The sequence below is a fragment of the Flavobacterium psychroterrae genome (assembly GCF_018380615.1).
Lineage (GTDB): Bacteria > Bacteroidota > Bacteroidia > Flavobacteriales > Flavobacteriaceae > Flavobacterium > Flavobacterium psychroterrae.
On the sequence record NZ_JAGYVZ010000031.1, the window covers coordinates 1 to 47030 of the forward strand.

The following is a 47030-nucleotide window of genomic DNA, read 5'->3' on the forward strand; positions in this document are numbered from 1 at the left end:
AACAACTATCATTTATTTTATAACCTGTTTTTAAAAAAATACAATAATAAAAAATTAAAACACTGACAATGAGACATATAAGAAATAAATTCTTTTGGTTTTATTTTTTATCGGACATTAATGATTAAAATTAGAATATTTTGAAGTTCTGGTCTCCCATTAAAATAATAAATTAAGGGAAAGGAAAAAATCTGTATGCATAATTTTTGAGATGCCTTATAAGTATTTAATACAAAATATTCTACGAAATTATAACCCTGATTCCTAAAACAAATAAATGTTCCTAAAGTAAAAAGAGGAATTGTTAGAATTGTAATCCAAGAATAATGTTTAGAGCTCCATTCATTAAAGTCTACCATATCGATTTTAGAGTTAGAAGAAGCCGAAAATAAATTGATAGTAAAATAATGATACAATATACCGTAAAGAGCACCTAAGACAAGTACCAGTGATAAAGGTTTAAAATGCCTAATTCTTTTACCTTCAATAAAGTCGCGTATCGAATGTCCGGGTCTGGTAAATAATTGTTTAATAGAATACGGAATTCCTTCATCAAAATGCAGTAGACTGTGCTTAATTTCATGCCATAAAAAATGCCAGTTTATTCTATAGGTGGCGGCAGTTTGTCCGCAATTACTACAATAATGACCCGTATATAGATGACGACAATTTTTGCAGGTTATTTCCATTCTTCACTTTTTTTATTTTTTAAATAGAATTTATAAACTACTCTTATATTTTTATTTTTTCTTAAACCGTTTAAATTATTGGCTGTTGCATTTATGATACGAATATTCCTGCCAGCTTCCGAGGCATTTTCCTGCTTCTCAGAGCAAGTGGTTTTGAGATACTGAATTCATTTCAAGCATCTCAAAACACAACCTACAGTGTTCCGCTAAACATAGTATTACCTATGGTATTATTAATGAAAGGGGCTTGATTTGGAAGCTTTTTTTATTCTTTAAACAATAGAACTTTAAAATAATTTCTATTATCAGTTTCAACTAGGAAAATTCCCTGTTCAGAAAATACTGTTTAAAAATATAACCTTTTATCACCATTAGCAATACTTTTTAGATAATTTAATAAATTGTCATTTAGAATTATCGCAGCAAAAGATGTTTTCGAAAATATTTCTTTTTTTAATCCTTTATAATCGTAAATATTACTGATAAATGCCTTATTCATCTGATGGCTCATATTATTATTATACTCTAAAAAACTCCTTTTTAATTCCTTTCCATTTTCCTTATCTAGTATAGAAGCATTAGTAAATTCAGTAAAATCATTAACAGAAACAAACTGAAAACACAAGATTTTTATTGTACTCTACTAAGGTCACATATAATTTTGGAGCAGATTTAATTTTTTCAAAGAAGTCTTTTCCATCAATATAATTAATTGATTCCCATATTTTTTTTCCTTCCTTATCAAACTTGAATACATAATATCCTTTAGGATGAATAATGTTACCGATTTCTTTTTGTGATTCATCACTAAAAATAACGTAAACATACATATCACCATTTTTTCTGTCCTCCAAATAATTATTAATAGATAAACCGGTTTTGTCGCATCTGCGAGAATCAAATATAAGAATTTAAGTAATTTAAAATTAGCTCGCCAGTGCACAGAATAATTTAAACATAGATAAACCTGGTCTAACCATCTGATTCTTTCTCAGCATATGCACAACTTCAATTCCGCTTAACGTCCGTTTGGCCGATTCAAAACTTTTAAAACCTAATCCGTTTTGTATACGCCACTTGATAAAACGATGGCCCTGTTCTACAATATTGTTAAGATATTTACCGTGCCGGATTTTAATCTTTGAGAACGAACGCTTGTTATAGAATTTGATAGCTGCAATATTAGAACCACTTCTATCAATGTTTATTACTTTTGGCCGGAATTATTAGCAATTGCTTTAATTAGAAATGACTGAGCGCTCATTCTTTGTCTTTTTCTGGTCAAAAGAAAGTCAACCGTATTGCCTAATTCACCTACTGCCCTGTATAAATAACACCAAATACCTTTTACTTTGATGTAGGTCTCATCCAATCTCCAACTCGCCCCCACTCTGCCTTTTCTCTTCTTCATCTCTGCCTCAAGCAAAGGTGCAAACTTATAAACCCAACGCTGAATCGTGGCATGATCCACAATGACTTAAAATAAAAGTTCAATATTATTCTTATATTAGCTATAAAAGCTTACTAATTACACAAAGCCAACTAAAAAAAGTCGTATTGGTGCCATTTTATGGCTTGTATCAATTAGTTGGCGGCAAGCGGAAAAAAAATCGAGAAAATTTACTATTAAATATGAAAATAACAACCGAATTTACTCTTGAAATTTGTCAAAAGGAAAACATCGAAAAGATAATTGAAGGAATAAATGAATATAACTTAAGTAAAGTCCCCGCAACTGCAAACATTTGGGAACCTTTGGAATTTGTAGTGAAAGACAAAAATGGAAGTGAAATTGGAGGGATATTGGCTGGAATTGGATACTGGAAAGGTTTGGATATAAAAGTTTTGTGGGTAAACGAAAAACACAGACAAAAAGGTATAGGAACTACACTTTTAAAACACGTCGAAAAAATTGCTAAAGAAAAAGGAGTGAAAATTTCTATGCTTGATACATTTGACTTCCAAGCAGAAAATTTTTACTTAAAAAACGGATATGAATCAGTTGGAGAAATAAAAAATTTCCCAAAAGGACATAGAAGAATATATTTTTCTAAAAACCTAATTGAATAATAAACAAGCCATCACCACACGTCTTGCGCCATTTGCGAATTTAGTGGAATTACCGTTTTAATTTGTATTTTCGTTCAGCAGAAAATACTCGGCTTTGTAAGTTGTAAACTGCGCAGGGCGCGGAAACTTTGTAACCAATTTGAGCCAACATTACAAACATTACAAACATTAAAATGATTAAAATGATTAAAAATTTATTAAAAAACATAAAAGTGACTTTTATTAAAGATTTGGATAAGATAATTATTCCAAAATATATTGTTTTCAATATTAATTCTTCTTCTATTTTTGAGCTAAACGATTGGAATTTCTATAAGGCCATCTATGAAATATTAAACACTATTATAAAAGAATATGATCTAACCTCAAGGGCTTATATCAGAACTTTTCAATCTTTCGAATTTGATAATAAATGGCTTGGTTTTGGACGGATGAAGTGGAATTTAGAGAACAATAAAAAATGGGCTCAAAAATATAAAACTAAAGAGTATTCTAATATGAATCTTCAATTTTTTAACACAGAAATTTGGAGTCCTGATTGGAATCATTTTGATAAAACAGGTGATTTACCAAAATTCTTTTCCAAATTATATAATGAGAATGGTAACCAAGGAATCTTTATAGCACTTGAATTGAGAATGTACAACAATAATCAGAACTTCATTGACAAATCTATCCAAAACATCAAAGAACTAATTCTAAATAGTGAAGTGAAAATTTTTGAAAGATATTGGACTGCTTCATCTGGATTCCATAATAATATTCAAGATATCACTTACCAAGAAAGTACAAATATTAAATAGAAACTGCCTACAAGAACTATAACGAATTTGGACTATTGGTTTAATGGAAAGTTGGTTTTGTATTTGGGATGATTTACCTCGTCTAGTCGCCAAGGCTCGCTTTCTTCGCCTATTGGCCAGGCTTGGGTGACAAGTCCAAAAATAAAGCTTAATTTAGTCTCAAACTGCTTGTAGCGCCAGAACGTCTGGCTGTAAAAAAAACTCCCTCTCTAATTAAAACTACTAAACATCAAGGCATTACAGCTAAAATAGAGCCTTATACTAAATTATCAACGGCTTATAAAATTATTATTGAAAACTAAAAGCCGAAACATAAAAAACGGATTCAACTTTTTAGGTACTATCTTAATTACCTAATTAATTTTAATATTTTTTATCTTTGTTTTAACAGAGAGGAAACTTACTGTGATCATTCGCTGGATGTTTACCTTGTGCAGCCTCAATTTTATTGGGGCTGTTTTTTATGCCTTTTTCAAAGGCAAACAGAGAGAAAGACTTCTGCTCCTTTTCTTGGATGCTTTTTATATAATTTGGTTCAAAGCGTTCCTTTTTCTTCCACATATAATAAATCATTGTCAGTAATTTCTTTTGAACGGCAACATAGCTTTTCATTTTGATTCCGTGCTTATTATAAGTTCGTTCAAATAGTTCCTTAAATGGTTTTACTTCGCATTTTATAACAACAAGTGATGGCATGTGCATTGCTCTTCTAATTCTGGAATTACCTTTTTTTGATATTTTGGTTTTTCCAACCCTGGTTCCTGATTGGGCTTCTACAACATCATAACCTGCGTAAGAAACCAATTGTTTGTAGTTGTTGAAGAGTTCGAAACCATTAGTTTCGGCTAAAATTGTTGCTAAAGTTAAAATCCCAATGCCTTTTATTTCTAAAATATTAGCAACACGTTCAGCTATTTTTGCATCTGATTTTATGTGGTTGTTGATTACTTTTTCCAATTCTTTCAGCTGTTTGTCAAATAAAATTATGGTTTCTTTTAATTGATTTGTTACTGGATCGACTTGATGCATGGCAAAACTTAATGCATCGAATTGATTTTTTAAAACCGTTTTTAATTCGGTTACATTTTGATGTTGTCTGGTATATAGTCGTAATTCATAAAAAAATGTTCCCATAGGCTGCCAGGTATCCAAACATTGCTCGGCTCCCATCTGGGATAATCCTTTGGCATCGATACTATCATTTTTTGATTTTAATCCAATTGCTTCCAAATACTTTTTGGCCTTATTGGGTAAAATAATAGAAACCGAAAATCCTTTTTCAAATAAATAATAAGCGCAATTTTCATGATAAATCCCTGTAGCTTCCATACATACAACAACTGGAACATTTTCCTTTACGTGTTTTAATACCCAATCTTGTAAAATTTTAAATCCTTTTTTATTATTGGAAATTACAGTACTTGATTTTACAATTACTTTTTGTTTTTCATCAATACAACTCATACAAGCATTGATCTTTTTGCTTGAAACGTCTAGTCCCACAGAATACTTTAAATTCATAATTCCATATTTTAGAATAATAAACAAAAAATTACACTGGTCTTTGCTTATTTTTTATACAGCATCTTTATCTAAAATAAAGTGCTTAAGTACTATTGTGACTTAAAATGTAATTAAAACTAAGAGGATTTACCTAGTGTTTACAATATCATCAATGATGTATTTCGCCCCGATAGAATTTTGCAACTTAGTTCTGTTTATCAATAGTTTATATCCAAAGATAAGATTTTGATATAATAATGTAAAGATATGAGCCCCGATAGCAGTGAAAATCCTTTTGTGCCGGTGTTCGGTACAAAAGATTGGAACGGATAGCGGGAAAAAGCTCCAAAAAAATATTAAATACAATTGACAATGCTAATCATGCCGATTAGATTCCGCAAGCAATTCCCAATTCCCTATTAATCCAGCCCTTACAGAGCTCTGCCCGCTTTTCTGCAGCCAACCATAAAAAAAGCCGTGACTTACCACACCCCGGCTGAAAATCCAGCTGATGTATCTCAACGATAATTAACGGCATCAAAAAAAATATCCCTCAGCTGTAAATTATATAACAGAATAACTACAGTAATACTTTAATTTCGCCCTTTACAATTCACAAGTAAAACAGCCTAAAACAACAATTATATCTGAGTGCATGCAGCTGTAATGCAGATGATAAAAAATCAAGAAGTTCGAAATAAAAAATGAAGGCCCCGGTAAATGGCTGGTATCCCACAACGAGTTCCCAAAATTCACCTGCCCCTTTGAGGATAAAAGATTTAACTATCAAAGGACCATTACAGGACTCCTCTACTAGTAAAAATATAAGACTACTTTTTAATTTCATCTCTAAATTTTGATCTGGATAATTTCACAGCTATAATTTAACTTTAGTGAAAACTAAACTGGATTCTTATAATAAATATAAATTTTATTGTTGAAAATTAATTCTACTGAGAAATTAAATTCGATGAATTTTTACATCAATCCCCAACAGGACATCCAAACCAAACTGTTTAAGCCATGCAAAGACATAATCTACCTGTAGTGAGCCAATCTCTTCAAATCTTCCATAAAATGGTGCGAAATCTGTCCTTTACGGACCTCCACAGCCAAATGGCGTCAATTGAAGACAATTGCCGCATTATTTTTCTTAAAAAACTTTAATTAATACACCCCGAATCAATAACTTAAAATATTTCCAAAATCAAATTATATTCATTAAATTAGCTCAATGGATAAAGAAGCAGAATTAGGACTCGATTTTATAATTGATAAGCTAACAAACTCTATAGAAAACGTGATTACTGGAGATAGTTTTCAGACTGAAATTTCTATTGTCCAAAATTCTGATTTAAAGTCTTTAACAAAGAAAAATGGTTGGCTTTTTAATTGGAATGAAGAATTTAAAAATCCAATTAGAGATGTTTATAAACTTACCATTTTTGGAAATTCAAAAATAATTCAAGGTCTTATAAGCTTAGAAGTTAAGTCAGATCATGTTTATATGCATCTTGTTGAAAGTGCTCCATTCAACAAAGGACAAACAAAGGTTTATGCTGGTGTAGCTGGTAATCTAGTTGCTTATGCTTGTAAATTATCTTTTCAGCGCGGGCATGATGGAAATGTTTCTTTTCTTTCAAAATCACAATTAGTCGATCATTATGAAAAAACACTCGGAGCATTTCATTTCGGTGGTAGAATTATGATAATTGACACAAAATCAGCTTTAAAATTAATCAATAAATATTTTCAAAATAAATAATTATGAAAACTAAAAAATTAGATTTAGAAATAGATAGTATTGGTGGATTAAGTTCCCTAACATTAGATGAAGAAAAAGCTTTAAGCGATTTCTTTCAAAAGAAAAAAATAACAAAAAATAAAATTGAGAAAAAGAAAGTGGTACTTAAAAATTAAAAAAAAACCATAGAAAGTTCAAACAAAACAAAAGCTGAACACGTTAATGCGTTCAGCTTTTTATTTTTAAGTTATCTTCCTGCTGAAAACAAACTTATTGACTTTCATTTTTGGTATGACTTTAAAAACCATACATCCCTTCTGAAACCGAAATTTGCTCCCCTGTGATCCAGGCAGCGTCATCGGAAGCCAGAAATACTGCAGCTTTCGCAATATCTGCAGGCTGTCCTCTACGGCCAAGTGGCGTTTTTTCGACAAACATTTTTTCATACTCACTGCCAGGTGTACCACCGTACTGGCTGCACCCTAAATTTCCCTAGCACCTGGCAAGATAGAATTGATACGACATTTTTAACACCCAGCTCATTAGATCAGGCACTTGAACAGATAACAGAGATGAAAACAATTGATATAACACTTCAACAACTCCATAAAATGGTATGGACCGAACCATTAAGCACACTCGCAAAAAAATACGCACTCTCAGATAATGGTTTCAGAAAACTTTGTAAAAAGAATAGCATTCCACTTCCCAAAAACGGATATTGGCAAAAATTAAAATATAACAAGGTCGTTAAAATCGAAAAATTAACTAATACATCAACAGAAAACAATAGCATTAAATTGGTACTTCGCTCTGAAGGAAGTACAATCAGTTATGACCAGCCTTTATTAACAATTAGAACTAAAGAGATCCAAAATGATAATAAAGCACCACTAAATGTTCCACAAACAATATTAAAACCTCACCATCTCTCAATTGAAACCAAAAGACACTGGGCAGATTTTAAAATTAACAAATATAATTACGACAGGTCAATTTCTTGTATATCTATAAGAGTAACCAATGAAAATAGAAAAAGGGCATTAATTCTCATGGACACTTTTATAAAACTACTGGAATACAGAGGACACAAAGTGATTATTCAACGAGGTGATACAGTTGCAATATTAAATGATGTTGAAGTTAAATTAGATTTAAGAGAAGCAAGCAGAAGAATTCCAAAACCAGGATCATATCCTACATTCGAATTAGAAGATACTGGTGAGTTTATATTAAAAACGGGGAAGTATTCTATTGATAAAGAATGGCGTGATGGTAAAAACAAAATAGAAACCATTTTAGCAAAAATAGTTGCATGGATGGAGATTGAAACAGAAAAATGGGCTGAATATGATTAAAGAAAACTTTGAGATAATATTTCCTGAACTAAAGAAAGTTTTTCATAAAGTAAAATCTGATATTTATACAGGAAAACTTAAACTTAACAAAGAAGACAGTTTCAAAACATACATAGAAACATTTCAAACTGCAATTGATAAAGGAGAATACGACAGTTTACTTAAAAAAAATATGATATCCGATGAAAATGAGTTTGTAGTTCCTTGCACATGGGCTGTAGCTTGTGTGGCATATTTTGCAGTAGGAGTACACAATACATTGGCAGTTACCGCCTTGATTTATTTTAAATTTGCATTTTGGGGTCCTAGCATGGATGGAGGTAATCAAGTTACATATGATGGAGCAATGAATAATGGGTTAGATTCTACAGGGACTAATTATATAGGATTTGATGAAGTAAGACCACCTCGACCAGTAATAGATCTTGAAGAAGCTACTTTAAGAACAGAAACTTTAGTTAATGAAATTGCTGAGTATTATGAACAGTAAGTTATTTATTGGCAAAAGTTATTTTTTGACTTTTGCCATTTGTTCAATTTTCACATTTATATTTATTTCGGGAGTATTTCTGTATACCGTGCATGAGAATCCCATAAAACTAAATATTAATTTAGAAAATAAACTTTTCACTTTTGTTCCCCAAGGCTGGGCTTTTTTCACAAGAAATCCGAGAGAGGCACAAATTGTGATTTACAAGAAAACCGCCGACAATACCTTTGAAGAAATTTCACAAAGGCATTCATCCTATAAAAACTTATTCGGACTTAAAAGAAAAGCATCTAAGATAATGTCTGAACTGCAATTTATTAAACGGGAGATAAATGATAGTCTTTATCAAAATACGATGTGGAGCTATCAGGAAAAAATATATTCAAAAGTACCTTTGGAATTAATTTCAGTAAAAAATCAGATGAAAGACCAGATACTATGCGGTGAATATATCGTAATTTATCAAAAGGCGGTGCCTTGGGCTTGGAGTAGATCATTATACAAAATAAAAATGCCTGCAAAAATAATTCGTCTAAACATACAATGCAATGATAGAGAAAATTAATAGCCAAATTAAAACTTCGTGTTTAGAGCTTTTTCCATATACAAATACTGTAGGTTTTGCAAGAAGTATACTTGCTTTGGGAACTTTACTTACTTTAATTGCAAATCCAATTAGTCTATTATTTCATAAAGAAATTGACGGTACAATATTAAACCCATTACTAAACCCGGTCATACCTATAAATGAATATAATTTTTTTACTCTCCTGGGCCTTGACAATATCATCTATATGAAGCTATTGGCAATCCTGATTCTTTGTATAACCATTTCAGGTTACTTAATAAAAATCACTTCATTACTACACTGGTGGATTTGCATAAGTTTTCTTTATTTTTCATCCATAATAGACGGAGGTGATCAAATTGCCGCTATTTTAAGCTTCTTATTAATACCATTTTGCTTAACTGACCCAAGAAAAAATCATTGGAAACATATTAAACCAAATGATTCTGCAAAAAACATTGTAGGTTTGTTTTCAATCTGGATAATACGAATTCAGGTCGCAATCATATATTATCATGCTTCTTTAGGTAAACTAAGTGTGCCTGAATGGGTAAATGGTACAGCAATTTACTATTGGTTTAACCATAGTGTTTTCGGAATGCCAATAAGTATTTCAGTATTCATGAACAAACTATTAAGTAGTCCTGTTATTATTTCATTACTTACTTATACTGTTCTTGCTCTTGAAATTTTATTATTCTTAGGATTATTAGCATCTGTAAAATATCGTAAAACGATTCTTTGTTTTGGGATCTTATTTCATTTTTTTATAATCGTCTATCATGGAATATTTTCATTTTTCTTCTCAATTTGTGCCGCTCTTATATTGTTTCTCTATCCAACCTATCAATCTATAAATTTTAAATTATGGTTTCTAAAAAAATAAAAATACTGTTTCTTATTAGTCTTTCAATATTTTTAACCTATATCCTATTACTATTTTGTCATTATTCAAGCATTCCAGAAACAGTTGCTTCTCATATAAATATCAGTGGTAAAGTAGATGGTTATAGTAGTAAGAATTCATTGTTGATTTCCTCTGGCGTAAATCTACTTATACTGGTTGTTCTTGGGCTTTTAATAAAAAATCCAAAGTCAGCTAATTACCCAGTTGAGATTACAGATGAAAATAGAGAAAGTGTATATAAAAAAATGCAATTTTTTTTATCTATAATAGCAATTATCACCACGTGTGTTTTTTCATATATGGTATTTAAAGCAATTGGTTTCGAAAAGAATTTTATGTATCTAATTATATACTTAATCGCAACTCCAATAATTACAATACTTTATTTTAGAAAAGAGTAGATGAATAGCACTTTTCATTAACTTTTGTGATAAATAGCGAGTCCAAAGCTACCCTAACGTAAATTAATAGATGATGCATTTGGGTTTACCTCATAAAAAAAAGCGCCCAATTCTATGATTAGGAGCTTTTTTATGACTATTAAGTAGTATTTAACTAGTGATTATCAAATTCCCTGCGGTTGTAAAAAGCGTCATCGTTACTATCATAGTTAGGATCATTTTCAGGATAATAAGACTTCATTACTCTTCTTTCATATTCCCTGTCAAAATTATGTTGTCTGTTATATCTGCTTGTATTTCTAAATGTATCATATCCTATATTGTTAGCCATAACAATTTTAGTGTCTTTATTTATGCTTACAGATCCAATTGGTATAATAATATGGCTGTCTCCTTCTTTATAGACAAACTCCTGTCCATTATCGTTTGCTATAACATCACGAACCTCATGATGCTTGTCCTCTATTAAGCTTTTATCTAATTTCACATCCAGATAAACCACGCGCTGCATATCTTTATTAACCCAAAGATTATCAATTTTACCTATTGTACGGTTGTCAGCACCTACGATCGTCCATCCTGTTACGTCAGAATAATTTGAAGCAACTTTATAATTAGATAGTTCGTCCAGTCTGTATAAGTTTTTATCTTTTTCCATAATTTTTTTATAAATAATATTATCTACTTCGAGTTATTGTGCACTTGAAGTATTTTCGATTTCCGTGTTGCTTTGATTTGTAGTTTCATGATCTGTAAAATAGATGTAGTATACAACTGCTCCAATGATCAGCAATAGTGCAATCCATGGCCATATAGGTTTCTTTTTCTCAATTTTAATTTCTGCCATAACACATTTTTTTTATGATTATAAAATAGTTTTTTATTACTATTAAAGATACAAATGAGTTCAGTGTTAGAAGTATTAAATTTCAGAACTATGTTACACAATTCCCAGTAGATCAATTAGGAAGATTATTTTATTATTTGAGTAAAGGCACCGCGATCGCGCAGGTTTGTAATCCGTTGGGTGAAATGTCTAAATATTTTTATTAAACACATAGTCCCCGATCCCGAAACTTCGGGAAGGGATAGAAGTTATGATTTTGAAAAAAGTAAATTAAAAAGAAACTCGTTTCTCATACATAGTCCCAAAGCATCGGGATTTGTTTGCGCAAATCCGATCGATCGGAGTTCACTCTTTAACAAATCAACAACAACCTATATTCGTCTTCATTCTCTGTGGGTGCTCTATGAATACAAGGCAGCACTTGTTTTTTTGGATGATCTACTGCGAGACGCCACAGATGTCCTAATCCTAAATTAACAGGTTCTGCATTATCATGTAGCTGATAATGCAAGTCAAAATAATTTTCCTCCAGAAAGTTTTCGAATTCTTCATCTGGTCCATCATACAGTTCTTTTAGCTTTGCTCGGATTTCCGGAATTAGAATTTTTTGTTCTGCTTGCATATTAGAAACAATATCACTTGACGCTCCTAGATAAGTACATAAAAAAGTATCTGTTGCAATGGGTGAACGATCAACGTGAAACGAATACACATCTGTAGATATGAAATCAAATTCATCATCACGTTCATAACACTTTAGTAAATTAAGAGCGGGAGAAGCTCCAAAATCAGTTAACAATTGTATATCATTTAAGATTATTTCCCTGGCTATATTCCCCTTTTCTGATAGTTGGAGTGCGATTAAATCTTTAGGATAAATTTCTGTAATGTTTTCTTTTAAAGATAACTGGGTTACAACCTCGTTAAAATCACCATCTAAATTTCTGTACCAGCATAGCGCATTCATTTCTCCCTTAAAATTGGTGTGGACAAGTTCAGCAAAAGTAGAAACTACTCCTATTTGGTTGTTGTCAGAAAATGTATTGTTCATCGTATAGTATTAAGAAACCAGTTACTTCATTACAAAATTATGTATTAGTAGTCAGTTGTGACATTTTTATGCACACTAATTTATATGTATATCTAAAAACATTTAGTTAACCTGTTGGGTAATTATTATTTGAATCAAATTGCTAAATAACAAATTGATTATGGCAAAAAAATGTTCATTAAGGATCGCAAAAGTAAAATCCCATTTCTTACGAAATAGGATTTTTTTATGCCTTATATTTCTATTAAAACAGAATCAGGTTCAAAAGCTGAAATCACAGTAACAAAGTCAAAACACTAAAAATAAACTCATTACAACAATTTAACCCTTTCTGAAAATCTATTATAAGTCCATTCTCGTATATAGAAACAAAAGCAGTTGTCATGGAAACATTACCATTTTTTTATATAAAAATCTTGCAAATACTTGCAGACAAATACGGTATGAGTTGCACTCTAGAAGAGCTTACAAGTCTGTTAACTCCAGTTTTTAATGCTACCACTCCATTCAAAGACATTATATCTATTGAAAAGGAAAATCAAGCCAGAGTACTAGATGCTTTACTACTTTTGAATAGCGAGGGATATGTGTTTTTAAATTCCAGTTCCGACAATAGTTCAATAAGTATAAAAGGTCTGATTGCAGTCCATAATAAGGTCTTTTGCAATTAGACTACTATTTCATTATTCGAACCAGTCCTTAGAAGGTTAAAAACGAAGATTCTATACCTGCGAGATCGCACAAAATTATCATACCTACTACATGAATATTTAATTTATTTGTTATTTGAATAAGCTTTTATTTGAGATTATATCTCTTTGATCACAAAATTAAAAATCCCCAATATTGAAAATATACAATGATAAGAACAAATGAAAACAGAATGGTTAAAATTACTGTAGCATTTGAAATACTCTTAATCTTTAAAAGGAAATAAAATACTGAGAGAAATGTAAATAGGATAAAAATAAGTTGAACCAATAATAAAAACTCATACTTTTCAGGTATTCCAAAAGCAAGAATATAAAAATTTAAATCTGCAACATTTATTATTGTAATAACAAAACCAGTAATAATAAAAATTGCTAAAAAAGCACTTACTAGAATTAAAATCTGCATTAATCTATTTATTCCTGTATTCTTCTTCTTTATAAGAAGATAGATGAAACTAAAAAATGTGACCAGTGTAATAATTACTGCCATTAAAAAAGGTGCCAGAAATAAAAAATTAAATTCATTTAGTGCATTTGCAAAATTTGAAATTCCGCTATTTATTTTAATGTCTTTAACAAAATCTATTTTACTATTTGCTTTTAATTCGCTGACATTTGGCTTTTGCTTAGGATTGTTTAAAAATGCCCCAATGGTCTTTGATCCAAATTTTGAAAAGGCAGGAACGTGACCAGCTGCACGAACAGTAACTAAAAATGCATTTTTAAATTTTTTAACGATAGAAGTTCCATTTGAAGCCGGAGTGATTGGATCAAATTCTCCTGAAAAAATTAAAACAGGGACATTAAGTTTTGATAAATCAGATAAATCATATGCTGTGATATTCGATTTATTGCGATTCAAATTCCATTGGTTGCAAACCAAAAAGTCTGATTTATAAAATGATAAACCTCCTTTTAAATCTTTGTATTTACTTGCATTTAAATCAAAAGAAACGATTGAGTTGTTTGGTATTACTTCATTGCAGCTTATACAATAATACAGACCATAGTCTAACCCTAGCCCTCCTGAAAATGCAGTAACCATAGCGCCCAAAGTGTTTTTATTGCCTTTGTCAAATTCAGTAATTAACAAAGGTAAAACCTCAATTAGTTTTTTCTGATACAAGCACTGCTGAACTGCAATTTTAAAATCTTCTGCATTATATGTGAACTTACCTGAGGGTATTTTTTTCTTATCTGCTGGTACGGTAATGGGATTTTGCGTTAGTTTTGCAATAGTATTATAGTACTTTTTTTCTAAATCCGGATATTGCTTATTACAGGCGGGATCATTTTTGCACTCTTCAAAAACCTTTTTAAGACTGTTGATATAATTATCAGTATTTTGGTTATAATACTGGGAAATATCTGAAATTGAAGAGTCAAGAATTAATGTTTTAATATCTTCCGGAAAATCATTGGCGTACACTTGTGCTACATAAGTTCCATAAGAAACAGCATAAACATTCCAGTTTTCATATTTTAGTGCTTTTTTTAAGGCATTTAAATCTCTTGAAATTGATTTGCTATTATATGCATTTAAATCAATTCCGCGTTTTATCAAGTCATCCTTACATGCAATTGCGGCAAGAACTTTTTGCTGTTCATCTATTTTACTGGTTTGATTTTTTGCCAATATTTCAAGGAATTTTTTTCCTAAATCAGGACAAAATTTAGGCAATGAAAACCCTGTACCTCTAATGTCAATCAATACAATATCATTGTTTTTCCTTAGCGGATGATTAATCCAACCCTGAATTCCTTTTATATCTCCTGAACCAGGTCCTCCTTCAATATATACAATTGGACAAGTATCTTTTTTATTTGAAGAATTTTTTAAAACTACTACTGCAATTTTAATTTTTTTTCCTTCTGGTTTATCCCAATTTTCGGGAACAATTAAATAATTCCATTTTATATCTTGCTCATTTATACTTTTTTGATCAGGATAAAAAGAAGTAGTTTTTTCAATCATAACATCATTTGACTGAGAAAATAAATATGCCGGAAATATGGTTAGTAATAAAAATAAGCGAATTAAATTTTTCATGTATTTTATTTATAAATTTTGATTGTATTTTGTTATTGAAAATTGATTAATGTTTACATTTTGAGCTATATAACATTTATACTTTTCATCGATTGCAATTTTTTTTAAAAAGAATTTTTCATTTTTTATCTGAGTCTTATTATCCAGAATTTCAAATGATCGCAATGGTATTGTCAAGCCATTTCCATACGCTTTTAGAACAGCTTCTTTTTGTGTCCAATAGTCAAAAAAAGAAGCTTCTGTACTGTTTGATGAAAGAACATTATCCCATTCCTTACTAGTCATCTGACTTTTAAAATCATTTAACTCGACATTTGTTACCAGTTCTATATCAATACCTATTTCGCAATTGTCGCACAAAGCACAAACGACTATTTCTCCTGAGTGTGAAATATTGAACTTAACAAAACTATCTTCAAAATAAGGTTTTTTGTATCTTGTATATCTTAAATCATTAAAATGGATTTTATTTCCATATAACTCTTTAATTCCTTTATAAAGTAACAATCTCCCAAGCATTGAAGATTGTGCATCCTGCCATCTTCTAAAACTCTTAATTTTATTTTGATACTCTTGTGGGAATTTATGTAAATTGGTTTTTACCAGGTTTTCGTGATTTTTCTCAGATAAATAGGCATAGTATATATGAATCATAACTGTTTAAAACTAAAAATTAAAATCAAAATCGAATGATACATTAGTTTCAAATTCCAATCTGGTATCAATTTCATTTAATTCCTGCAATGGTTTTTTTACTATTTCGCTCAACAGTTTTTCATATTTGAGCGCAATAATCTCTATTGTACCAGCATCAAATAAATCACAATTATACTCGATTGTCCCTCTTAAAATACCGTTTGTTTCAAACAAGTTGAATAAAACAGGCATTTTTACATAGTTATTACGAACTGGATTTGAGGTTAGTTTTAAATCATTTAGAACAATATCTTCACGAGAAAACTCTATATCCTGATAGACTAACATTACGTCAAAAGGGGATTTAGGAAGCTTATCAAATAAAATATCCTGATGTCTGTCTATTTGAAAAATATCATTTTGAGTATTTTTAAGTAGATCAGAGAATGTTTGTGTAGGATTAATTGTTGTTCTAAGAATAAGCGTTTTAACAAACATTCCTATTTGATTATTTAATTCCGTGATTGTTCTGCCGGAATTTACTGTAGCAATACAAATATCATCATAATTTGAGTATTTATAAATTAACACATTTAACGACGCTGCCAAAACGGTGTAAAAAGTAACCTGAGTTTCAACTGCCAATTGTTTTAAAGCAGCTGTTAGCGTACTTGTTAATTCAATTGAGTAATGATTCCCGTTTTGAGTATTGGTTTTAGCATCAAAGTCTCTTTCAAATGATTTTTTAGATGTATAAGCCTGAAGGTATTCTTTCCAGAATAATTCATTTTTACTATTATTGTCTTCTTGTGTTTTATTATACCACTCAGAATAATCCTTAAACTGGATTTTTGAACCTTGATTTTCCAATAAGAAAACCTCATCGTCGAAATTGTAATTTTTAACAAATTCGTTAATTAAAATTTCTAATGACAAACCATCCATTACAATATGGTGCGTACAAAACAGTAACATATACTCATTTGAATTTACTGAGATAATCCTTACTCTTATTAGTAGATCTGTTTCTAAATTAAATAAAGTATGATTGAATTGCTCCACTTTTATTGCTGTTTTTTCTCCTTTTGTCTCTTCAACCTCAACTTTAAATATACTAGTATCAAAAGCATTAATTTTTTGATAAGGAATTCCATTTATTTCAGTAAAATTTGTCCTTAATACTTCATAATTTTGTATTATTTTATTTATTGCATTTTCAACCTTAGCTAAATTAATACTACCATTCGCCTTGTATGTAGCAAACATATTGTATGCAATAGAACCGCTTTGTTGTTGAGATGCTAACCAAATATTATATTGAGAATCTGTAAGTTTATAAAAATCCTTAAATTCAGCTACCGGCAAAACTATATTTTGCTTTGGAGTAAGTGTATTTAAATAAGTGGCCAATGATGCAATTGTTGGATATTCGAAAATTGTTCTTATTGTAATATCAAATTGAGCAATACCGGTTGTTATCAATGTTATCAATCTGGTCGCATTTAAAGAATGCCCGCCAAGCGCAAAAAAATTATCATTGATACTTACAGGCTCAGTACTATTTAATATTTGTTGCCAATATGTTGAAAGTGTTTTTTCAAGTTGAGAAACCGGAGCCTTAAAATTATTTTCAGTAATATAATCATGAATGTTTAATTGGGATAAATTTTTCCTGTCAACTTTTTGATTTGGAGTCAACGGAATTGCTTCTAACTCAATGATAGCATTGGGAATCATATAATAGGGAAGATTCTTTTTTAAATCATCCATTATTATTTCAACATCAATATTTTTGTCGTTTTTTACAATATAAGCTACCAAAAAAGATTCTTGTTCTATTGTTCTTTTTACAATTACAACGGCATCCTTAATTGCCAATTGCTTATTTAAATGCGATTCAATATCTCCAAGCTCAATTCTATATCCTCTTATTTTAACCTGATTGTCATTTCTACCTAAAAATTCAATTTCTCCGCTTCTACTCCATTTTCCAACATCACCTGTATCATACATTAATGTGTTGGAAACAAAAGGATTTGCAATGAATTTTTCATTAGTCAATAGTGCATTTTTATAATATCCTTTGGCTAAACCATCACCGGCAATATAGATCGCGCCCGCCACTCCTACCGGCATTGGAGATAAATACTTATCCAGTATATAAAACTGCGTATTGTTTATTGGTTTTCCAATATTTGATGCATTTTCCGGAGATTCAATTTTTTTAACACTTGACCAGATTGTAGTTTCTGTTGGACCGTACATATTCCATATTTCGCCAGTGCTGCTAATTAATTTTTTAGCTAATGTTTTGTTTAATAAATCTCCTCCGCATAAGGCTTTTAATTCTTTATCTCCTTTCCATTGAGCATTAAACAACATTTGGTAAAAGCTTGGTGTAGCTTGTATTATTGTTGGCTTTATCTCATTGATTTTTTCAATAATTAAATTTGGATCTAATAAAACACTTTGATCAGCAATGTATAAAGTAGCTCCTGATATTAAAGGTCCAAAGAATTCTAATATCGAAATATCAAAAGAATATGTTGTTACAGAAAACAAAATATCTTTTGAGGTAATTCCCGGTTTGTTCTGCATGCTAATTAAGAAATTAAGCAATGACTGATGCCCAATTTTTACCCCTTTTGGGTTACCGGTTGAACCAGAAGTGTAAATTATATAGGCAGTATCCTGCGGCGAAATTGTTTTGGATAAAATTCCTTTAAAATTACTTATTCCTTCCCAAATGTCTTCGAGTGAAAGTATTGAGACATCATCAAGCCCTTCTAATTCATAGCCTTTTTCCCTAATAAGCACTTTGCTTTTGCTATTGTTCACAATGTAAGACAATCTGTCTTTTGGGAAAGCAGGATCCAGCGGAATATATGATCTGCCGGATTTTAGTATTCCTAATAAAACCACCACCATATTTGCTGATCTTTCCAGTAAAACAGCAATTGGAGATTGATCGTGTTTACCATAAATACCAATAATTTGCTCTGTAAACTGACTGGATAATTTGTCAAGCTCTGAATATGAATATGACTGGTAATCATCTTTTAATGCTTCTTTACCGGGAAAACACTTTACCTGTTCTTCAAACAAATTTATAACTGTTTTATCCGTAGGATAATCAAAACCCGTTTTATTAAAATCGACTAAGATATTTGATCTTTCTTCTTTGGAGAGATATGAAAGTTCGTTTATTTTTTTATATGGATGCAGCACAACATCTTCAAGTAGATTTTGAAAGTGATTTGTAACCTGCGAAATTCCTTGTTCATCAAAATAATTCAGATTGTAGTCAAAATCTATTTTTACATCGTCACTCTCATCAAACTCCCTTATATAAATAGCCAAAGGAACACGCTCAGATTGGTGTGTTAACGGAATTACCTGGGTTGTTGTATCTAGAAAATTGTTTGAATAATTTTGTTTTTCATAAGAAAGCATAATATTAAAAACTCTTTCTTTTTCTTTAAAATTATTAAGTTCCTGAAAAAGCTTACCCAAAGGAAATCTTTGATGACGATAATCATTACGCAATTGATTTTTTAATTCCTCCATTAAATTTGTAAAACCAGACTCAAAATCTAATTTTATTCTTAATGGCGAAACTCCCATAAATAACCCAACCGTTTTTTTATACTTAGATTTACTTCTGTTTAAAACAGGTAAACCAATTGCAAAATCATTATTATGGTGTTTTCTTCCAAAGTAAGCATAAAAAGCTGCTAAAAGTAAGTGAAAAGTCGATACCTTGTTTTCAATCGCCAATACATTCAGCTGATTATAAAAGTCTCTTTTTATTATCAATTCTTTACGGCTGCTTCTGTTTGTTAAGTCATTATCATTAAGCTTACTAAACAAATTTTCAGGTAAAACATTAAATTTATTTTTCCAATATAATTTATCGTTTGTAAAGGCATCTGAATTTTGATATTCACTATCATCTTCAATAAAATCCTGATATTTAAACGACTGGTGTTCTTGTATTTCTCCAAATTCAAAAATTTCGTTATAGTTTTGAACCAATCGCTGAAACATCAACGAAGTTCCCCAGCCATCAGTAATGATGTGGTGGTAAACAGAAAATAAATAATGATAATCCTGTTTTACTTTAACCAAAGTAAAAACATACAAAAACTGCTCTCCAAATAAATCAAAGGGTTTGATAAATTCATTCTGCATATAAAGAGATGCTTCTTTTATTGGGTCTTTACAATTTGAAAAATCTACAAAACCCAATTCTGAAGAATGCTCTTCTGTAATTTTTACTTTTATATCTTCTTGTTCTTTAGTAAACGTAGTTCTGTATGCATCATGTTGATTAATTAATGATACGTAGGCTTTTTTCAATATCGAAATATCTATTATTCCCTTAATTCTAATTTTTGCTCCAATATTATATATCGGTTCATAAGGATGTAATTCCTGATCGTAATAAATATCTTGTTGAGGAAGTGTTAGTTTCATAGCTGTTTGGTAATTATTTGATATTAAATGGGTACTATTTGCAAAACATGAATCGACTCATAACTAACTTTTTACTTCATTATACCATAAACTTTCTGTCCCCAGCAAATCTTCTTCTACTCTAAAATCTTTTACTATCTTACCATAATCAAACTTTATTATTCTGTCTGCATGTTTAAAGTAAGCATCATCATGAGTAACAGCAATGATTGTTTTTCCTTCCTCTTTTAATTTAGGAAGCAGGTTTTCATAAAAATATTTTCTAAAATGCGGATCCTGATCTGCTGCCCATTCATCGAGAACTAAAATTGGTTTGTTCTCTAATAATGCCAGAATTAATGACATTCGCTTACTTTGTCCTTTAGAAAAATTTCTTCTCGCCGCATTTTCAGTGTCATCTGCTACGATATTATCCAACTCCATTATTTTTAATAATTCCTGGTATCTTTTATTATTTTCTAGTGAATAATTATCATAATTGTTAGAATAAATATAATTATCTGTAAAAACTGCTGCTATTAAATCCTGAATTTTCGTGTTTTCATTAAATGCTTTTCCATCTCTTAAAATACTTCCTTTGCTTGGCTCATACAATCCGGTAAGAATATTTATGAAGGTACTTTTACCACTACCGTTGCCACCTATCACAAAAATTGTTTCTCCTTTATTAAGGGAAAGATTAACTGGCCCTAACTGAAAAGTTTTTTCTGTAGAATCTATTTCGGAATTAACTTGATAACTAAAATGTATATTTTCAAAATCAAGTACATTGAAATCAATTGTCTGTATACTTTCAGGATTTGGGTCCGGCTTATTGACTGAATTTATTTCAAAATCTTTTAAAAATTCAGTGATTCTTTTTTTACCTACAAACAACCTTGTATAAGATCTTTGCATGTTAATTAAATTATTGATAGGTCCTGAAATAAACATTAAAATCATTACATAAGTTATTACATCTTCCTGTTTTAAAAATCCAAATACGGGAAGTACAAAAAGAATGATAGCAATGACAAAATACAACCCATATTGGCTAATTAGATTTATGGAAAGGAAAACGAAATTAACGTTGAAATCGAGTTTTTTTGCTGATTCCCTGTTAGGTGCCAAGAAATTATTCATAAGATTTTCATTTCTGTATGAGCTTAATTTCAAGCCTTTAAAACCCTTTATTACGTCTTCGACATATTTAAAATAGTATTCATTATACTTTCTTAGCTTGTTAACGTAAGGTGCCATTTTATTAATTACGAAAAAATAAATAAAGGCAACCACTGCTATCAGGATTATAACTATTGTTGCTGATGTAGCTGATAGTGTATATAAATACAGTACACATAACAGTAACATTAAAACCGAATTAAATGTATGGGTTACAATTTCCGGCAAAGCCGAAAAAACCCTTAAATCTTCAATCGTTGTGTAAAATCTTTGTGTCCCCAATCTTTCTAAAGTTTGTAATGGGGCTTTGAGTATCTTATTAAAAATTAATTTTTCATTTGTATAGAGAATATCGTACGTTATTTTATTTAACCATTTCTGGAAAACTATATTAAGTAAATAGGTATATACAATTATAGAAACAAAGACAATACCCATATAATTGTTTTGAAATTCAGCATTTCCTGAAATGGTATTGTTAATAATATATATAATTCCGAAACTTAAAATAGCATTAAAAAATGCGTAAAAAATTATATATATAAGCTCTTTAAATTTTATTTTAAACATTTGTATTTATTTAGTTATCAAGTTTTCAGAATTGTTCGTAATTGTATTTAACAATTCAAGAGGGTGATCATAAATAAAAAAATGATTTCCTTTAAGAATTGTAGATTCAAAATCACTGCTGGTAAAATTTTTCCAGTTTTCGATTTTGTCGCTTGTTTTTTCTTCACTGCCCATAATTGCATGGATTGGTATATTTATCTGTATTCCTTTTTCAGAAAAAAAATGTTTTTCAATACACTCAAAATCAGCACGCATAATTGGACTGAAATAATTGTATAAATCATTGTTTTCAAGTACTTCAGATGGCATACCTCCTAGTTCTTTAAGTTCTTTTTTAAACTCAAAATCATCCAGCAAATAGCGAATAATAGTTTGTTCTTTTTTGACTCCGGGACCTGCATTACCAGAAACTATTAATTTAAGAGGAGCATCTCCTGCAGCTTCTAATTTTGCTGCAACCGAAAGTGCTAATGTTGCTCCCATACTATGTCCGTAGATCAGGTAAGGCTTTCCGTTCCTGAGAAGCCTTATCTGATTACAATAATCGTTTATCGCGTCTTCTTTATTTTTAATTAATTCTTCGTGATATCTTTTACCGCGTCCAGGAAGCTCAAGAGGTATAAAATCAATACCTTTTCGTAAGTTCTTTTTTAAAAAATCAAACGAATAAACACTACCGCCGGCAAAGTGTAATAAAAATAATTGCATAAACTGATTGTTTAAAAAGACTATAACCTTTTAATTTCTGTTACTTTCTTTTATGGTTCTCTCTTTAAATTGTTTTTCGGCAAAACGATATAAAATTGTCAGGTAAAATCGCTGTGCATTTCTATTTGAATTTCTATTTAAAATATAACTTTCATTTGTAGTTACCTGTTTCTGTACTCTGGAGTCCAGCACATTACTAGCATTTAAGCCAATTGTCATTTTATTAGACAGCAAACTTTTATTTAGAGTTATGTTTAAATAATGTAGTGATGCAGTTACTGTTTGCGCATTTTTGTTTTCTCCCTGGTAATCAAAAAATCCCTGAATATTAAAATCCTTTGGAAGTTTTACCTGAGCTCTAAATTGAATTTGCCAAAATTGATTAGAAAAATCAAAATTTTGATCTTCATAGAAACCTTCCTGCGAAAATTTGTAATAATTAAAACTTGAGTATAAACTTAATCGCTTTATAGGAGAGTAATTGATGGATGTTTCAAATCCATATCTGTCCTCTAAATCTAAATTCACAACCTGAACCGTAAATGAATTTTCGCCAGTTTTAGCAATATAATCCTGGAAAAAATCTGTGGTTCTATGGTAATAAACCGAAGCATTTATAGATACTTTTTCGAAATTTTTGTTTCCGGAAAGCTCATATGCATCTGTGTAGGATGGGTTTAAATCAGGATTACCAATATATTGATACGTAAAGTCTTTTATCTCATTAAAAGGATTTAAATCTAATATAGACGGCCTGTTAATTCTTCTGCTATAGCTCAATTGCGTTCCCAGTTTCTCAGAAAAATTATACCCAAAATGTGCTGTAGGAAACAGCCCATTATAATTAATGTCTTTCGTGAAAACTTTGTTTACATCACTAATTTTAACAGATGTATACTCGTCTCTTAACCCTAAGAGATAGGTAAATTTTCCCATTTCACTACCATATTGAGCGTAACCAGCACCAATTGTTTCTTTGTAATCAACATCATTATCCAGACCCTGATAAACTAACCATTGATCAGTTTCAAAAGTTTCTGCTAAGTACTTGTTATTTACCGTGCGATGCTCGCCTTTAAGTCCTGTTTCAAATTTCCCTTTCAGTTTTATTGGCGTAATATAATCTGTTTGTAAAACAAAATCTTTATTACCATTTTTACTGTTAGTTCTCAATTGTTGAGAAGTAGCAATTGTTGGATAAACCTGTTCTGTCAAAATGTTCCAGTCTTTTGTACTATCCCAAAAGTCATATTGAAAATCTATTGTGAACTTTCTGTCTTTCTTGTCAAAAGTTCTTAAATAATTCATTTCAACCTGATTATAGCTTCTGTTTTCTTTTGACTTCCCTGTCCTCAACAATCCGTTGTCTAATTTATTATTAATAAAATAATCATAATTTATAACTGATTTATCACTATCATTTGTATGATTAATATTGTAAGCCAGCGTAAATGTTTCTTTACTATTAAAAGAGTAATCCAGCCCACCATAAAACAATTGCCCGTCATCGTGTCGGTTTTCTTTTTCAACCTGATTTAAATTTGTATTTGCATTTGTTGTAGAGGCTTGACTAGATGTATATCTACCCAAATAGTCTGTATAACGGTTCCCTACAGTGGCAAAAAAATTAAGTTTCTCTGCTTTATAATTAATTGATCCTCCAATTCTGGAATCAATAGGAACACCGTATCTTAAAGAAACCTGACCGTTTATCCCTTCTTTTTTATTCTTTTTTAATATAATATTTAATATCCCTGCTGAACCTGTTGATTGATAACTGGCAGACGGATTTGTTATGACTTCTATACTTTCAATATTAATGGCCGGAATTTGATCTAATGCATTGTTTAATGTAAGTCCGGATTGTCTTCCGTTTATCAATATGGTTACATTAGCATTCCCTCTTAAACTAACTTGTCCGCTAACGTCAACGGAAACTGATGGTATATTTTCCAGTATATCTAAAGCAGAATTACTTTGTGCAAGAATATCTTTCCCTACATTAAATACTTTTTTATCTCTTTTAAATGAAACCGAACTTTTTTCGCCTACAACGACAACCTCTGCAAGAACGGTAGTATTTACTTCTAATTTTACAATTCCCAGATTAAACTTTTTATTTGATTCATCTAAAATTATTTGCTTAGAAAATGTATTATAATTAGTATAACTTACTTCTATAATCAATTTCTTCAAAGGAACATTTTCAATTTTAAACTCGCCATTTTCACCGCTTATTCCTCCTAAAATGATTTTCTTATTTTCATCCAGAATAGTAACATTGGCAAAAGGTAGTGGTTCAGATTTTTCATCTAAAACTTTACCTGAAAGAACTCCTTTAAAATTTGCTTGAGCTTGGGCTTTTACTAAAAAACATAAAAAAAGTAGTATTGAAAAACAACTTTTAAATTTAATTCTTATTTTCATTTTTGATATTTAATTTATAAATAATACTTTGAAGAATGATGTTACACATTAAAAGGCTAACGCTTCAAAATGATTTAGTATTCTGCAAGAAGAGATTTGTATTCAATAATTTTCTCACCAAATAATCTTTCTGAATCAACACCTTTTTGTTTGCAATATTCAAGAAGCTGATTTGATTGTACTATTGGTTCTGATTCGCTTGTGTATTTTATTGAACTTATATGTTTAAGCCATGGCTCCATACCCATCGCATAAACAAAAACAGTTTTAGCATAAAAAACATCGATCAGTGCTTTTGCCTGTTCAAAATTACATCCTGCTAATCTTCTTGATTCGTCCATATCTCTTTGTAAAGGAGTTGGCAATAATGGCCCATAAAGCCAGGATAATGGCGCTCCATGACATTCCATACCTAGAAATACAACATCAATATCACCTATTACCTTATGAATTCTTTCGTAAAGTTTGGGTGCAATATTGCATGAATCTGCAGCAAACAACATTTTAAACCCATCATTAAACTCTATACTGTGACATATTTTACTTCTCACGTCCAAATCACAATGTTCTCCTATAAAAGGTAATCCTGTAATTTTAAAATCAGGAAAGTTTTTAATTTCCATGTCACCAAGCTCTATAATATTTTTAAAACCTATCTTTTCAAACATAAGTTTAAGACTTGGATCCTGAATATTTCCTCCGCTGCATTTAGGAACTATTATATGACCAATCCTGCCTCTGATTCTTAATAATGTTTCAAATAATATATGATCCTGATGGTTGTGTGTAATTAATATATAATCGATTTTTTCCGGTAGATCTTCATATGAATATCTTGAAATATCGGTTTCATAACCATAGCTAATAATTGGATCGACAAGAATTGTGGTGTCTTTTGTTTCTGTCAATATACAAGCATGTCCAAAGTATCTTGTTAGTACTCCATCACCATCATATTTTTTATACTCTTTAGGTTTCTCGGTAGTAAAAAATGTTCTGAACAAATTTTCGCTGTCCTCATCTGTCAGTTCAAATATGTCAAGTATTTCCTGATACGTTTTAGGCTTAAGAGACATATCAAATAAGAGATCAATTTTTTCGCTGTTAAAAGGCAGGTCTAAGCTTAGAATTTCAGGAGATGGTAATTTTGGGGTACTTAATACAAAAGTTCTGGAATCATCATCCGAAACTAAAAAGAGATTAATACTTTGAATTCTTTCATCATAATATTCTGTTTCATACAATAATGATTCAAAAAATCTAAAGGATGGATTATTATTGATATCATAAATTAATTCTACCAGTCCTTGTAAACTTTCCGGAATTTTTGAGTACAAATCTATTAAAGCATAGCCTTTGGCATTATTTTTCAATAAATCATGCAGTTTCAAAATATCATCATTTAAGTCTAATAGTTTAGCACAGTTCTTTGTGGTTTTGTCTATTAAATTCTGAATTTCATCAACACGTTCTCCATTATAATCAATAAAAGGACCTCCAAGCATTTTTGGATTTTTTACTGCTGCAGCATGAATCATAGGGTTTTGAACATATGACTTCATGATTTTTAAATGTCTTGATTTGATGTTCATTGCGGCTGTTGCCGGAGAAACAATATGTGGCCACGCATACCAGTTGTCAATTAATGGCTCAATTACTAAGTTAGGTCTGATGTAAACTAAATCGTCGTTATTAAATTTCATATTTGGTTGTATTTAAGTTTTTAATTATTTATAATATTTTCGATTAAAAAAAAGTCTTCTTGTTTTGTATTTAAATATTCATATTCGCTGTCCAGATTAATTTCAATTACAAGCCCATTTTCATACATGATACTTTTGATACTTAACGGACTACTTTGAGTACTACTTTTATGGAGCACAACAGTTTCGTTACTTCCATTCTTTATATCCGGATTTTTAATTCCTGATGCATCAACGTTATTAAACGTTCCTAAAATAAACTCACTTAGATCGTAGTTATTTCTTGCTTTAAACGCCTTTTCAAGTACTGTGTATGGTATTTCCTGATGTTCTTTTGAAATCAAATATTGTTTCTGGATTGACAATGCCAGATCTTTTAGTGACGTTGCATTGTCGAGATTGATTTCGACAGGAATTCGATTTGTAAACTGCCCAATCTGGTTGGTTAAATCAAATCCCATAGATTCAGAGTCTCTCGAATCAACAGTGTATCTTATAAAAAAATGTTTATCATTTTGTACATAATTTCTAATACAAAATGCCAAAATAAAATTCCCCAACAGTAACTGGTTTACTTTACAGAATTGTTTCATTTCATTGAATGCTATCACATCAATTTTTACAATATGGCTGTTAATTTTTCGCTCTTTAGGATTTGAATATCCCAAAGGCAAATAGTTGCGTTTTGCAGGTTCCAGAATTCCTGAAAATAATTGTACCTGATTTTCGAGATCATTTTTGAATTTTTGCGATTCTATATACTCTCTTTGAATTTTTGAAAAAATACCGTTCCCGCCAACTTTAAAATCTGTGGTAATTACATTTTCATTATTATAGAGATCAAACAGTAATCCTGATATTATTTTGTTAGATTGATTATCTGTAATGACATGATGAATGGTTATATGTACTATAGCATTTTTATCATTATGAAAAACATCAATATGACAGAGATCTCCGTTTAAATAATCAAACGGTTTGTTTCTGACTTCAGTAAAGCATTCTTCTAAATTTTGAGTGTCATTTAAATCATTATAATAGTATTTTATCGCGGGAACAAAATCTGCAATAGCTATCGTTTCCTGAAAAATATCGCCATTGTTTCTGCTTAATTTTATTCTTAATTCCGGTACTAATTCAAAAAGACCGGTAATTGTTTTATCAAACTTTGTATTGTCAAAAGGAAACAATTCAAAAACAGAATGATTTACTGCATGAGTATAAGTGGTTTCATTGATGTATACTTTTTGATTAATTGATAACTGGACAGGATTTTCATAACTGTTTAAATTATTGAGCTGTTTGATTTCGATATCATATTTAGATAACAGTTTAACCAAATCTTTTATCGTTGGATATTTAAGGATTGTGATTGCAGATAATTTATATCCTCTTTTTTTTAATTTGGTAGAAATCATCATTGCTAATAATGAATTACCTCCTATTTCAAAAAAATTATCGTTAACTCCAATTTCATCAACAGGCAATAATTCGTTCCATATTTCAACCAATATTTTTTCCTCCTTTGTTATTGGAGCTTCATATCTTACCTTTTCCGGCTCATATAAACTCAAAAGTTTTTTTCTGTCCAGTTTACCGTTGTTTGTCTGTGGAAATGCTTCCAACTGAATAACAATATGTGGAATCATGTAAATAGGTAATCTTTTTTTTAGATGATCCTTTAATGTTTCTATTGCAATTTTATCTTTTGATATAATAAAAGCAGCTAATTTTGGATGAGCCTGCAGGTCTGTTTTAACAAGAACTGCTGCCGTTTGTATTTTATCAAATTCCAGTATCACCGTCTCGATCTCGCCAAGTTCTATTCGATAGCCATTAACTTTAACCTGACTGTCATTTCTTCCCAGAAACTCTATTTCTCCATTAGAATTCCATTTGCCAACATCGCCTGTTTCATACATGAGACCATTTTCTCTGAACGGATTATTTACAAACTTTTCATTTGTCAGTACTTCATTTTTGTAATATCCTTTTGCTAATCCGTCACCACCTATAAATATGGCGCCAACAGTACCAATTGGTTTTGGATTTAAAAATTTATCCAATACATACAATTGGGTATTATTTATTGCTTTTCCAATATTTGAAGCATCTTTAGGCTGTTCTATTTTTTTTATACTGGACCAAATAGTAGTTTCTGTAGGTCCGTACATATTCCAAACCTCCAGACTATTATTGATTAACTTTTCTGCAAGTGTTTCACTTAGCAAATCTCCTCCGCATAAAACTTTAAGTCCTTTGTTCCCTTCCCACTCAGCATTAAACAGCATTTGATAAAATCCCGGAGTAGCCTGAATTATGGTTGGTTGAATAATTTCAAGTTCCTTAATGATTAAGTCCGATTCTGATATTATACGCTGACTGGCAATGTATAAAGTGGAACCCGATATTAAAGGCGCAAAAAATTCTAATATCGAAATATCAAATGAATATGTGGTTACTGAAAACACAATATCATCTGCGTTAAAACCCGGCTTTTGCTGCATGCTCAGCATAAAATTAAGAAGAGACTGATGTCCAATTTTAACTCCCTTAGGATTACCTGTTGATCCTGATGTATAAATTACATACATTAAATCACTGGCATCAATATCTATTGCAGGTTGTTCTTTTGATTCCGTTTCAAAAACATCCCACAAATCAATATTCAAAAATTCTTTTTTATAGATTTCAAAAAGTTTTTCATTGCTTTGAGAAATTGTAATAACTATTTTGGAATTAATATCGTCCAAAATATATTTTGTTCTGTCTGCCGGATACTCCGGATCTATAGGCACATAGGCAGCGCCCGCTTTGATTATACCCAATATACCTATCATCATTTCTAATGATCGTTCTAAATAAATGCCAATTAACTCGCCTTTTTTTATTCCTTTTTTGACAAGATAATTAGCCAATTGATTAGAACGTACTTCTATTTCGTGATACGTTAAACCAGCATTTTCAAATTGTAGAGCAATTTTATTTGGTGTTAGTAAAACCTGTTTTTGAACAAAATCTAAGATTGTACTGTTTTGTGGATAGAAAGCTTCTGTCTGATTAAATTCATTTATTATTCTATCCTTTTCGTGGTCAGAAATTAGGGTATAGTTTTTTAATTGATCATCGGCACTATTAATAATTTTATTAAGTACATAATCGAAATGTCCTGATATTGCAATAACATCTTGTTTGTTAATAATGCTGCTGTTAAATTTAAAATCAACAGCTAAAACTTCGCGTAAATCGGCCTGAACAGACAATGGAAAAGTGTTATTTTCCTGAACAGAATAACTTTGAATTGCTAATGCATTATCTGAATCTTTTTCTTTGTACTTATTAACCGGAAAGTTTCGAAATATAAAAATGGTATCAAAAAAATCATTTTGAATAGTATTATACTTTTTAATATTAGTTAATGATGTATATTGAAATTCTCTTGCCTTTACATGTTTTTCCTGAATACTTTGAAGCCAACCTGCCATAGATTCGTTTTCATCAATTTTTGCCCGAAACGGAATCGTATTGATAAACATTCCTATTTTTTCTTCATATTTGATTTCAGGTGGTCTTCCGGACACTGTCACACCAAAAACAACATCATCGGCAGAAGTATATCTTGATAATAGCAACGACCATATCCCTTGTAATAAAGTACTGACCGTTATATTAGACTGTTTGGTATACTGAATAATCTTATCTGTTAACTCCTGATCAAAATTTAAATAAACATCGTCATATTGATCTTGTGCATCCTCACTTTCAAGCAGATTATTAATAAATGGCAATAATGAAGGCTCATCAAAGTCACGTAAATAAGTGGTCCAGAATAATTTTTCGTCCTCCTTATTAATACTTTTTATGTATTTAATATAATCCTCAAACTTATCTTCCTCACGCACTGGCGGAGTCTCATTATTGCTATATAATGTATAAGCCATGATAAACTCCTTCATCAATATTTGTCCGGACCAGCCATCCCATAAAATATGATGTTTAGTCCAGATCATTCTTATCGCTTTAGAATTTACTTGTACTAATGTTACGCGCATTAAAGGCGGCTTCTTGAAATCGAACTCTTTATTTCGTTCGTTTTGCAGCAATTTATCATACTGATTTTCTAATTCATCGCCTTCAAAATGGGTCAAATCTATAAACTCATAACCAAATTTCAACTTTTTATATACGCATTGCACCGGTATGCTAACCTGATCGTGAATAAATAAAGTCCTTAAAATCGTATGGTTTTTTATCACATATTCCCATGCTTTTTGAAAAGCTTCCAGATGTAGTCCTTCCGGGAATTCCATACTGAATTGTGTTTTATAAGCAGTACTTTTGGGATTATACAGACTATGAAACAAAATACCTTCCTGAAGCGGACTCAATTCATAGAGAGCAGCAACATCTTCTTTATTAATCTTAAAATTACTATTGCCTTTAGCTGTTATATCAGCTATTAATTGGCTTTTATTGTTTTTAATAAAAGTGATAATCTCTGCATCTTTTTTTATTGATTCAATTTCTCCTAAAGTTAATTTGCCTTCAACGCCCCTCAATAGCAAATCTGCACCCTGAACTTCAAGTGTAAGATTTAAGGAAGCTATTTTATTCAAAAATTCGTTCATAACTATTTAAAATGAAATATTTATTAATGGATCTTGATGTCTAGAATTTTATAACTCCTTCTGATTCAAAATCTGTGTTCTCAAATAAGCTATCAAGCTCATTCATACTTAGTTTATCCTGCAAATTAAAATCTGAAGGCGTAAAATCAGTTACCTCTTTGTCCAGCGTGTGTTGAATTAAATTAGTCAGGTTATTGATGTACATATTGGCTAGCATTTCGATGGTTTTTTTATCGTATTGCTTGTTAGAATAATCAAATGAAAATCCTAAAGTATTGTTGACAATGGCTCCTTTTACGACTATTTTATCTCTAACAGGGTACTTTTTATTGATGTGATTTCCAGTATCCTGATCTGCGCCAATGAACCAGTTACTTTTATTAATCACATTGTCCATCTGTCCTAAATAATTAAAAACCAAATCCCACGAGCTTCCTTTAAGTGAATTATTTATTTCAGCATCTGTATTTAGATATTTTAAAGCTCCATATCCTAATCCTTTGTCTGGAACATTCCTGATTTGCTCTTTTACAGATTTTATCAGTTCTCCTTCTGATTCAAAATCAGCGTTTAACAAAAGAGGATACTTATTTGTGAACCAACCCGTTGAATTACTAATGTCAATTTTTTCTGAGAATAATTCTCTTCCATGTCCTTCCAGTCCAATTACAACACTTGAATTTTTAGTCCATTCCCCTATTGTTTTTGCCAATGCAGCCAGTAAAATATCGTTAATTTCAGTATTGTACGCCTTATTAGCAGACTTGGTTAAAGATGTTGTCAGCTCTTCACTTATATTTATAACATAATTCTCAAGTGTTTCGCGATCTTGATATTCAGATGCATAATCTGTTTTAAAAGGAGTGAAATTTTGTTTTACGTTTTCCCAATAGGACTTCTGAAGCATTACCTTATTAGAATTGGCATAACTATTTAGCAGCGTGCTCCATTCGCGATATGAACCGGTTTTTAAACCCAATTCAACATTCACGTTTTGTACTAATGCATCTAAAATAATTTCCATTTCGTCCAAAATAATTCTTAAGGAAACCCCATCCACAGCCAAATGATGAAAACAAATGAACAATCTGTTGTGCTGCTCATAATCAGGAGTTTTGATAAATGAAAATTGTGTCAAATCTCCATTATCTAAAATTTTATTGTTTTGAATTGTTTCGCAAATACCCTTAATTGTATTTTTTAAATCTGACTCTTTTTCATTCGTTATATCAAAAGAATCAAAAACTCCAGTACTATTACTGTAACTTTGCATATAGGTATTTTCTTCACGCAAAAACTTTAATCGCAGCGTATCATGTCTTTCAACAATAATTTTCATAGCTTTTGCAAGATGTCCTTCATTTATACCTTTACTTATCTTAAAAAATAAGTTCATATTAAAATGTGACATATTAGAATTTTGTTCCTCAAAAAACCATTTTTGAATGGGAGTTAACGGCAATGTTCCTTCCAGAATTCCTTGTTCTGCAGTTACATTAATATCTGATTGATTTTCAAATGCATAAGAAAGATTTGAAATAGTTTTATGATCAAACAAATCCTGAACTATAAAATTATAATCCTTTCTTTTGGCTCTGCTTACAAATTGTATTACAATGATTGAGTCACCGCCTAAGGCAAAGAAATCATCGTTTATTCCAACTTTTTCAACATTTAATAGCGAAGACCATATTTCACATAAATCGATTTCTAATTGATTTCTTGGCGCTTCGTAATTATTGGTAGTTTCATGACCCTTTGGGCTTGGCAATGCTTTTCTGTCAATTTTTCCGTTACTGGTCAACGGCATTTCTTCGAGCGTTACATAAATCCCCGGCACCATATAATCTGCCAGTTGAAATTGCAGGAAGTTCTTGATTTCATCTTCTTTATAGTTTTCTTTTGGAGTCAGATAACAAACCAATCGTTTATGTCCATTTTCATCTTCATCAACAAGAACAATACATTGATTAACCATGTTACTGCTTAACACTGCAATTGCAATTTCGTTAGGCTCAACTCTGTATCCCCTTATTTTTACCTGATCATCTATACGGCCCAGGAAAATAATTTCACCATCCGGATTCATACGTACTTTGTCTCCGGTACGGTACAAAAATCCATCTCCAAATTTGTTTGCTATAAACTGTTTAGCTGTTAATTCCGGATTGTTCACATATCCTTTAGAAACTCCTAAACCGCCTATTAGTAATTCTCCAGATGTTCCTATTGGGCATAAATCCAATTCGTCATTTACAACATAAATGGAAGTAGATGAGAAGGGCTTACCTACCGGCACACGAGAATATAGTTCTTCTAATGAAACATAGTGAAGCAATTTACCAATGGTAGTTTCTGTTGGCCCATAATGATTTATAACTTCTACCGTACTATTTGCTGATCGTAATTTGTCTAAAACATCTACTGTTAAGGTCTCTCCTCCAAATATAATCATGCCATTAGGTAATAATAATTTATCCAGGGCTGATAATGCTTTCCAGTGAGAGGGAACAATTTTTATACAATCTATTGAATGATCAACAAAATATTGCTTAATTAATTCAGCATTCATAAGCGTTTGTTTAGAAAACCCATGTAATGTACCTCCGCCTAACAGGGATCCATAAACCACTGTTTTTCCTAAATCTGCAGAAAGTGAAGAAAGTAAACCAAAACTATTGAAACGACTCAATTTCAATGCGTCCTCTAAACCTGAATAGTAATCTACGACATTGGCATGGCTTACCATAACTCCTTTTGGTTTACCTGTTGTACCAGACGTATAAATCACGTATGCGGTATCTTCTTCGGATATATTCACCAGATTGTTATCTTCTTTTAAGTCCATAAATTCAGGATATTGAAGATCTACTGAAAATATAGGAACCTCAAACGAAGTCATTTCGAATAAGTCATCAGAAATAATTAATAGCGCTTTAATCGATGCGTCATCAATAATGTATTTTTTACGTTCTTCAGGAAGTGCTTTATCAATAGATACATATCCTGCACCCGACTTTAAAATTCCTAATAAGCAAAGCAAAGACCATTCGTTAGTATCCATAATTACACCAACGAGATCATTGGGTTTTAGCCCGTATGTTTTATTAAGATATTGTCCAAATTGCGTCGATTGTTTGTCTAAATCCTTATATGAAACACGCTCCGATCCAAAAACGTAAGCTATTGTATCGGGGTTTTTAAGAGCTTGTTTTTTAAACAGATCTATTATATTAAAACCTGAACTAACAAAAGGAACCGAATTATTATGCGTAGTTATTAAATTATTCTTTTCATCCTGAGATAAATAAGATAATTTATTGATGGTATTGTCTTTATTCTCTACAACACTCGTTAACAAATTTGTAAAATGATTTCTCATTTTCTCTATTGTGCTTTTTGCGAAAAGATCTGTGCAATAATTTATATTGACAGCGATACCATTTTCATTTTCATGAACAAAAAATGTAAGATCAAATTTTGCCACATTACTCTGATTTTCAAATAACTCATTGGTGATTTTTATATCATCAAATAAATTTATTTCCGGAGCAGGATTATTGTTAAAAACAAATAAATGCTGGAATAACGATGTACGGCTACTATCTCTGCCAGTTTCGATTTTATCTACTACTTTTTCAAAAGGCACTGCTACATGATCGTAAGCTTCTAGAATCGTAGTTTTTACAAGCTTTAATAATTCTGTAAAAGAAGTTGTTTTTTCAAATTCTGTTCTTAATGCCAGTGTATTTACAAAAAAACCAATTAGTGGCTCAAGATCTTTATTTTCTCTGTTAGAAACCGTAGTTCCTATACAAATATCGGTTTGGTTGGTGTATTTGTAAAACAGTGTTTTATAAACCGATACCAATAACATATAAAGTGTAACCTTTTCTGTTCTTGCAATTTCCTTAAGTTTAGCCGTAAGTGCTTCATCAATAAAGAAACTTTCATAATCACCTTTTGTACTTTGAATCGATGGTCTGTCAAAATCAGTTTGAAGATCCAGAATCTCAATTCCTTTTAGCTTATTCTCCCAATATTTTATCTTATTGCTATAATTTTCTTTTTCGAAATTATTTCTTTGCCATAAGGCATAATCTGCATATTGAATTTTTAATTCTGGTAAAACAGGTTCAACATTTTGAACTTTTGATTTATATATTTCTACAAATTCATTAATTAATAATGAAAACGACCAGCCATCTGAAGCAATATGATGTCTTACATTTAATAGTAAATACTCGTCTTTCGACAATTTTATTACGCTGGCACGTATCATAAAATCTGCCGACAGATCAAAATCAGAATTTATAGTTTTTTCTATAAATACTTCTAATTCCGGTGTTTTATCTTTGTTTTCAAATGCTTCAGTATATTCCAGTTTCCAGCCAGAATTATCTATTATACGCTGATAAGGGATTCCATCCTCGTTTATAAATACTGTACGTAATGATTCATGTCTTTCAATTATTTTTGAATATACATGTTCCAGTATTTTTATGTCGATTTCTCCTTTTATCCTAAATAAAGAAGGCTGATGATATGGCGTACTCCCTTTCCAGTTATCTATAAACCACAACCGTTCCTGTGCAAATGATAGCGGAATTCTTTCCGGACGCTCCTGAGCAATTATTGTAAACTCTTCGTCAATTTGAGATTCATTAAGTATAAAGGATGAAATTTGGGCGATAGTTGGTTTTTCAAATAAGTCGGCAATTGAAATTTCAATAGCTCTTTTATTTTTTATTTCAGAAACCAATCTGATCGCTAAAATAGAATGTCCGCCCAGAGCAAAGAAATCCTCATTGATTCCAACTCTTTCAACATTTAATAATGCCGCCCATATTGCACATAATTCTCCTTCCAATTCATTTCTTGGCGCTTCATAGGTGTTTCTACTTTCATTACCATTTGGTTTAGGAAGTTCTTTTCTGTTGATTTTTCCATTACTGGTCAAAGGCATTTTTTCTAATTGAATGTACATCGCCGGTAACATATATTCCGGCAAGCGCATTTGCAAAAAGTTTCTTAGTTCTTCTTCTTTGTACTGCTCATTGGCGGTTAGATAACAAATTAATCTTTTAGTACCATTTTCCTCTTCATCAACTATCACTGTTGATTCATTTACGGTATTATTGGCAAGTACTGCAATTGCTATTTCATTAGGTTCAACTCTGTATCCTCTAATTTTTACCTGATCATCAATACGCCCTAAAAAGATGATTTCACCTTTTTCATTCATTTTTACCTTATCACCTGTGCGATATACCACTCCTTCACCAAATTTATTGGGTATAAAATGTTTTGCTGTTAATTCCGGATTGTTAACATACCCTTTACTTACTCCGGAACCACCTATTAACAATTCTCCTGAAACACCTGTTGGACATAATCCTGATTCATCATTTACAATATAAATACCGGATGACGAGAATGTTTTCCCAACAGGTACAGTAGTATATACTTCCTGCAATGAAACTTTATGCAATAGCTTTCCTATCGTAGTTTCGGTTGGTCCATAGTGATTTACAATTTCAACAGTACTGTTTACTGCGCGCAACTTCTCTAAAATATCTACAGTTAAGGTTTCTCCTCCAAAGATAATCATGCCATTTGGCAACAATAATTGACCAGTTCCTGATATTGCTTTCCAGTGTGATGGAACAATTTTTAGACAATCTATAGATTCCTTAGTGATATATTCTTTAAGCGATTCAGCGTTCATTAACATCGGTTTTGAAAATCCGTACAATGTTCCGCCTCCCAATAAAGAACCATATAGTACCGTTTTTCCCAAATCAGCAGAAAGAGCCGACATTAATCCAAACTTATTAAATCTGGTTAACTGCAAACTTTCTTCAAGTCCCATGTAATAATCTACTACATTGGCGTGACTTACCATAACACCTTTCGGGTTTCCGGTTGTTCCTGAAGTGTAGATTACATAGGCTGTATCTGATTCTGAAATTTTTGCCAAATCTGAATTTTTAGCTTCAAAATCCATGAAATCAGAATATTGAAGATCAATCGAGAATATTGGAACATTAAAGGCTATGACATCAAATAAATCATCTGATAGTATCAATAAAGCTTTAATTGCCGAATCTTCTATAATAAATCCTTTTCTCTCTTCAAGAAGATTTTTGTCTATAAATACATATCCGGCACCTGATTTTAAAATTCCCAGCATAGATAGTAATGACCATTCATTAGTATCCATCAAAATACCAACCAAATCATTATTTTTTAATGAATAGGTGTTTCTCAAATAGCTACCCAGAGCATCAGAAATGAAATCCAGTTCCTGATAGGTAAATGATTTAGATTCAAAAACATAAGCGATTTTCTCAGGATTCTTTTTTGCCCGTATTTTAAATAAATCCAATATTGTTACTGTTGAAGTTTCAAATTGAACTGGATTATTGTATAATTTTAGTAAAGTGGCCTGTTCTTTATCTGATAAATATTGTATTGCAGTAATGCTTTTAGTTGTGTTATCTAAAACATTGTAAAGCAATTGTTTAAAGTGTACAATTAATTTTTTAATATTGTCATTTTCATATACATCTGTATTAAAATTTATATCAAAATACAAATGACTACCCATTTTATGGAAAACAATTACCAAATCTGTTTTTGAAACTGTTTTTCCCAAATCCAAAATTTCATCAACGTTTTCGATACTTAAAGAAAGTTTCTGATCGTTTGCTTTTGTCTCAGGCAATCCAATTATAACATCAAATACCGCACTTCTCGAAGAATCTCTTATTAAGTTTAAATCTTCAATTATGGAATCAAATTGATATTGCTGAAAATTAAAACTCTCTAATGTGTTTAATTTTATTTGATTAAATAATTCATCAAAACTATTTGAAGGATTAATTTCATTTCTTAAAGGCAATGTATTTATAAAAAAACCAACCTGATCGTCTAGGTCAACATGGTCACGACCGGCAACAGGAGCACCCAATATAATATCCTTTTGATTTGAATATTTATAAAATAATGTGTTCCATAAAGTTAATAACCCGATATAAAGACTACCTCCATTATTTTTACAGTATGCTTCGAGTTTGCTTGTAGCTTCTTCAGAAATATAAGACCCCAACATGTGCCCGTTATAGGTTTTTATTTTAGGTCTGCTTTTTTCACTTGGCAAATCCAGTACAGGCAGATCTCCTGCTAATGCATTTGCCCAAAATGCTTTATGTTTCTCAAAGGCACCATTTCGTATCTGTTCCTGCTGCCAAAAAGCATAATCATAATATTGTATTCTTAGCTGAGGTAAATTAGGAACTTTTCCTTCCTGATAAGCACCATAGAACGACAATGTATCACGAAATAACACTTCTGTAGACCACGGATCTCCAATGATATGATGAATGTTTAAATACAATACATACTTTTCTTCAGAGATCTTAAAAAGATTAATCCTGAATAATGGTCCGTTTTCTAAGTCAAAAGGTTTATGTGTATCTTCGTTTATATACGATTGTATAATGGATGAATGATCCGCTTCTTTGATAAAATCTACATGATTAATAGTAACATTAAAGTCTGCGCTTGGTAAAATCCATTGTCTGATTTCTCCTTCTTCATTTTTTCTAAAAACAGTTCTTAGTATTTCATGTCTCTCAATTAAGTCATTAATAGCCTTTTTAAAATTTTCGATATTAATATTTTGCTGTATTTCAAAAGAAGAAGGAATATTATAAGCAACTGCTCCTTTTTCAAAATGATTCAAAATCCACAAACGACGCTGGGAAGAAGATAATTCATAGCTTTCCTGATTCTCAAGTTTTGGAATTTTCAACTTTAATCCGTCGTCAATAAGATTCTTTTCCTGCGATAACAGGTAATTTTCCAGTGCTTCTTTATGCGTTTTAATCTCGTTTAGTAATTCTGCGCTAATTGAATGAGTACCATCTTTAAAAACCTTAAGTTTTCCGTTCTCCAGTTTTAATAACAACTTATTATCAATTATCTTCTTTAAAATATTTTCCATATGAACCATTACTTTTTTCGTACTACTTATTATTACTTCTTGGGATTAACTATTAAATATCTAATTCAATTAAATTATCTTCTTCCATAAGGCTTTGCTGCGTAAGGAATGCTATCTCCAGACTGAGGCTGCTTATGGTAGGTTTATTAAAGAAGCTTCTGAAATTTATTTTTATTCCAAACTCAAAACTGATATTGTTAATTAGCTTCATTACTAAAAGGCTATTACCTCCCAATTCAAAAAAGTTATCATTAATACCTATTTTATTGCCCGGCAGCAACTCCTCCCACATTACTACTAATTTTTCTTCAACAGCATTTCCGGCAGGAACATATTCACTTTTACTGCTATTTTCATCCGTTACATCCGGAAGCGCTTTCCTGTCGATTTTACCGTTGGGAGTTAGTGGAAATTCTTCGAGTTGAATAAAATTATTCGGAATCATATATCCGGGTAATATTTGTTCTAAAAAGTCTTTCAATTCACCGGAGTTTACTTTTTTGTAACCAATAAAGTAAGCCGCCAAAATTGATGCTCCGGATTGGTTTTCTTTTGCCACAACTACAGCCTGATTAATTTGTTCGTGACGAAGCAATACACTTTCTATTTCTCCCAATTCTATTCTGAAACCATTTATTTTAACCTGATTATCAACCCTGCCTAAATGTTCTAGTGTACCATCTGGCAGCCATCTGGCTAAATCTCCTGTTTTATAAATCCTTTTTTTATGGTTTGTATCAATTTCAAAATCAAAGAATTTTTCTTCGGTTAGCTTTTCTTCCTGATAATATCCTCTGGATAAACCATCTCCTCCAATACATAATTCTCCTTTTACACCTATGGGACAAATTTGTTTGTTATTATCCAAAATATAAATCTGGGTATTTTGTATTGGGTTTCCAATATTCAATCGCACCTCATTCTGAGCTTTTTGAAATGTAGACCAAATGGTTGTTTCTGTTGGTCCGTACATATTATATATTGCTGCTGACGATGCCTGAAGCCTTAGTTTAGCTAATAATTCATTTGAAAATTTTTCTCCTCCAACGATTACATTTTTCAATGATTTCATAAACAAATGCGACGTTTCATCTTCTAGCAAAGCTTCCAGATAAGAAGGTGTAATTTGAAGAGACGTTATAGGTACATTATTGTTTAAAGAAACCGATGCTTCTTTTTTACTTTTTGAATAAAAGTCTTTAAGAGTCGTTAAATGTTCCAATCCATTAATAACATCTTCGTCTGAAATACCAAAATCAATTAAACAAGCAATTTCTGTAACTCCAATAGCATGTATTTGTGCTGCAATTTTTTTACAGGATTCCGGTGTTCCTAATAATGCGGCTGTTTGCCAATATCTTTCGAATGCCAAATCCAGTAAATCATTCAAATCGCTTTCGCTAATGCTAAAAACATCTTTATCTAATCCTTTTGCCAAATTCTGGATAAGTCCCAAGCTTGATCTCAGGTAAGACTTAAACGGATCTCTGGCTTTATTTTTTACTTCTTCAAGATCTGTTCCTATGTAAGTATGAAGCATTAAAGCAATTTTTGCATTTTCGACCGCATATCCATTTTCCAGTAATGCTTCCTTATATACTCGAATATTATTAGCTAAATCCTTTAGTTCCTGCCCTAATAAATGCGTTAAGATATTCGCCCCAATTTTTCCTGCACTTCTAAAAGTTTCAGCACTTCCGCCAGAAGTAATGTATATTTCCAGATTTGTATTTACAGGTCTTGGATATGTTTTTACCTCAATTTCCTGATTCATTCCATTTGTTCGATTTACAGACCCTCCTTTCCATAATGTTTTTAGCTCCTCAATCTGGGTGTACATGATTTGTTGTCTCGTCTGATAATTTTCAGGCTGTAAAACAAAATCATCTGCATGCCAGCCGGATGCAATTGACAATGCCACTCTTCCATTTGATAAATTATCAACCACAGACCATTCTTCTGCCACCCTTATTGGGTCATGCAAAGGCAATACAACACTACCGGAACGTATTTGAACATTGTTTGTAATTGTTGCAAGTCCTGCCCCTAATACAGATGGATTAGGAAAAATGCCTCCAAACTCATGGAAATGTCTTTCAGGCAACCATATCGCCGAATATTCATTTTCGTCTGCGTAAGAAGCAGATTGTTTTAAAAATTTATACTTGTCATTTGATGTGTTTTCTGAGCTTGAAAAATAGAATAAACTAAAATCTAATGTTACAGACTGATCGTCTACATAAGCATCAAAGTTGTTTAAAGCGTTATCTGACTTTAAAGTAACAGCGATTCCGTTAGTAAGTGTCCAGAACAATTCCAGTATTGAAATATCAAATGAAATTGAAGTAATTGCCAGTAAATGATCGTTCTCGTTCAGGGGAATAGAATCATTCATTCCAAACACAAAATTTGTCAGGTTTTTGTGTTCAACCATTACTCCTTTAGGATTCCCGGTAGTTCCGGAGGTATAAATAACGTAGGCTAAATTTCGGGAGTGTACCTTTTTTTCAGGATTCAGCTTGGAATATCTTTCTCTAACTGTAGCAAAAATTGCTATTGCACTATCATCCAGAACAGCTATACTATTACTGTTTGACTCAATATATGCAATACGTTCTCTTGGATAACGAGGATCAATTGGCACATAAGCTGCTCCGGATTTAAGCACTCCTAACATTGTGACAATTAGTTTCTCGCTTCGTTCTAATTTTATGGCAATTAAATCATCCGGATTAATGATGTAATTACTTTTTAAATAATCCGCTAATTGATTGGCACGTTCGTTAAGTTCCTCGTACGTTAGTTCTATGTCTTCAAAAATTACTGCAACTTTTGTTGGCGTTTGTTTTACCTGCGCTTCAAATAAATCAATTACAGTTAAGTTCTCCGGATAAATAACGTTAGTGTCATTAAAATCAATCAATAATTGATTTTTTTCTAAACCAGTTAAATAATCTACCTGAGAAACTGGCTTATATGGTTCTTCCAAACAGATTTCCATTATATTTTCAAAATGAGAAAATATTTTTTCTATAACCTTACGATCATAAATATCTGTATTGAAATCAATATATAAGGCTAACTGATCTGTTTCAAAAAAGGTAAAATTAATATCAACCTTTGCTACTTTATGATCAAATTCATACGTACTAACTTCTAAACTGTGTAATTTTTCAGTATTAAAATTATTCAACTGTGTTTGGCTTTGAAGCCCAATCATGACATCAAATAAAGCAGAACGACTGGTATCTCTTTTTAAATTTAATTTCCCTACCAATTCAGCAAATGGATAGTCCTGATGCTCGTAAGATTCTAATAATGTTTTCTTTTCTTTATTTACTAATTCTAAAAAGTTAATGTCATCTTCAAATTGTGTTCGTATCGCAAGAGTGTTTAAGTACAACCCAATTTGATTCTCTAAATCCGGATGCTCTCTTCCTGCAATTGGAGTACCAACTATGATATCATTCTGACCTGTATAGCGTTTTAATAAAACATTTATTCCTGCCAGTAACGTCATAAATAAAGTCGCATTGTGCTGTTTTGAAAATAGCTTTAATTTTTCGAAAAAGTCTTTCGAAAATGTATAATCTACTGTTTCTCCGGCATACGTCTGAATGATTGGTCGTGTTTTAAAACTTGGCAGATCCAGCACTGGTAATTCACCTGAGAATTGTTTTAACCAATACTGTTCAGAAATTTTATGCTTCTCTTGTTGCGCAGCCGAATTAAGCCATACTGCATAATCTTTATATTGAATATTTAATGTTGGAAGATTTATTTCGTCTCCATTAATTAAGGTATTGTAGATTTTGACAATCTCGGATACAATTATTTCCATTGACCAGCCATCACCAATAATATGATGTAATGTCAATAAAAACAGATGCTCATCCTCTTTTAATTTGATTAATGAAGCTCTTAAAAGTCGTCCTTCTTCTAAATTAAATGGTACCGAATTACTTTCCTCCAAATATTTTAAAATTGCATTCTCTTGATTTTCAACAGTACTAAAATCTTCTTTAGTTATAGCGAAGTTTACTTCATTGACCGGCGCAATAAATTGCCTGATTTCTCTATCCTCATTAGTCTTGAAACTTGTTCTTAAAATTTCATGAGCACTAATTAATACTTTAAATGATTCCTCAAACTTATTTGCGTCAATCTCTCCTTTTAATTTAATAGCAGTTGGCATGTTATAAGCCAAAGATCCACCTTCTAACTGACTCAGAATCCATAATCTGCTTTGAGAAGAAGACATAGGATATGATTCTGATTCCGGTGCTTTTGGTAAAGCGTTATATTCATTTATTTTTAATTCTTTGCTTATCCCTTCAATCGTTGGATTTACAAAAAATGTTTTAATAGAGACAGTTTTTTCTAGTTGCTTATGAATTCTATTAAGAACCTGTACTGCACTAAGACTATGTCCGCCGAGTTCAAAGAAATTATCCGTGATACCAATTGTTTCTACTCCCAGAACTTCCTGCCAGATCTTTACCAATTCGATTTCCAGATCAGTTACCGGAGCAACATATTGTTTTCTGAGTAAATCAGTTCCTGCAACCTCCGGTAATGCCTTGCGGTCAATCTTTGCGTTGGGTGTAAGCGGGAAAAAAGGCAGCTCAACATAAAAACCGGGAATCATATATTCCGGAAGTCTGCCCTGCAGATACTGACGTAAATCCAGTTTGTCAATCTGCTGATCACTTGTATAATAAGCAACAAGTACTTTATCACCCTGGATTTCCTTTGCGCTTACAACCACCTGACTCAGTTCTTCTGAATATTGTGCCATACACGTTTCGATATCACCCAACTCTATGCGGAATCCCCTGATTTTAACCTGATGGTCGGTTCTGCCTAAAAAGACCAGTTCGCCATCCGGAGTCCATTTTCCAAGGTCTCCTGTCATGTACATTAAGGTATCTTTGATAAATGGATTGTTTATAAAACGTTCGCTTGTGAGTATTTCATTTCTGTAATATCCTTTGCTCAAGCCATCACCGGCAATATAAATTGCTCCTGCAACGCCTGTGGGAACGGGCTGTAAACAAGCATCCAAAAGATAAAACTGGGTATTCTGGATTGGTTTTCCAATAATGCCAGCATCCTGTGGACGGGTAATTCTTTTCAGGCTTGACCAGATCGTAGTTTCTGTTGGTCCATACATGTTCCAGACCGATGCGCTGCTCTGTTCTAACCTCCCGGCAAGGGATTCGCTTAGCAAATCTCCTCCACAGAGTACTTTTAAATCTTTGCTTCCCTGCCAGTCTGCATTAAACAACAACTGATAAAAACTCGGTGTACCCTGAATAATAGTTGGTTTTATAACCTGTAGTTTTTCAATAATCAGGTTTGCATCCGATAAAACTTCCTGACTCGCCACATACAATGTCGCTCCCGAAATTAGCGGGGTGAAAAATTCCAGTATCGAGATATCAAAGGAATAGGTGGTTACCGAAAATAAAATATCCTGTTGATTCACGCCGGGAACTTCCTGCATGCTGGTTAGAAAATTAACCAGTGAGCGATGCCCGATCTCTACTCCTTTCGGATTACCCGTTGAACCTGATGTATAGATAACATAGGCAGTGTCGTCAGGGGAAACTTCGGGTAGTTTGTTGTGTTGTGAATCTCTGGCGTTTTTCAGGATATCATCCAGTGCCAGTATAGTCACATTTGGGGTTTGCTGTAATTCATACGGCGCTTCGCTAATGACTAACTTTGCATGGCTATCATTTACAATATAGCTTAAACGCTCTGCCGGGAAAGCAGGATCAAGCGGGATATAAGATCTTCCTGATTTTAAGATTCCAAGCAATACTGCCACCATAACCGCTGATCTGCCCAAGAGTACTCCTATTGGAGAGGTGTCTTTCTCTCCATATGTTGTATGAAGGTATGCTGCTATACTGTTTGATAAAACATCTAGTTCCTGATAAGAATAGGACACCAGATCATCTTTCAAGGCTATATGATCCGGAGTTCTCGCTGCCTGCTCTTCAAAAAGGGCAACAACGGTTTTATCCTGAGAATAAGCCGCTTTTGTGGCATTGAAGCCTTCCAGCAATGTGTGTTTTTCTTCCGGTGTCAGGTAGTCGATTGCTCCAATGGCCGTATCGGGATTCTTTAGCGATTCATTAAGGAAGTTCTCTAAATGAACAAATAAGCGTTCGATCAGGTAACTGTTGTAAATATCTGTATTGTACTCAATTGACAACTCAAGACCCTTGTTTTGCATAAAGGTCAGGCTAAGGTCGAACTGTGCTGTTTTGCGTTTAAAATCATAAGGACTTACTGTAAATCCGTTCAGGTCATTTTTCTCAATGGTGTGCAGATCTGACTGGTTCTGAAGTACTACCAGTACATCAAACAAGGCCGAACGGCTCATGTCTCGTTTGAATTTTAATCCCTTTATAAGTTCATCAAATGGATAATGCTGGTGCTCGTAGGCGCTCAGAAGCACTTCTTTTTGAACTTCTGCCAGGTTTAGAAAACTTTCCCCGGGAGTTATAGCCGTACGGATGGCAAGGGTATTGAGGTACAATCCGATCTGTTTTTCCAGATCAGGATGTTCCCTGCCCGCTATTGGGGTACCTAAAATAATATCTTCCTGACCGGTATAACGCGACAATAGTCCATTGATTCCTGCCATAAGAAACATAAAGAGCGTAAGGTCGTGGGCAGCGCAAAATGCTTCTGCCTTTTCCAGCAATTCAGCAGGAAAACGATAACTCAGGCTGTCTCCGTTGTAAGTCTGCATTAAAGGTCGGCTCTGGAAAGACGGAAGGTCCAGTACAGGCAAACTGCCCTTGAATTGTTCCTGCCAGTATAGGGCTGAGGAACTGCTCTTTTGCTGTTGTTGTTCGCTCTCCAGCCAGGCTGCGTAATCCTTGTATTGGATATCAAGCACCGGCAAAGCTGCTGCTGACGAATCAACAAGGCTATTGTAAAGTTGTACGATCTCTGAGAGCAATAGCTCCATCGACCAGCCATCGGCTATAATATGGTGAAGGGAGAGTAAAAATACATACTGGTCCTGCTTTTGCTTCAGCAATGATCCACGAATAAGTGGTCCGTTGGCAAGGTCAAACAACTCATTGTTTTTTTGATGCAAACTCGCTAAAATTGCTTCCTGCTGGTTTTTATGTGAACTGAAGTCTTCGTGGATGATCCTGAAGTTCACCTGGTCTTCGGGCAGGATGTACTGACGGATCTCATTTTGTTCATTGGTCCTGAAAACCGTGCGAAGGATTTCATGGCGTGCGATAAGCGCCCGGAACGAGGCTTCGAACTCTCTCTGATCTATATTACCGCTAAGGGTCACTGCGGCAGGCATGTTATAAGCCAAAGATCCCTGATCGAGCTGGCTTAATATCCATAAACGACGCTGTGAGGCAGTAAGGGCATAAGAATCTGATTCTTGTATTCTTGCTATTGGTTCATAACTTCCTCCCTGCTGATCTTCTTCAAGAACCTCAGACACACCGGCGATGGTGGGATGGGTGAAAAACGT

The 47030-nt window shown here is 32.0% G+C and carries 27 protein-coding genes and 3 pseudogenes; 10 read left to right on the forward strand and 20 right to left on the reverse strand.

The window, feature by feature from the left end:
* Positions 1–107: 107 nt before the first annotated feature.
* The 3 genes and pseudogenes from KHA90_RS21995 to KHA90_RS25870 form a co-directional block, all read right to left on the reverse strand.
* Entirely contained in the window at positions 108–689 is a 582-nt protein-coding gene (locus tag KHA90_RS21995; protein ID WP_213306691.1) for a DUF3667 domain-containing protein, read from the reverse strand.
* A 599-nt stretch (positions 690–1288) separates the two neighbouring features.
* The gene (locus tag KHA90_RS22000; protein WP_213306694.1) at positions 1289–1543 is read right to left on the reverse strand and encodes a hypothetical protein; all 255 of its coding nucleotides are present in this window, start codon (positions 1541–1543) and stop codon (positions 1289–1291) included.
* Between the two features lie 72 nt (positions 1544–1615).
* Positions 1616–2100 (reverse strand): annotated as a pseudogene (locus tag KHA90_RS25870) (IS6 family transposase).
* 149 nt (positions 2101–2249) lie between these two features.
* On the opposite strand from KHA90_RS25870, the gene KHA90_RS22015 reads away from it, so the two are divergent.
* Together KHA90_RS22015 and KHA90_RS22020 are read left to right on the forward strand one after the other, a co-directional pair.
* On the forward strand, positions 2250–2759 hold the full coding sequence (locus KHA90_RS22015; protein WP_317197412.1) for a GNAT family N-acetyltransferase: 510 nt from the start codon (positions 2250–2252) through the stop codon (positions 2757–2759).
* 182 nt (positions 2760–2941) lie between these two features.
* Entirely contained in the window at positions 2942–3562 is a 621-nt protein-coding gene (locus KHA90_RS22020; protein WP_213306712.1) for a hypothetical protein, read from the forward strand.
* Between the two features lie 384 nt (positions 3563–3946).
* On the opposite strand, the gene KHA90_RS22025 is transcribed toward KHA90_RS22020, so the two are convergent.
* Positions 3947–5083, reverse strand: coding sequence for an IS110 family RNA-guided transposase (locus KHA90_RS22025; protein WP_065450665.1), 1137 nt, complete (start codon positions 5081–5083; stop codon positions 3947–3949).
* Positions 5084–6299: 1216 nt separating this feature from the next.
* Here KHA90_RS22025 and KHA90_RS22030 point away from each other — a divergent pair.
* Together KHA90_RS22030 and KHA90_RS22035 are read left to right on the forward strand one after the other, a co-directional pair.
* On the forward strand, positions 6300–6830 hold the full coding sequence (locus KHA90_RS22030; RefSeq protein WP_213306715.1) for a hypothetical protein: 531 nt from the start codon (positions 6300–6302) through the stop codon (positions 6828–6830).
* 2 nt (positions 6831–6832) lie between these two features.
* On the forward strand, positions 6833–6985 hold the full coding sequence (locus KHA90_RS22035; protein WP_213306718.1) for a hypothetical protein: 153 nt from the start codon (positions 6833–6835) through the stop codon (positions 6983–6985).
* Between the two features lie 121 nt (positions 6986–7106).
* Here the strand turns inward: KHA90_RS22035 and KHA90_RS22040 are convergent, their stop codons facing one another.
* Positions 7107–7247 carry an SDR family oxidoreductase gene (locus KHA90_RS22040; protein ID WP_213306721.1) on the reverse strand — a complete coding sequence of 47 codons (141 nt, stop codon included), beginning with the start codon at positions 7245–7247 and terminating at the stop codon, positions 7107–7109.
* 134 nt (positions 7248–7381) lie between these two features.
* Here KHA90_RS22040 and KHA90_RS22045 point away from each other — a divergent pair, with 134 nt between their 5' ends.
* Genes KHA90_RS22045 through KHA90_RS22065 form a run of 5 tightly spaced genes read left to right on the forward strand, consistent with a single transcriptional unit; the run spans position 7382 to position 10533 of the window.
* Complete coding sequence (locus tag KHA90_RS22045) at positions 7382–8167, forward strand: hypothetical protein (protein WP_213306723.1); 786 nt, start codon at positions 7382–7384, stop codon at positions 8165–8167.
* The gene (locus tag KHA90_RS22050) at positions 8160–8657 is read left to right on the forward strand and encodes a hypothetical protein (RefSeq protein WP_213306726.1); all 498 of its coding nucleotides are present in this window, start codon (positions 8160–8162) and stop codon (positions 8655–8657) included. The genes KHA90_RS22045 and KHA90_RS22050 overlap by 8 nt, the downstream gene beginning before the upstream one ends.
* Before the next feature lie 25 nt (positions 8658–8682).
* Complete coding sequence (locus KHA90_RS22055) at positions 8683–9222, forward strand: SdpA family antimicrobial peptide system protein (RefSeq protein WP_213306729.1); 540 nt, start codon at positions 8683–8685, stop codon at positions 9220–9222.
* Positions 9206–10111: a sporulation-delaying protein SdpB family protein gene (locus tag KHA90_RS22060; protein WP_213306732.1), complete on the forward strand. Its 906-nt coding sequence runs from the start codon at positions 9206–9208 to the stop codon at positions 10109–10111. The genes KHA90_RS22055 and KHA90_RS22060 overlap by 17 nt, the downstream gene beginning before the upstream one ends.
* Positions 10093–10533, forward strand: a complete 441-nt coding sequence (locus KHA90_RS22065; protein WP_213306735.1) for a DUF1648 domain-containing protein — start codon at positions 10093–10095, stop codon at positions 10531–10533. The genes KHA90_RS22060 and KHA90_RS22065 overlap by 19 nt, the downstream gene beginning before the upstream one ends.
* A 154-nt stretch (positions 10534–10687) precedes the next feature.
* On the opposite strand, the gene KHA90_RS22070 is transcribed toward KHA90_RS22065, so the two are convergent.
* The 3 genes from KHA90_RS22070 to KHA90_RS22080 form a co-directional block, all read right to left on the reverse strand.
* Positions 10688–11191, reverse strand: a complete 504-nt coding sequence (locus KHA90_RS22070; protein ID WP_244860521.1) for a PRC-barrel domain-containing protein — start codon at positions 11189–11191, stop codon at positions 10688–10690.
* A 33-nt stretch (positions 11192–11224) separates the two neighbouring features.
* A complete protein-coding gene (locus KHA90_RS22075) occupies positions 11225–11380 on the reverse strand; it encodes a hypothetical protein (protein ID WP_213306737.1) in 156 nt (51 codons plus the stop codon).
* A 352-nt stretch (positions 11381–11732) separates the two neighbouring features.
* Positions 11733–12431, reverse strand: coding sequence for a DUF1826 domain-containing protein (locus KHA90_RS22080; protein WP_213306739.1), 699 nt, complete (start codon positions 12429–12431; stop codon positions 11733–11735).
* 383 nt (positions 12432–12814) lie between these two features.
* Between KHA90_RS22080 and KHA90_RS22085 the strand changes: the two genes are divergently transcribed.
* A complete protein-coding gene (locus KHA90_RS22085; RefSeq protein WP_213306741.1) occupies positions 12815–13102 on the forward strand; it encodes a hypothetical protein in 288 nt (95 codons plus the stop codon).
* A 151-nt stretch (positions 13103–13253) separates the two neighbouring features.
* On the opposite strand, the gene KHA90_RS22090 is transcribed toward KHA90_RS22085, so the two are convergent.
* The 12 genes and pseudogenes from KHA90_RS22090 to KHA90_RS25940 form a co-directional block, all read right to left on the reverse strand.
* Positions 13254–15194, reverse strand: coding sequence for an alpha/beta fold hydrolase (locus tag KHA90_RS22090; RefSeq protein ID WP_213306743.1), 1941 nt, complete (start codon positions 15192–15194; stop codon positions 13254–13256).
* Positions 15195–15203: 9 nt separating this feature from the next.
* Positions 15204–15848 (reverse strand): 4'-phosphopantetheinyl transferase family protein, encoded by a 645-nt coding sequence (locus KHA90_RS22095; protein ID WP_213306745.1) that lies wholly within the window; start codon positions 15846–15848, stop codon positions 15204–15206.
* Positions 15849–15860: 12 nt separating this feature from the next.
* Positions 15861–20306, reverse strand: coding sequence for a non-ribosomal peptide synthetase (locus tag KHA90_RS22100; RefSeq protein WP_213306747.1), 4446 nt, complete (start codon positions 20304–20306; stop codon positions 15861–15863).
* Positions 20307–20369: 63 nt separating this feature from the next.
* Complete coding sequence (locus KHA90_RS22105) at positions 20370–22037, reverse strand: cyclic peptide export ABC transporter (protein WP_213306750.1); 1668 nt, start codon at positions 22035–22037, stop codon at positions 20370–20372.
* Positions 22038–22043: 6 nt separating this feature from the next.
* Complete coding sequence (locus tag KHA90_RS22110) at positions 22044–22745, reverse strand: thioesterase II family protein (protein ID WP_213306753.1); 702 nt, start codon at positions 22743–22745, stop codon at positions 22044–22046.
* 30 nt (positions 22746–22775) lie between these two features.
* Entirely contained in the window at positions 22776–25172 is a 2397-nt protein-coding gene (locus KHA90_RS22115) for an outer membrane beta-barrel family protein (protein WP_213306756.1), read from the reverse strand.
* Positions 25173–25246: 74 nt separating this feature from the next.
* On the reverse strand, positions 25247–26875 hold the full coding sequence (locus KHA90_RS22120) for an MBL fold metallo-hydrolase (RefSeq protein WP_213306759.1): 1629 nt from the start codon (positions 26873–26875) through the stop codon (positions 25247–25249).
* A 20-nt stretch (positions 26876–26895) separates the two neighbouring features.
* Entirely contained in the window at positions 26896–31503 is a 4608-nt protein-coding gene (locus KHA90_RS22125) for a non-ribosomal peptide synthetase (protein ID WP_213306762.1), read from the reverse strand.
* 40 nt (positions 31504–31543) lie between these two features.
* Complete coding sequence (locus KHA90_RS22130; RefSeq protein ID WP_213306765.1) at positions 31544–39511, reverse strand: non-ribosomal peptide synthetase; 7968 nt, start codon at positions 39509–39511, stop codon at positions 31544–31546.
* Positions 39512–39563: 52 nt separating this feature from the next.
* Positions 39564–41825 carry a MupA/Atu3671 family FMN-dependent luciferase-like monooxygenase gene (locus KHA90_RS25930; protein WP_449536188.1) on the reverse strand — a complete coding sequence of 754 codons (2262 nt, stop codon included), beginning with the start codon at positions 41823–41825 and terminating at the stop codon, positions 39564–39566.
* A pseudogene (locus KHA90_RS25935) lies at positions 41820–42434 on the reverse strand (AMP-binding protein); the annotation flags it as partial. The pseudogene KHA90_RS25935 and the gene KHA90_RS25930, both read right to left, overlap by 6 nt.
* Positions 42435–42443: 9 nt before the next feature.
* Positions 42444–47000: pseudogene (locus tag KHA90_RS25940) on the reverse strand (amino acid adenylation domain-containing protein); the annotation flags it as partial.
* Positions 47001–47030 lie beyond the last annotated feature (30 nt).

Bases quoted from the DNA above. Each gene is read 5' to 3' on its own strand.
- KHA90_RS22025 (WP_065450665.1), bottom strand. From the start codon at position 5,083: ATGAATTTAAAGTATTCTGTGGGACTAGACGTTTCAAGCAAAAAGATC.
- KHA90_RS22030 (WP_213306715.1), top strand. From the start codon at position 6,300: ATGGATAAAGAAGCAGAATTAGGACTCGATTTTATAATTGATAAGCTA.
- KHA90_RS22020 (WP_213306712.1), top strand. From the start codon at position 2,942: ATGATTAAAAATTTATTAAAAAACATAAAAGTGACTTTTATTAAAGAT.
- KHA90_RS22060 (WP_213306732.1), top strand. From the start codon at position 9,206: ATGATAGAGAAAATTAATAGCCAAATTAAAACTTCGTGTTTAGAGCTT.
- KHA90_RS22130 (WP_213306765.1), bottom strand. From the start codon at position 39,511: ATGGAAAATATTTTAAAGAAGATAATTGATAATAAGTTGTTATTAAAA.
- KHA90_RS22070 (WP_244860521.1), bottom strand. From the start codon at position 11,191: ATGGAAAAAGATAAAAACTTATACAGACTGGACGAACTATCTAATTAT.
- KHA90_RS22075 (WP_213306737.1), bottom strand. From the start codon at position 11,380: ATGGCAGAAATTAAAATTGAGAAAAAGAAACCTATATGGCCATGGATT.
- KHA90_RS22105 (WP_213306750.1), bottom strand. From the start codon at position 22,037: ATGTTTAAAATAAAATTTAAAGAGCTTATATATATAATTTTTTACGCA.
- KHA90_RS22065 (WP_213306735.1), top strand. From the start codon at position 10,093: ATGGTTTCTAAAAAAATAAAAATACTGTTTCTTATTAGTCTTTCAATA.
- KHA90_RS22115 (WP_213306756.1), bottom strand. From the start codon at position 25,172: ATGAAAATAAGAATTAAATTTAAAAGTTGTTTTTCAATACTACTTTTT.
- KHA90_RS22095 (WP_213306745.1), bottom strand. From the start codon at position 15,848: ATGATTCATATATACTATGCCTATTTATCTGAGAAAAATCACGAAAAC.
- KHA90_RS21995 (WP_213306691.1), bottom strand. From the start codon at position 689: ATGGAAATAACCTGCAAAAATTGTCGTCATCTATATACGGGTCATTAT.
- KHA90_RS22035 (WP_213306718.1), top strand. From the start codon at position 6,833: ATGAAAACTAAAAAATTAGATTTAGAAATAGATAGTATTGGTGGATTA.
- KHA90_RS22100 (WP_213306747.1), bottom strand. From the start codon at position 20,306: ATGAAACTAACACTTCCTCAACAAGATATTTATTACGATCAGGAATTA.
- KHA90_RS22110 (WP_213306753.1), bottom strand. From the start codon at position 22,745: ATGCAATTATTTTTATTACACTTTGCCGGCGGTAGTGTTTATTCGTTT.
- KHA90_RS22080 (WP_213306739.1), bottom strand. From the start codon at position 12,431: ATGAACAATACATTTTCTGACAACAACCAAATAGGAGTAGTTTCTACT.
- KHA90_RS22045 (WP_213306723.1), top strand. From the start codon at position 7,382: ATGAAAACAATTGATATAACACTTCAACAACTCCATAAAATGGTATGG.
- KHA90_RS22050 (WP_213306726.1), top strand. From the start codon at position 8,160: ATGATTAAAGAAAACTTTGAGATAATATTTCCTGAACTAAAGAAAGTT.
- KHA90_RS22125 (WP_213306762.1), bottom strand. From the start codon at position 31,503: ATGAACGAATTTTTGAATAAAATAGCTTCCTTAAATCTTACACTTGAA.
- KHA90_RS22085 (WP_213306741.1), top strand. From the start codon at position 12,815: ATGGAAACATTACCATTTTTTTATATAAAAATCTTGCAAATACTTGCA.
- KHA90_RS22090 (WP_213306743.1), bottom strand. From the start codon at position 15,194: ATGAAAAATTTAATTCGCTTATTTTTATTACTAACCATATTTCCGGCA.
- KHA90_RS22120 (WP_213306759.1), bottom strand. From the start codon at position 26,875: ATGAAATTTAATAACGACGATTTAGTTTACATCAGACCTAACTTAGTA.
- KHA90_RS22040 (WP_213306721.1), bottom strand. From the start codon at position 7,247: ATGTTTGTCGAAAAAACGCCACTTGGCCGTAGAGGACAGCCTGCAGAT.